Genomic DNA, 57,671 nt, shown 5'->3' with positions numbered 1-57,671 from the left:
ATCAGATAAAGGGGCTTTATTTGATAGTCAAAAAAATAATGGGAGTCGATATTATGAAAATCACACTTGATGAAGCGGCAAAAGAAAAACTTTCAACGTATTTAGGAGTGAATAAACAATTGTTGTTAACTTTTGAGGATGGCGTAGGTCCTTATTCTCAGCATGCGATGATTCATATGCAAACGCAGTTTTCGATTAATATTATTTCTTCGGAAATGGATAAGGCTGATTATGACGGAAAAATTCCTTCCAACATCGGAGATTTTTGGATCAAAGGGTATTCAAAGGAAGATCTGCAGGAAGATATGCGAATCAAATTTAATCCAAGACTCAGCACATTCAGCTTATCTGGTGAAGGCGGCATGATTGATGACAATTTAGGCTTCAAGGATTTTACCAAAAATTAATCTTAGGAGGATCGCCTTTCATTTTTTTTCGGTTCTTTGATATGATGATAAAAAAGCTTTCAGGAAATCAGATAGGATCAAGAAGTGAGGGAATAGCATGGCAAAAATCATGATCGTTGAAGACGAAGCAGTGATTCGTCAATTAATTGGTGAAGAGTTAACCAAATGGAGATTCGACGTTTACCAGACAACAGATTTTAATCAAGTTTTTGAAGAATTTGAACAGATCGCACCGCAGCTTGTTTTATTGGATATTAATTTGCCAGTCTATGACGGCTATTATTGGTGTCAAAAAATTCGTGAAGTTTCCAAGGTTCCAATTATTTTCATTTCTTCCCGTAACACGAACATGGATCAAATCATGGCGATGAATATGGGAGCGGATGATTATGTTACGAAACCATTCCAAGTGGATATTTTAGTGGCAAAAATCAATGCTCTGCTGCGCCGCTCTTATAATTACGCAGAAAGCGGCGAAGAGCTGGAGCACAATGGGATTACACTGAACATTGATAATAGCAGCATGACAATCAATGATGAGGTTGTTGATCTTAGTAAAAATGAATATCGCTTGCTGTTCATTTTAATGAAACAACACGGAAAAATTCTGAGCCGAGATAAACTACTGCGTGCTCTCTGGGATGACGAACGGTTTGTTGATGATAATACCTTAACGGTCAATATTAATCGTTTGCGTCGCAAGATTGAACAAGCAGGCATTGACGATTATATTCAAACGAAAGTCGGGCAAGGCTACATCGTCCCGTAAATGAGGATCAGCTATGACATTTGCAAAGTATTTAAAAGATCGCTTATTTGTTTTGGCGGGATGGGCAGTATTAAGCTTATTGCTGGTTTTTATGGTTTGGTTAACACCGGACCTGCATGGCTTCTGGGACAATCTTGGTTACTTATTGACCTTACAATTATTTTTAGTTGTCCTCTTTTTCACGATTGATTTCTATCGGAAAAAAAAGTGGTATAAGACGTTTGATAAGGAAGAGAATGCGCATCTTCAGCATTTTGTGGAGTCTGCCTCCAGTAATGAAGAGCAGCTGATTCAGGAATACGTGAATCAACAGGTGCGGGAGCATCATCTGATGCTGGAGCAATTATTGGCTAGTCAAAAAGATCAGAAGGATTACATGGATTCTTGGATTCATGAAATCAAGGTTCCGTTAGCAGCGGTGGATCTGATCTTAAATTCGATTGAATTTGATATTCCAGATGATAAGTTCGTCTTATTGCAAAATGAGATTCAACAAATTGATGAATATGTTGAACAAATTCTATATTATTCTCGTTCAGATGAATTCGTGAACGATTACTTGATTCAAGAATATTCCTTGAAAAAGATTATTCAACCAATTATCCGTACTCAGGCTAATTACTTTATCCAAAAAAATCTACAACTAACCTTGGCGGAGCAGGATGCAAAAGTACTGACAGATGCAAAATGGATCGAGTTTATTTTTCGGCAGCTTTTAAGCAATGCCATCAAATATACGCCTGACCATGGTCAAATTAATATTAAAATTGAAGCAAGAAATGGCGGTGTTGCTCTGATATTGCAAGATAGCGGTATCGGAATACCCTCAGAGGATTTAGGAAGAATCTTTGATAAAGGATTTACAGGTGAAAATGGGCGAAAAGCACAACAACATTCTACTGGACTTGGATTATATCTAGCCAAAACCTTGGCTGGCAAGCTGGGAGTCGAGCTGAGTGCAGAATCCACAGTCAATGAGGGAACTACTATGACTTTGTTTTTCCCACGATTAGATTATTATCATGAAGAACGTTAAATTTTTAGTTTTTGATTGCTAAATTTCCTTTTTTTCGCTAAACTATTTCAGTTGTGAATTGAAGGGAGTAAGTTTATGAGTATTTTAATTGCCCTAATACCAATGGTAGCATGGGGAAGTATTGGTTTGGTGAGCGGGAAATTAGGCGGGGACGCCAACCAGCAAACCTTAGGAATGACGATGGGGGCTTTTGTTTTTGCATTAGTGACTTTTTTCATCGTTCAACCAGCAATGAATAGTTGGATAATGTTAATTGGATTCCTGTCAGGTCTCTTTTGGTCAATTGGTCAGAACGGCCAGTTTCACGGCATGAAATTTATGGGAGTATCGGTTGGCTTACCGATCTCAACAGGTTTTCAATTGATTTTGAATACTTTGGCCGGCGCCGTGTTCTTTCATGAATGGACGAAGACGAAGGACTTTGTTTTAGGCTTTATCGCGTTGGCATTACTTGTTTTGGGAGCTTATTTAACGGCTCGTAAGGATGACGAAAGCGGTGTGCAGTCAGACGACAGCATGCTAAACTTTGGTAAAGGTTTCCGCGCATTGATCTTTTCAACTCTTGGTTATGGTGTCTATACGATCATTATTACTTGGGCTGGGCTTGATCCGTTAGCGATTATTCTACCGCAGAGTGTCGGAATGCTAATTGGCGCCAGCTTCTTCGCCTTTCGTAAGGCCAAGGTTGATCGCTATGTATGGCGTAATATGGCTTCAGGTCTATTGTGGGGTATTGGAAATATCTGTATGCTGTTGACTGTTCAAAATATTGGTCTAGCAATTGGGTTTTCATTGTCACAAATGGGAATCATCATTTCAACCCTTGGCGGCATTTTCCTTTTAGGAGAACGTAAAACTAAAAAGGAAATGTACTACGTTATTATCGGCTGTCTATTGATTATTGTCGGTGGTGTCGTATTAGGCTATATGAAATCTTAATACAACATTTTACAGTAATAAAAGCTTGCCAAAGTGATATGGCAAGCTTTTTCTATTGAAACAAATAAAAATCGGATACCTCGTATGAAGTATCCGAAAACGCGTTTTTATTGTCCAGAGTTTAATTCCATTAGTTTTTGTTTTAAGTCGTTTTCCATATGACCAATCTCGATTTCGGCTGCTTGCCGGCGTTCGCGACCTTCTTTTTGGATGCGTAATGTTTCTTCTAATGTTTCGACTAAATCGTTTTGTGTTTGTTGCAACGTGTCTAGATCAACGATACCGCGCTCGTTTTCTTTGGCGGTTTCGATGGTTGAAATCTTCAGCATCTCTGAATTTTTCTTCAATAGATCATTGGTTGTTTCAGAAACTTGGCGCTGTGCTGTAGCAGCATCTTTTTGACGTAATAGTGTCAAAGCAATGGCTACTTGGTTTTTCCATAATGGAATCGCCGTATTGATTGAGGCTTGAATTTTTTCAGCCAAAGCTTGGTTCGTATTTTGGATCAAGCGAATTTGTGGTGCTTGCTGAATCGTGATTTGACGTGCAAGTTTTAAATCGTAGGTACGTTTGTCTAAACGATCTAAAAATTGCGTATAATCGTTTACCACTTGAACGTCCATTTGATCACCAGAAGCTTGCGCTTTTTCTGTTGCGGCAGGAATTGTTGTAAGCTTCATTTCTTCAATCTTCAATTCAGCTGCAGCAATATAAATATTTAACGCATCAAAGTAATCCTTATTCTTATTGTAAAGAGTTTCTAGCATTTGGTTGTCTCTTAGCAGGCCATCTTTTTCCACATTCAATTTCGTTGCGATCTTATCAATCTGTGCACCGATTTTTTGATATTTCGTTGTGATTTCATAAATGGATTGCTTCACTTTACCAAACATTTTTTGGAAAATGTTGCCTTCGCCGACACGTAGTTCATCAGGATTGGCTTCATTTAAGCGGTACATTAATTGATTCAATGAATCGCCAATTGGACCGATATCTTGTGAAGAAACAGTGTTCAGCATTGATTGCGAGAATTCGCTTAACTTTGTTTGAGCGGTTGAGCCATAACTAATCACGGCCTGTGAATCGTTCACGTCGATTTTTTTTGCAAGTTCCCGAGCTTGCGCTTGTCGTTCTTCAGGTAATTTATCCACTAAGCGGTCAGCTTGTTCTTGCGACTGCAAGTGAGAGATTTCTTGTTGTTGAACGGGGGTTAGAGCATCAGTGCCAAAAGGGTTGCTAAGTAGATCGTCTAAAGTGCTGTCGACCGATGTGGTCTCTGGTTTATTTTCCGGTTCCATTGTGTGTCCTCCTGTTCGAAAAAAATCTAGCTTAAGCTAGATTTTTTTGTTGATGTTTAGCATAATGAACTAGCTTTCTCGACAATAAGCGAAAATTTGTCCAAATTTGAGTCTTATTGCTCAAAAGCTGAGCGAGTTCATTAAGCTTTTCTTTTTAGCTGTTTTTTGTTTTTAAATTGGTGGTCAGATCAGGATCTTGGTCGAGATTTTTTCTTGCGATCGATATTTCAACATCCATGTCCTCTAAGTCTTCGGCAACGAATTGTTGATAGTCTTTCACGATTAAATCTGCCATTTGATCAATAATCTGTGCGCTTTCTTCTAGTTTACCATAAACTTCTTTTGACTTAACCTCGTGTCCATTAATTTCGACATAATTATCGGTTAAATCCACGATATTTGGTAAGTGTGTATAAAGAAATTGACTAGCTTCAGGTAAACGTTTTGGATCTTTTACCAATTCCTTAAACAATGCTTTCGCCGCTTTCAAGGTTTCGTGGCGTAAGTCAATCGCTTTAAGCTTGGCATTTTTTTGGATATTTTGTTGTAAACGTAAAACTTGCTGTTTGGAAAGATTCATTGTTTCACGGAACAATTCAATTTCACGTTCACTCATATCCATTTGTTTATAATAAGCTTCTTTCTCTTTGGTCAGAAATGGTAATTCCTCTTTTTGTGGCTGGATCTTTCGACCTTTAAACCCTCGATAGATCAACCAAAAACCAACGGCCAGCATTAAAAAGATAATATAGTCGCCGAAGTCTCCTTCAAAAAAGGAGAGAATACCGATTGCTGCGATGATGATCGGGAATATTTTCCTTCGCATAATAATCCTCCTAGTCTAGTAGTAACCCTTCACATTATTTATTCAAATTACTTGATTTCTTTACACGCTCATCATAGCATGAATTTCTATAGAAATAGTATCGGACTAAAGATGGATTTTTCAGATTTAGAAAAAACATAAGAATTTTCTGTGATACAATAAGGCAGAACCGTTGGATTGAAGCTATTTGGAGGAAAGGTGTCGCGATGTTAGAATATAAAGATTTTGAAGAAAAGACGATAGAACGTAAAGAATTGTTTAAGGGAAAGATTATTGAAGTTTATTTAGATGATGTTGCCTTACCAATGGGTGGGACAGCAAAACGTGAATTGGTTTTTCATCATGGTGGTGTAGGGATTATTCCTATTACTAAGGAAAATAAAATCATTATGGTCAAACAATTTCGAAAACCGTTAGAAAAAGTAGTTCTAGAGATTCCTGCTGGAAAAATTGATCCCGGCGAAGGACAGTTTCCAGAAAAAACGGCCTTGCGAGAATTAGAAGAAGAAACTGGTTATCGTACTGAAAACTTAACGTACATAAACGAAATGTATTTGTCACCTGGATTTTCAAATGAGAAATTATATATCTATGCTGCAACCGATCTGGTTAAAGTTGAAAATCCACGACCACAGGATGAGGATGAAGTCCTAGAACTTTATGAATTAACGATGGAGGAAGCAAAACAGGCAATTCAAGACGGATTGATCTGTGACGCGAAAACAATTTTTGCGGTCAATTATTGGGAACTAATGCAATTTAGAAAGGAAGATCACGCATGAGCCAATCACCCTTGGTGACGCGCAGCGAAATAAGGAAGCGAAAAGAGGAACAGGAACGCCTGGCAGAAGAGCAACGTAAAGCTGCTGAACGCGCCTATGAAAAAAGAGAAAAAGAAATCAGCAATGTTTATCGTAAAGAATTGAAAAAGAATAAACCGGTCACTAAATCTCGAAGCAGTGAGCGAGTAAAACAAAAAGAGCGCAGCAGTTTTCTAAATAAAGCGATAATCATAGTATTATTACTATTGATCGTGGTTATGCTGTTAGTATTTTTTGTTTAATCGAAAATTTAGTAGGAAATAGGGGAATGATTATGAAAATCGGAATTATCGGTGCAATGGAACCAGAAGTAAAAGCATTACGTGAAAGTTTAGAGCATCCATTATCTTGGGAGCAATCAGGTGCATTATTCATTTCAGGAAGTCTGGGAAATCATGAAGTAATCGTTGTTCAATCAGGAATTGGAAAAGTTTTGGCATCAATTACGACATCGGTCTTAATTCAACAGTATAAAGTAAATATGGTGATCAACACGGGCACTGCCGGCGGGATCGGTGCAGGCTTAGCAATCGGTGATTTAGTTATCGCGGATAATGTTGCCTATTTCGATGTTGATGCAACAACCTTTGGCTATAAAATTGGTCAGGTACCGGGGATGCCTTTATATTTTGAAAGCTCGACTTATCTAAAAAGCGAAATGCTGGAAGCCAGCAAGAAAATGAATCAAACGGCACATGTCGGCTTGATTGTGTCAGGTGATACCTTCGTCAGCAGCCCATCAAAAATCTATGAGATCAAAGCGGCTTTTCCTGATGCATTAGCTGTTGAAATGGAAGGGGCGGCAATCGGACATACGGCCGCTCAATTTGGAATACCATTCTTGATCGTGCGGGCAATCAGCGATACTGCTGATAGTGAAGCTACAGAAACTCACGAGGAGTTTGTTAATCGAACAGGTACATTGTCAGCACAATTAGTGATTGAGTTTGTTAATCACCTAGTTTAGGAAATAAGACTGCAAGAAGATCAATAATAAATCTGTCTATCATAAATAGAGGGGGAATTTTCATGCGTGCATTACTTTCGATCGATTACACAAATGATTTTGTTGCAACTGATGGGAAATTAACGACTGGCGAAGCAGGTCAGGCGATCGAACAAGAACTAATATCTGTGACAAAAGAATATTTTGACCAGGGAGACTTCATCGTTTTTGCGATTGACGGTCATGATCCAAGCGATCAATACCATCCTGAAAATCAACTCTTTCCACCACATAATGTGATTGGTACGAATGGTCGTGCCTTATATGGATCGCTAGCGGATTTTTATCAAGCAAATAAAGCGGAGAAAAATGTTTATTGGATCGATAAGCGTCATTACTCGGCCTTCAGTGGAACAGATTTGGATATTCGTCTGCGGGAACGTCAGATTACAGAACTTTGTCTGACAGGTGTATGTACAGACATTTGTGTGCTTCACACTGCGATAGATGCTTACAATTTGGGCTATCAAATAGTGATTCCTGAAAAAGCTGTGGCAAGTTTTGATGCAATTGGTCACAGCTGGGCGTTGAATCATTTTAGAAATACTTTGGGAGCAAAAATTATCTAGTTTAAACCACTCTTAAGAGCAGAATTAACATCTGGTTCTTGAGAGTGGTTTTTATTTATGTTTTTCTATTTTAGATAATCTGAAATGAATGTCGTAAAATCCTCAATAACCCCGTTTTGAGCCAAGTTCTCTGCTTCAAAAACAGCACGGTTTTTCCCGCTCGGATCAATGGCGATGATCGTACCGATCTTGGCATTTTGAGCTGCCTGTAGTCCTGAGTATGAATCCTCGATTACTAAACAATCTTCTGGCTTAACACCAATTTTCTCAGCGGCTATCAAGAAAATATCTGGTGCCGGTTTACCAGGAAAGCTCCCGGTGTGACAAACCATTTTTTCGTAGTCAAACCAGTTACCTAAATTAAGATAGTCAAAATAGAAATCCATGTTGACTAAAGGAGAGGCTGAAGCGATCGTCATAGGAATTTTTTCTGCTGCGGCATAATCTAATACATCTACTAACCCTTTAGTAAAATCATTGTGATCAGAACTTTCTAAAACAGATTTTCGATAGTAGGCTTCTTTTTCATCAGACAATTCCTGAACCCTTTTATCTGTTAACTCTTCTGAAATAAACCTGCGTAGGATCACATCATTGGTTTTGCCATGGATATTTTTTAAAATATCCTCTTCTGTCATTTCTTTATCTGAATATTTTTGAATCAAATACAGCCAGGCTGCTTCATGTAGATCAGAATCCATAAACATGGTTCCGTTGAAATCAAAAATAATACCTTTCATACATATCCCTCACTTTTTCCAAAGATAGTCCTAGTTTAGCATGTTTTGTAAATAGTAGATGAAAAAAATAGAATTATTTGCAACTTCCTATCAATCGTTTTATAGTGAGAAAGAATGAAAAATGGAGATGAACAGCATGTTAGACTATTTAGTCATTGCTTTTTTTGCTTTTATTGGTGGTACTGCACGCTATTGGGTGGGCGTATGGATTCCTGCCGTGAGTGGATTTCCTTTGGGAACGCTGCTCGTTAATCTATTAGGATGTTTCATTTTTAGTTGGCTCGTGAAGCATATTTTGAGTGACATCGATGTTTCTGCCCGTTTAATATTAGGGATTGGTGTTGGTTTTTGCGGAGCTTTAACGACCTTCTCGTCCTTTGCTTTAGACACAATGAAATTAGTACAATCAGGTCAAATTGGCTTGGCGTTTATCTATTTATTGCTATCGTTTTTCGGTGGCCTAGCCATGACTGTACTAGGTGAGGTGGTCTATCATAGAAAGGTGGCGGATCAATGATTGAGACATTGCTTGTTGGAAGCGGGGCAGCAATTGGTGCGATGCTGCGCTTTACTTTAAACAATTATTTTGAACCGCAAACAAAGCGCCTGCCGAAATCGACATTTTTTATTAATTTGACAGGAAGTCTATTGTTAGGGATTTTCTTCGGGCTGCACCTGTCTGATCCAATCTACCTCTTCTTAGGAACAGGAATTATGGGTGGTTATACAACATTCTCTACCTACAACTTTGAATTATTTGTTTTATGGAAAAATGATCGCCCAATGTTTTATCGTTATCTATTTGGATCTTACGGACTAGGCATGCTATTAAGCTTTATTGGTATTGTTATCGGTTCGAAGCTCTAAAATTGAATGTCGGAGGAACTATTTTTCTAATAATTATTGAGGCTTCTGGTTCCATGAAACTACACGTAAATTGTAAATATAGCAATATTATTTCGCTGAACGATTATTAAAAGACTTTACTATATGAAGAATTTCATTAGTAGAGTTTTTTTGATGTGATTATTATTATTTTGCGGCAAGAATTTACAATCAGAAGTCATGGAAAACGCTTTCTTTATGTGGGATAATTTTATGTGAAATAAAACACAATAAAGGAGAGAATACAATGGTAGTGAATCGAATGATTTTGAATGAAACGTCTTATTTTGGTAAGGGAGCAATTCAAGAGGTAGCGAATGAGGCTAAAATGCGCGGATTTAAAAAAGCACTAGTTGTTACGGATAAAGACTTATTGAAATTTGATGTCGCAACAAAGGTTACAGCGATTTTAGATGAAGCAGAGCTTAGTTACGAGATTTTTGACGGCATCGTACCGAATCCTTCGATTGAGGATGTGCAAGCGGGTGTCAAAGCCTGTCAAGCGGCGGAAGCAGATTATATTGTCGCGATCGGTGGTGGTTCTCCAATTGATACAGCCAAAGCGATTGGAATCATTATGACCAATCCTGAGTTTTCAGATGTGATCAGTCTTGAAGGAGTTGCTGAAACGAAAAAGCCTTCTTTACCAATTTTAGCAGTGCCGACAACTTCTGGAACAGCTGCGGAAGTAACGATTAATTATGTCATTACGGATAAAGCAAATCAGCGTAAATTTGTTTGTGTCGATCCTCATGATATCCCGGTCGTTGCCTTTGTTGATAGCGATATGATGATGGGAATGCCAACAGCATTATGTGCGGCAACAGGTATGGATGCTTTGACTCATGCGATCGAAGGATTTATCACCAAGGGAGCTTGGGAAATGAGCGACATGCTTCACATCAAGGCAATTGGAATTATCGGACATGCATTGAGAGATTCAGTTGCGGGAAATCAAGAAGCACGGGAAAAAATGGCGTTAGGCCAATATATCGCTGGTATGGGATTTTCTAATGTTGGATTAGGTTTGGTTCACGGGATGGCTCATCCGTTATCTGCATGGTATGATACTCCTCACGGTGTCGCTTGTGCAACATTATTACCATTGATTATGGATTTCAATAAAGAGTATACCGGCGAAAAATATCGTGAAATTGCTGTCGCAATGGGCGTTGAAGGAGCTGCAGATATGCCATTAGCAGAGGTCCGTGATGCGGCAGTCCAAGCCGTGAAGCAATTAGGAATAGATGTGGGGATTCCGCAAAGTCTAACTGAGATTGGTATGAAGGAAGAGGATGTACAAAAAATTGCTGAAGATGCCTTCCGAGATGTTTGTTCACCAGGAAATCCACGGGATGCTACATTAGAGGAGATCATAGCTCTTTATAAATCTATGCTAAAATAATCTGGTTTAAAAAAATAATATAATGCAAAAGCGGGTATGCTAATCAGCACACCCGCTTTTGTAAGTTTAATATTAATCGTCTTCTTCAGGAACTTTATTGTCTAAATCGGTACGAACGATCAAAACGTCACAATCCGCATTGCGAATAACGTATTCAGAGACTGAACCGATAAATAAACGTTCTACAGCATTCAGACCAGTTGCGCCAAGCATAATCAAATCAATTTGATTGTTTTCAGGGATTTGATTAGCAATCATTACTTTTGGCGCGCCATATTCAATCACTTTACTAATGTTCTTAACACCCGCTTTTTTGGCTTCTGCTTCATAATCACCTAGGGTTTGCTTCGCCATATCTGTTGCTTGTTCTGCTAAAACATTGTCAAAAGAAGAAACGGTTTGAAACGCGCGTGTATCAATGACGTGAGCTAGTAATAGTTCAGCCTGATTTCGTTTTGCGACATTTACTGCTTTTTTGAACGCCAATTCAGCTTCATTAGAGCCATCGACTGCCACCATGATTTTACTATATTCTTGATCCATCGTTCCCAACTCCCTTTTCGTTTTAAAGTCTTTATTTTTCTTGCTAGAAAAAATAGAACTTAAATACAAGTCATATACTATCTTCTCACTTATTATTTTAAAACAAAATTCTGGAAAATGGTACTGTTAACCTTTTTTTGTTTTTGAGCCCATCAATAAAGCAAAGATTGCTGCGACAACCAAAAGTAGGATTAAATACATCATTGAGTAAGAGCGGTTATTAATCAAACCGACCAAAAGCGCCATAATCCCTAAAACAGCATAAATAATTCCAAATTGGCGTAAAAAGCTGCGGGACTCATCTTGTGTTTCCTTACTAAAGAGAACTAGCAGTCCCTGAGGTTTTTTGATCAAATAATAGCTGCAAAATAATAGGATAAGTGCCAGTAAAAATAATAAAATGCGGATCATCTTTTTTCCTCCTATACAATAAAAAGCAATTTGCGTACGCAAATTGCTTTCATTCCATAAAAAATGGAAAATTCCGTCGATGCCGTTATTCACCCGATAGTATTGATCCCGCAAGATACAGCAGGTGGGTTCCATGGTCTAAGCATTGAACTACCAAATGTAAAGGCATGTTACCAACTTTGACACAAGACAGATCCCAAGATATCAATAAAAATGTTCGGTCAACACTGAAATAGGCAACGCGCACATCACAGAATTTCCATCTCAATCATAGCACAGTCATTATTGAGACGCAACGAAGTGGCTTATATCTATAAATGTGAAGTAATCCAAAACACTTACGTCTTCTATAGGTATATTGTATAAAAAAAGGAGCGAGTCTGTCAAAGCAAAATACTTATTTTGTTTTGATCTTTTTGGGATAAGTGTGAGGATTAAATTTTTGTAGTATATTTCTTGGAAAAGCGATTCTATTTTTTCAGTGTTGAATGGTTTTGTTGAAAAAGAAACAAAAATAACCTAGAATAATCATGTACTTACTGAAGAAATATGCATGATGTTTAATTAATCGGTTCTTTATTACGCACTAGGAGAAAAATTATGGATAAAAAAGAGGAAGTTCTACAAGGGTTTGCTGAAGTATTCAATAAGCGGGCATGGTTAGACAAAGTCAAAATGGAACAGGCCTTAGCAGGATATGCACCATCTGAAGTTCATTGCATTGAATTCATCGGGAAACATAAGGACCCAAATGTCACAAAAATGGCGGAATCAATGTATATGACTCGTGGAGCAATCAGCAAATTAACCAAAAAAATGTTGAAGAAAAAATACATCGAAAGTTATCAAAATCCTGATAATAAAAAAGAAATCTATTTTAAATTAACAGCAGAAGGCAAACAGGTTTTTGACCTACATGAGCAGCTGCATAAAGAGTTTGAGGAGCGCGATCAAATTGTTTTTGAACTCATCAAGGATGAACAATACGAAGCCTTTCTAAAATTTCTTGAGCGCTATAATCAGCATTTAGATCGAGAAATCCAAAAACAACATTTAACAATCAAATAAATTACGCAGTCTCGAAGTGAGGCTGCTTTTTTTTTGAGTTTTTTTGTTGACAAGGAAACTAAAAAAATGTATAGTTTCCCAGGAAACAAAAAATGTTTCTTGACTGCAATAAGAAAGTTGATTTTTTTAACTCATCAGCACGATTAGAAACCAATTACGATAGTCTAAATTCATTTTCCTTAACATAAGAAAGGAGTTCTTTATGACTCAATCAACCAAATTACCAAAAGAAGTTTTATCTGCTGCCTGGGCGATCGCTCTTGGCGCCATTGCTCCAATGCTCGACTCTACGATGGTGAACATTGCTATCGATCAATTAACTAAAAATTTCCACACGACATTATCAATAATCCAGTGGGCGATCACCGGCTATGTATTAGCTCTAGCGATCGCTGTACCGATTGCCGGCTGGCTGATGAATCGTTTTGATGGCAAGAAAATATTTATTGGTGCCGTGATTCTTTTCGGTGTCACTTCTGTTCTTGCTGGTATCAGTTGGGATGTCACTAGTTTTATTGTCTTTCGTTTACTTCAGGGCTTCACTGCCGGGATTATCACGCCATTGATGTCCACTTTGTTAGTTAAGACAGCAGGGCCAGAAAATATTGGTCGTGTAATGGCAATTGTTAGTACCCCCATGATCTTTGGTCCGATTCTTGGTCCAGTGCTGGGTGGCTTCATCGTTCAAGCTGCGTCTTGGCGTTGGATTTTCTTTATCAATGTTTTCATCGTCTTGATTGCTGCGCCTCTGATGATCCGCACGTTACCACGCTTTGAACCCTTTAATCGTAAAAGTAAGCTGGATATCTTCGGTATTTTGGATTTATCTGCAATGAGTGCCGCTTTGATCTACGGAATTACCAAAGCGGCTGATCATGCGACCTTCAAAAATAGCGAATCATTACTTTGGACGGGTCTTGGTGTTGCACTTCTAATTGTGTACATTTTATACGATCATCATAAAAATCATGTAACGGTTTTGCCGCTGACAATCTTTTCACATAGAAGTTTCATGGCTTCTAGCGTTGGTTTGTTTTTTGCCAACATCGCCATCATGGGGCCAATGTTGATCCTGCCGCTATTTTTCCAAAATTTCCGACATTTTTCTGCGATGGAGGCAGCGATTGCCTTGATCCCACAAGGTTTGGGTATGTTGGTCACACGTCCACTGATTGGTAAAATGATTGACAAGCTCGGCGCTAAATATGTTGTAATCGTAAGTTTAGTTGTCTCGTTGGTAGGTACGGTTCCATTGGTTTTTGTCACAGACCAAACGAGCATGATCTGGATCGCCTTGATTCTCTTTATTCGCGGAACAAGTTTCGGCGGAATCAACTTGCCATTAACCAGCGATGCTTATACCGGATTAGCTGATGAAGAATTACCCGACGCTGGTGTTGGTATCAATATTATCGAAAATCTGGGGTCAAGCGTTGGTTCGGCGATGATTGCTACTGTTGTTGCCACGGTGTTGCAGGGAACACAGCCAACGATTGCACATGAGTTATCTGCCTATCATGCTGGTTTCCTTGTCTCAGTCGTTGTTCTAGCGTTAATCTTTATTCCAAGTATTTTTCTTACGAATAAAGCAAAAAGAAAAGTTGGATAATTTTGCTGATGTCAGAATATAGAAAAGTTTACCCGTATCAATTAAGTCTGATTTTTTTCAATAAAATGTACGATTCAATTAAGTTATAAGAAATGGGAGGTTAATATGGAAGAAAAGAGTTTTGATGAGTTAATGGAAATCAATTGTTTTTCTGAGAATGTTGATAAAAGAAGAAAGGCAGCAGAACTTCTAGAGAAATGGTATTGTTGTGAAATACATTGTATGGACATGGATAAAAGTGTATCATTTGCACACCATGCACGAGGTTGTACGATTGTTGCTGCCAAACTTTCTAAAGGTGTGGTAATTTTTCAGAATGTCACACTTGGCTCAAATAATCGGTACAATAAAGTTTTAAAAAAGTGGGAAAATGTAGGAAGTCCGATACTTTCAGAGAACGTTATTGTTGCAGACGGTGCAAAGATTTTAGGACCTGTTGTTATTGGGGAAAATAGTGTGATCGGCGCTGGTGCACTCATTACAAAAGATATTCCGGCAAACAGTATCGCTTACGGTGTTAACCAATACAAGCCTAAAGATAGAAATTACGATTACGTCTTTAATCAAAATATGGTTTCTGGAGAAGAGATCATGAAAATTGATAAGAACCGTCTTTATGAATTTGAAAAGGAGAGAGAGTAAAAAATAAAGTATTTATATCAAAATAAGAAGGAACGGCTTCAATCTCATTTGAGACTGAAACCGTTCTTTCTTATTTGAATAATAGTCGGTTGTTTTATTTTTTCTTTTTCCATTCTTCGATGCGCTGATATTGTTGACCAAGGGCTTGCTCGTACTTTCCCGTAGCTTTTGGGTCATAATAGCGGGCATCCTTGATTTTGTCTGGTAAATATTGTTGATTAACCCATGCATTTTCGAAACTATGAGGGTATTGATAACCAATGCCGCGGTTCAGGGCTTTGGCACCTTTGTAATGACTATCCCGTAGATGGTCGGGCACTTCACCAGCATTTCCCATTCGAATATCTGTGATTGCTGCATCTAAGGCCGTGTAGGCTGAATTTGATTTTGGCGAGAGACAGAGATCAACGACGGCATCGGCTAAAGGAATCCGCGCTTCAGGAAAGCCTAATTTTTCCGCCGCTTGGACGGCTTGAACCGTACGGGCAGCTGCCGCTGGATTAGCTAGCCCGATATCTTCATAGCCAATCACCATTAAGCGCCGACAAATAATTGGAAGATCACCTGCTTCGACTAATCGGCCTAGATAATGAAGAGCTGCATTGACATCACTGCCGCGGATTGATTTTTGAAAAGCGGAGATCACATCATAATGAGCATCGCCGTCTTTGTCATGAGTAAGTGCTTTTCGTTGAACACATTCCTCAATGATGGATAAGGTTAAATGAATTTTTTCTTCATCATTCTTAGGTGTGGATTTCGTAGCTAATTCTAACCCATTCAATGCACTTCTTAAGTCGCCATTCGTTGCACGGGCTAAGTGGTTTAAGGCCTTCTCATCCAATTCAACTGGGTATTCTCCTAATCCTCGCTCTTTATCTTCCAACGCCGATTTGACCGCTGTGATAATATCCTCTTCATCTAAGGGCTTCACCTCAAAAATCTGAGTTCGGCTGCGTATAGCGGGATTGATTGTGATATAGGGATTTTCCGTCGTTGCACCAATCATGATGATTCGACCACTTTCTAAATGAGGCAGCAAAAAATCCTGTTTGGTTTTATCGAGACGATGAACTTCATCCAATAGTAAAATGACTGTGCCGCTCATTTTGGCTTCTTCCGCAACGATCTGTAAATCTTTTTTTGTATCAGTAGCAGCATTCAGCATCCGAAAGGCGTAATTCGTTGAACCGGCGATCGCACTGGCAATGCTGGTTTTTCCTGTGCCAGGTGGGCCATACAAAATCATAGAGGAAAGCATCTTAGCGTCTACCATCCGTCGAATGATTTTTCCAGAACCGACTAAATGTTGTTGACCGACAACTTCATCTAAGTTGCGGGGACGCATGCGATAGGCTAAAGGCTGTTGCATAGGGAGCCTCCTTTTAGTAATGGTTTCATTTGTTAATATATATGATTAAAATTGTAGTAACTCTTAATAAGAATAACATTTTTCAAAAAACGAAAAATATCTGGATTCTCGCACGCATAACAATTTACTAATCCACTGAAGCAGGACTAGCAAATATACGTTCCCATTATAGCATTTTTCCTTTGTGTTTGCTGAGTTTTGATTGCTGGGCGTAGCATGCAGCAGGATTATTGTGTATCATGTAGAAGGTGAGGAAAATGGAACAAGTAATCAACTATTTTAATACAGAATCAACGGAGAATATCGCAAAATACTTATTAGGTATGTATTTAGAGCATGAGACATCGGAGGGAAAATTAGGCGGTTATATTGTAGATTGCGAAGCCTATTTAGGTCCTGATGATGAAGCAGCACATAGTTATGGCATGCGGGATACACCGCGGGTACGAGCGATGTATGAAAAACCGGGGACAATCTATTTATATACGATGCATACCCATTTGATCTTGAACATGATCACACAACCGGAAGGAATGCCGCAAGGAGTGATGATTCGTGGCTTTGAGCCAGTAGAAGGCATTGAGCAGATGGTTCAGAATCGTCATGGCAGAACCGGCACGATGATTTCAGATGGGCCGGGAAAACTAGTTGAAGCATTAGGGATTACTCGAGAATTATATGGCGAATCAATTTTCACTAGTTCGTTGCATTTGGTACCAGAAAAAAGACGGATTCCAAAACAGATTGATGCACTTCCGCGTATTGGAATACCTAATAAAGGGATTTGGACGGAAAAACCGTTGCGCTTTGTAGTTCGTGGCAATCCGTACATAACCAATCAACGAAAGAGTTTAATAGAAGAAAACAACGGCTGGAGGAACTAAAAATGGCAAAAGAAACTATGATTACTTATTTAGACAATTATTTGAACAAAAAAATTCCTGATTATGAATTAGCTCTGGATTGGGATACACGCAACCATAGCTTTGAGATCGCTTTTCGAATTTATGGCGAAAATAAGGGACAGGTTGAGATTGATGACGTGGACGGAGTGGCTTCTGAAGAGGAGATTATTGAATTTGAAGATGCGATCTTATTAGTCGATCCTGAAAAGTCTATCTATGATTCTGATGATTTTTTAGCAGTAATCCCATATGAAGGAAAAAAAGGCATGAAGAAAAATGAGTTGACAGCAGTTGTTGATTATTTGAAAGAAGTCATCGAAGAAGGACAAAGTGATTTGTTGGATTTCTTAGCTGACGACAGTGAAGATGCGATTTTTGAGATGAAATGGGACGATGCTGTATTTAAGGCATTAATCAAACCAACTGACAGCAGTTATTTGCCGTATCCAAGTTATTAAGGATTTCAGTTTCTCAATCAACCAGTCAAAATATAATGAATTATAGAGGGATGACATACGGCATGAAAATTTGCCCATTTATTATGAATAAGGAGGTAAAAAGATGAAATGGAATGAAGTCAAAGTAACAACAGAAAGCGAAGCGGTCGAGGCTGTTTCGAATATTTTAATGGAGGCAGGCGCATCGGGTGTTGCAATTGAAGATGCGTTAGACTTTGAAAATTATCAAGAAGATCAATACGGAGAACTTTTAGATAAGGAAACATTTTCTAGTCTAACGGAGGGTGCCGTTGTAATGGCCTATTTTCCAGAAACGATTTTCTTACCGGAAATTTTACCTTTCATTAAAACGAAGATCGAAAAATTACCAGAGTTTGGATTGAACATCGGTAAAAATATTGTGGAAGTTAGTGAAGTAGAAGAAAGCGATTGGGCGACGGCTTGGAAAAAGTATTACCATCCTGTTCGTGTGACCCGTTATTTGACGATCGTACCTAGCTGGGAAAAATACGAAGCGCAACATGAAGATGAAAAAATCATTACACTAGATCCTGGAATGGCTTTCGGAACAGGGACACATCCGACAACGAATCTGACTTTGCAAGCATTAGAAACTGTTTTGCGCGGTGGTGAAACAGTCTTGGATGTCGGCACAGGTTCTGGCGTATTAAGTATTGCTAGTTCGCTTTATGGGGCAAAAGATATCTATGCCTATGATTTAGACGAAGTCGCTGTTCGTTCGGCGCAAGAGAATGTTGATCTAAATGCGAATACTGAAAATATTCACGTTTCTGCCAATGATTTATTAGTTGGCGTGGAGCAAGAAGCAGATGTGATCGTGGCGAATATTTTAGCAGACATCATTGTTTTGATGATTGAAGATGCTTGGCGTTTATTAAAACCAGATGGGACATTTATCGTTTCCGGCATCATTGAAGATAAAAAAGATATGGTGTTGGAAGAAATGTATACGCAAGGTTTTGAAGTTGATCGAATCTTCCAACAAAAAGATTGGTTTGCGATTATTTTGAAGAAACCAGAGGAAGACTAGAATGCAACGCTATTTTTTAGATCAGGCCTATCAACCAACGGTAGAAGTTAGCGGTGAGCCGCACCATCATATGTCGCGTGTGATGCGCATGACGGTCGACGCGGAAGTATTTCTCGTATTCAATGATCAAACTGCGATTAAGGCAAAGATCATCGCCATCGATAATGATAAGGTGACGTTGAAAGAGGTTGAAAAAGAGCGACTGCAACGAGAATTACCGATTGATATCACGATCGCCAGCGGTTTTCCGAAAGGGGAAAAACTGGAGCTGATCGTCCAAAAAGGGACAGAACTTGGAGCCCACGATTTTATTGCCTTTCCTGGTGAGACTTCGGTAGCTAAGTGGGATGCGAAGAAGCAGCAAAAGAAGCAGCAGCGATTGAATAAAATCGCGCAAGAAGCAGCGGAGCAATCCCATCGTCAAGCCTTACCGGTGGTTAAATTTGCTTCAGAAAAGGAATTGATCGCTGGTTTTGCTGACTATGACGCTGTTTTGATCGCTTATGAAGAATCGGCTAAGCAAGGAGAGCAAGCACAGCTAGTTCAAACTTTTCAACAATTAACTTCTGGACAAAAATTGTTAGTCGTATTTGGTCCAGAAGGTGGACTGACTCCAAAAGAGATTGAAAATTTTCAGGCGGCTGGCGGAAAGCTTTGCGGGTTAGGACCACGAATTTTACGAACAGAAACAGCGCCTTTCTATCTTTTGAGCGCGGCAAGTTTCTATTATGAACTACAGCACTGATTTGATTGAAAAAGCTTACGAGAGTTTGTATAATAAGAGCAATCATTTTCAGAAAACAAGGGGGAACGTCACATGGCAAAAGAAGTTGAATTGACCGGTCCTGACGTCATCAGGATGGTTAGTACGTACATGGGAAAAGAGCACGTGGCGTTTGTACAAAAGGCTTACGACTTTGCATATGAAGCCCATAAGCCTCAGATTCGCAAATCAGGGGAGCCTTACATTATTCATCCGATTCAAGTTGCAGGGATTTTAGCTGATTTACATATGGACCCTCACACGGTTGCGACAGGTTTTTTACATGACGTTGTAGAAGATACGCCTGTAACACTAGAGGATTTGAAAGTTGAATTTGGTGAAGATGTGGCTTCGCTAGTTGATGGCGTCACCAAATTAGGGAAAATCAAATACAAGTCTCACGAAGAACAACTGGCAGAAAATCACCGGAAAATGCTGTTGGCGATGGCGCAGGATTTACGGGTCATCATGGTCAAGTTAGCCGACCGTTTGCATAATATGCGGACATTGAAATATCTACGTGATGATAAGCAACGTAGAATTGCTCGCGAGACACTGGAAATCTATGCCCCATTAGCTGATCGTTTAGGGATGAGCCGAATCAAGTGGGAATTAGAAGATACTGCATTACGCTATTTGAATCCAAAGCAGTATTATCGGATCGTTCATTTGATGCGCAGTAAACGTGACGAACGGGAAGGTTTTGTCGCAGAGGCTGTTGAAGAAATCAAAGAAGCAACGAAAGAATTAGGGATCGAAGGCGATATCTATGGTCGTCCCAAACATATCTACTCAATTTATCGCAAAATGCGAGATCAGAAAAAACAGTTCGACGAAATCTATGATTTGTTAGCAATTCGTGTAATCGTGGATTCGATCAAGGATTGTTACGCTGTACTTGGTGCGATTCATACAAAATGGAAACCAATGCCGGGACGCTTCAAAGACTACATCGCGATGCCAAAGGCCAACATGTATCAGTCGCTTCATACAACAATCATTGGACCGAGCGGCAATCCAGTAGAAGTTCAAATTCGTACTCATGAAATGCATCAAATCGCTGAGTTCGGGGTCGCGGCTCACTGGGCCTACAAAGAAGGCAAGACTGATAAGCAGGAAACAACACAAGATAACAAGCAGTTGGATTGGTTCCGTGAGATTATCGAGCTGCAAGATGAAAGCTACGATGCTTCCGAATTTATGGAAAGTGTTAAGGGCGATATCTTCAGCGATAAGGTTTATGTGTTTACCCCTAAAGGTGATGTGACAGAGTTGCCTAAAGGTTCGGGACCATTGGATTTTGCTTACAGTATCCACACCGATGTTGGTAATAAAACTACAGGTGCTAAGGTCAACGGCAAAATGGTTCAGTTGGATTATAAACTGAAAAACGGCGATATCATTGAAATTATGACTTCGGCAAACTCCTTTGGACCAAGTCGTGATTGGCTAAACTTAGTAAAAACCAGTAAGGCAAAAAATAAAATCAAACGGTTCTTTAAAACTCAAGATCGGGAAGAAAATGTTACGAAAGGTCATGATGCAGTTGTTAAATGCATCAATGATCTAGGCTTTGTACCGAAGGAGATGCTGACAAAAGACAAGCTTTCAGAAGTATTGGATAAGTTCAATTTTCATAGCGAAGAGGATCTTTATGCAGCGATTGGCTTCGGTGAAATGAGTGCCTTGACCTTTGCTAATCGTCTAACCGAAAAAGAACGCCGGGAACAAATGAAACAAAAACAGCGTGATGCTGTTGATGAGATGGTTAATAACCCGAAAGAACCGGAAAAAATCAAGGTACGGCATGAAGGCGGCATTGTTATTCAAGGGATCGACAACCTGCTGATCCGGATCAGTCATTGCTGTAATCCTGTTCCTGGGGATAATATCGTTGGTTATATTACTAAAGGTCGTGGGATCTCGATTCATCGATCTGACTGTCCGAATATTACGAAGCAAAAAGATATTCAACAGCGGTTGATCGAAGTGGAATGGGAAGATACGACAAATTCAGTTCAAGAATATAATGCTGATTTGGAAATTTATGGCTTCAATCGTGATGGTTTGCTAAATGATGTTTTGAATATCGTTAGCGGTATGACTAAAAAATTGGTTAGCGTCGAAGCAAAACCAACCAAAGATCGATTGGCTGTCATCAACTTGACCTTTAAGATTCAAAACCTGAATCATTTATACTCAATCGTCGATAAGGTCAAGACCATTCCAGATGTCTACAGTGTGAAACGGACGAAAGGGTAGGAGATTTCTTATGCGAGCAGTTATTCAGCGTGTGAGCGAGGCAAGTGTAACGATTGATGAACAAATTATCGGCAAGATCGGTCGCGGCTTCATGATTCTTCTAGGCATCCATGAAGAGGATACGCAGGAAGATGCGGATTATTTGATTCGCAAAATTCCTTTGTTACGTGTTTTTGAAGATGCAGAGGGGAAAATAAATCAGTCTCTGCGAGATGTGGATGGTAGTGTCTTGAGTGTTTCGCAATTCACATTATATGCCGATACGAAAAAAGGAAATCGACCAAGTTTCGTAAAGGCAGCCCGCCCTGAAACGGCGATTCCCTTATATGAATATTTCAACGAAGGCCTACGCCAAGCAGGTTCAACCGTTGAGACCGGAGAATTCGGTGGCGATATGGATGTTGCATTAGTCAATGATGGGCCGGTCACGATTCTTTTTGATACAAGAGATAAATAACGAACGAAGTACAAAAGTTTAATCGCTTTTGTACTTTTTTTGTATCCATTTCAGTATAAATAAGAGATAATTGTACAAAATAGGAGAATAAGTATTTCAGTTCCTCCTAATATAAACAAGGAGTCGAATGTATGAAAACACGAACGGAATATGATTCAATGGGTCCAATTGAAGTGCCAAAAGAGGCTTGGTGGGGAGCACAAACCGAACGAAGTCGCCAAAATTTTAAGATTGGCGGGGAAAAAATGCCACCGGAGTTATTGCGTGCTCTTGTATTGGTCAAAAAAATGGCCGCAGTTGCTAACCAACGAACGGGAAAATTAGCTGCTGAAAAAGCATTAGCTATTCAACATGCTGCGGATTTGCTATTGAAGGGTGAAAATTGGGCAGAGTTTCCACTAGTAGTTTGGCAAACAGGTAGCGGAACACAAACCAATATGAATGCTAATGAAGTTCTTGCTCATCTAGCAAGCCAGAAAAATCTTACTATCCATCCGAACGATGATGTGAATATGTCTCAGAGTTCCAATGATGTTTTTCCAACTGCATTGCACATTGCTGGAACGTTTGTAATCGAGAAAAATTTATTGCCGGCAATTCATGAGATGATTGGTGTGCTGGAAGAGTTAGAAGAAAAGAATCAGCATGTGATCAAGGTTGGTCGAACGCATTTGCAGGATGCGACTCCTGTAACCTTTGCACAGGAGGTCAGCGGTTGGCGTTCCGCGCTAGAGCACAATGAGAATATGCTGATCAATAGTTTGGCTGAACTACGCCAGTTAGCAATTGGCGGAACGGCTGTTGGAACTGGTTTAAACGCATCTAAAGCCTATGAACGAGCATTTATTGAAGCTTTAAATGAAGAGACAGGAATCCATTTCATCGGAGAGAGCAATAAGTTTCATGCCTTAGCGAATCGTGATGCCGTTGTGTATGTTAGTGGTGCGCTAAAGGCCTTGGCGGCGAATTGTATGAAGATGGCGAATGATATTCGGTGGCTAGCAAGTGGTCCTCGTAGTGGGTTAGGGGAGATTACCTTGCCAGCTAACGAACCTGGGAGCTCGATCATGCCGGGAAAGGTTAATCCGACACAGTGCGAAGCATTGGCGATGGTCGCAGTACAAGTAATGGGGAATGATACGGCAATTGGGATTGCGGCCTCACAGGGGAATTTTGAGTTGAATGTCTATTTACCGCTGATCGCTTTTGATCTATTGCAAAGTGTTCGCTTACTGACAGATTCCTTGCACTCCTTCAGTGCTAATTGTTTGAAGGGCTTAGTTGTAAATGAAGCACGGATGGCTGACTTATTAGAACAGTCCTTGATGTTAGTAACAGCTCTGAATACGCATATTGGTTATGACAAAGGTGCCGAGATTGCTAAGAAAGCCTTTAATGAGGGAACTACTTTAAAAGAAGCGGCGTTGTCCTTAAGGTATGTAACTGCGGAAGAATACGAGAATTGGGTCCGTCCGGAAAAAATGATTGGAGATAATTTTGATGACTATTTATGATGAAGCGTTAACAGCGCATAGAAAATGGCGAGGAAAGATCGAAGTAACCAGCAAAGCCAAAGTACACAACAAAGACGATCTGTCTTTAGCTTATACTCCTGGCGTAGCTGAACCATGTCGGAAAATCGCTGAAGATAAGAATAAAGCGTATGACTATACTTGGAAAAGTAATAGTGTAGCAGTGGTTACAGACGGCACAGCGGTTTTAGGATTGGGAGATATCGGACCGGAAGCGGCATTGCCTGTGATGGAAGGCAAAGCGCTGCTATTTAAGGAATTCGCAGATATTGATGCCGTACCGATTTGTTTAGATACTAAAGATCCGCAGGAAATCATTCAAATCGTTAAAGCAATTGCACCGACTTTTGGGGGAATTAATTTAGAAGATATTAGTGCGCCACGTTGCGTAGAGATAGAACGAGCCTTGATCGAAGCACTAGATATTCCCGTTTTTCACGACGATCAGCATGGGACAGCAGTTGTAGTAACGGCTGCCTTGATCAATGCCCTGAAGCTGGTTAAGAAAGAACCGCAGAATTTGAAAGTTGTTATTTCAGGAACTGGTGCTGCAGGCAGTGCGATCATCCATATGTTGGTTGATCTTGGTGTGAAGAATATCATTGCCTTCAATAAAGATGGTGCGTTGAATGACGAGATGACAACGGCTACCTTTGTTGAAAAGGAAATCTTGGAATTAATCTCGCCAACTGATTTTACTGGTACGATGGCAGAAGCTTTTGTTGGTGCAGATGTTTTCATAGGTGTCTCTGCACCGAATTTAGTTACCAAAGAGATGGTCGCTTCTATGAGTGACGGCAACATTGTTTTTCCGATGGCAAATCCAGAACCGGAGATCACTTATGACGAAGCGATTGCCGGCGGTGCTTCAGTCGTGGGGACTGGGCGTTCAGATTATCCAAATCAAATCAATAATGTCTTGGCCTTTCCTGGTCTATTCCGAGGAGCATTTACTGCTGAAGCCACAAAAATTACTTCACGGATGAAATTGGCCTGTGCACATGCAATTGCTGATTCAATTCCTTATGGGGAACTGAACTCTGATTACATCATTCCTTCCGCTTTTGATGAAAATGTCGTGGATTTGATCACAATGAAGGTAGCCGAGGCCGCTAGAAAAGATGGCGTGACACGCTAACACGAATGCTGTCATATCAAGGGTGGAAAGAATTTTCTATCGAGCTGCTGCCGTAGTTTAAAAGTATCAAATCCAACTTTTGAAGGTGATCAAATGGAAATCAATCAAAAAATCAAAACAGAACGGCAAGCCGCAGAATGGACACAGGAACAATTAGCAGATAAAATTTTCGTATCGAAGCGTACGATTTCAAATTGGGAAACGGGCAAGACTCTTCCTGATATTGAGAGTGTCCTGCGCTTGGCGAAAGTTTTTCAAATTTCGTTAAATGATTTATTGGTAGAAGATTCCGCTGTAGTGAAAGAATTGAAACGAAAAGAAGAGCTGGCGAATATATCCGGTATTTATTATTTGGGGCCAGTGTTGACAGGGGTTATTCTGATACTTTTAATGTATTTGCCTTTACGAAATGCTAATGAAGTATTTTTGTGATTGATCGTTGCCGCCTTAATAACAAACTTTAGTACTTTATCCGCACTTAAGTGGAAGATCGCTCACTTGAAAGGCCAAGAAGAAAAGTTTTATAAAGAATTGAAATACATGAAAATCGCCGGTGTGAGTATGGTTGTAATTACTTTTATTTTTATCATCGCATTACATTTCATTTAGAGAAGAGGTCCTTAAATGAGTAAAATATTCAAAATGAGTTTTGGTTCGATCTATCCCCTGTATCTTAAAAAGATCGAGAAAAAGGGGCGAAGTAAAGAAGAGTTAGACCAAGTTATTTATTGGTTGACCGGCTATGACGAAGAGGGACTGCAAAAGCAAATTGATTCTGGTAATGATATGGAAACTTTTTTTGTTGAAGCTCCTGAATTGAATGAAAATGTCTCCTTGATCAAAGGCGTAATCTGCGGCTATCGAGTGGAGGATATTGAAGAGCCTTTGATGCAGAAAATTCGTTACATGGACAAATTAGTGGATGAATTAGCTAAGGGTAAGAAGATGGAAAAAATCTTACGGAAATAATTGTCGCAGCGAGTCTTTTTTGATTCGCTGTTTTTTTATAACCTTTTTTATTGAATGATGTCGTGTTAAACTACGTGCAGTTAAATAAGAAATCAGGATTTGTAATGGATCGAAAGTGGCGAGTGATCAATAGAATGAGAAGGATCATTTTTGTGTTACTTGGAATCTCGATGTTCTATATTTCTTATAATAATTAGCAAATGGAACAAGAATTTCTTGCAAGTTCTAAGGGGCGTTCTTTGGGAACGGTCCATATTGAACAAGGCGTTCAGACTGTCAATTTTCCTGAGAATAGTTATGGAGTATCAATTGATGGGAAACGTAAAGAGGGGGAACAGGTTTACATTTACTATCAAAAAGACAAGCCTTATCGTATCTCTACCTCACCTAACGAATATCAGACAAAACAAGATATTATCAAACCGCTATTAGGTGGTATTTTCTTTATAGGTTCCGTCATATTGACTCAAGTTTTCTCAATAAAAATTACTTGAAATTCAATGAATCAATTTTTAATTCTAGATTTTTATATAAAGGACCGTTAAGCAAGCTTTCTTTTTTATGGGTATAAATGGAAAAAAGCGCCATTTAATGGATGGAATTTTCAAACCATATATGGTTTTGTGGTATACTACGTAGGAATCTATTTTTAAAGGAGGAGCCTCATGGCAGAGAAAGATACATTTTATATTACCACGCCAATTTATTATCCAAGTGGCAAGCTGCACATTGGGAATTCTTATACAACGATTGCCTGTGATGCGATTGCTCGCTACAAACGCATGATGGGCTTTGACGTGTTTTATTTGACTGGGGTCGATGAACACGGACAAAAAATTGAAAAGAAAGCCGAAGAACTTGGTGTCAACCCACAAGAATATGTGGATAAGATGGCAACGGATATCAAAAAATTATGGAAGACGTTGGACATCAGCTACGACAAATTTATTCGGACGACAGATGATTATCATCAAGCAGCGGTTAAAAAAATCTTTGACCAATTGTTAGAACAAGGAGATATCTATCTAGGGGAATACGAAGGCTGGTATTCTGTTTCGGATGAAGAATATTTTACTGAGACACAATTAGATGAAGTATATCGCGATGAAGAAGGCAACGTGATCGGCGGGAAAGCGCCAAGTGGTCATGAGGTCGAATTAGTGCGCGAAGAGTCTTACTTCTTCCGGATGAGCAAATATGCGGATCGTTTAGTGGAATATTATGAAGAGCATCCGGAGTTTATTCAGCCGGAATCACGTAAAAACGAAATGGTCAACAACTTCATTAAACCTGGTTTAGAGGATTTAGCGGTATCACGGACAACCTTCAAATGGGGAATTCCAGTTAATGCGAATCCTGAACATGTGGTTTATGTTTGGATTGATGCGTTATCAAACTATATCACCGCTTTAGGTTATGGTTCTGATGATGACAGTCTATTCCAAAAATACTGGCCGGCAGATGTTCAAATGGTTGGTAAAGAAATTGTACGTTTCCACACCATTTATTGGCCAATCATGTTGATGGCCTTAGACTTGCCATTACCGAAGAAGATTTATGGTCACGGCTGGTTAATGATGAAAGACGGCAAAATGTCTAAATCAAAAGGAAACGTTGTTTACCCTGAAATGTTAGTCGAACGTTATGGGTTAGATGCTGTACGTTACTATTTATTAAGAGCGATCCCATTTGGTTCAGATGGCGTGTTCACACCGGAAGATTTTGTTTCTCGGGTGAATTATGATTTAGCCAATGACCTTGGAAACTTATTGAACCGGACAGTGGCTATGATCAACAAATATTGCGACGGCGTTGTCCCAGCTTATAAATCGCTAGTGACAGATTTTGATAGTGAACTATCTACAACGGCTGCGAATGTTGTGAGTCGTTACCGTGAAGCAATGGATAAAATGGAATTCAACAACGCGTTGGCTGAAGTTTGGACATTGGTTTCTCGCGCAAACAAATATATTGATGAAACAGAGCCTTGGGTTTTAGCGAAGGATGAAGAACGCAAAGCGGAATTAGACAGCGTAATGGTTCATTTAGCTGAAAGCTTGAGGATTGTAGCGATTCTCTTACAGCCGATTATGACCCAAACACCAAAACGTATTTTTGAACAATTAGGCCTAAATGCTGACATGATGAATTTAGAAACGATTCATTTCGGTGAATTCCCAGAAAATACGAAGGTAACACCAAAAGGCAAACCAATCTTCCCACGTTTGGATGTGGATGAAGAAGTTGCTTATATTAAAGCAAAAATGTCTGAAGGCAGTCAGCCAGAAGAAGAAAAAATCAAATGGAATCCAGAAGAGACCGAACTTGTTTCAGTCAAAGAGAAGGAAATCAAATTTGATGTTTTCGATAAAGTCGAATTAAAAGTCGCAGAAGTCATGGAATGTAAAAAAGTCGAAGGTGCCGACAAATTATTGCAATTCCGCTTAGACGCTGGCGACAAGCAAGATCGTCAAATTTTATCTGGGATTGCAGAATTCTATGCTGATCCAGAAAGTTTAGTTGGCAAAAAACTAATCATCGTGGCGAACTTGAAGCCGCGGAAAATGCGTGGCGAGATCAGTCAAGGAATGATCCTTTCAGCAGAAGCTCCAGATGGTACGTTGAAAGTCGTTGAAGCACCAGCCGATATGCCGAATGGCGCAATAGTAGGATAAATTAAAAGTCGAAATCCAATCAAGTGGATTTCGACTTTTTGTTTACCTAATTTTTTTGATAAATCTTCTAGTGAAAAGAATAATCCAGATTAAGCTGCTTATCGTTCCAAGCAATAGATAAAAAATAGCATGATAGCATCCCGCATGACAACAAGCATACCAATCGAGAAAACTTTAAGTGTTTACCGCATATTTCGTTCTCCAGACGCAGACGAGCCATTTTTTTCCATCTGTTTAATCTGAGCCGTGGTCATCGAACTACCAGCGACAGGTTTTCAAGTTGCGACGAGTTGAAGGATCATGACCTTTCTTTCTTGATGAATTCTCCATATTATCTTAATGATCTTTTTGGTTGTACTATAGTTTCAAGTATTTTTAGAACTGTTTAAAATACTATATTTTTAGTAATAGACTAAATACTTCTTTTTTTGAATTTAAAAATAACGAACTTCAATTTTCGTAGTAAATGTAAATTGAATCACTTAGATAAAAACTTACTTATAATTATTCTTTTGTGTAAAAGAATTTTTGTTCGCAATCATAACCTAACTATATTTTTAGGATATTAAAAATATAGCTAGGTTAGTGTTGTTATCATACTTTTAGGAGATATATTCAATTTTCCTTTAGAATTATTAATACGAATTAAATTAAAACCATTTAATTAATAAAATATTAATTAAATAAATACTCATTTTTTTAATAGATACTAAAAGATAAGAGTCTAATAACGATGAGCAGAGCTTATAAGGTATGGAAATAAACGTAATTCCACATTATTATTCTTAATAAATAACTAGAATAAAATTAATTTCAAATTTGAAAATCTCCATTATATTTAATAGAATAATAACACCGATGGAGGTATTTTCGGGTGAAGGGAGGTTAAAAGATGCTTAGGGGAAAACTACAGTTTCTAATTGTGTTAGGGGTCATTTTTTCAAGCTTAGTAGGTTTGTTGGATGTGAAAACACAGACATTTGCAGAAACAAGTTCAAACGTGTTAATTGACGAGCCATTTCTGAATGTTTCTTATGATACAGAGCAAACGGAAGAAGGAAATGTTTTTCGAGTCAATTTAAAACGAGAAGCTGACGGTGAGCAGAAAGAAAGTCGTTTGAAGTTAAAGCTACTAACGGAAAGCAACGAAGTGATTGAGTATCCTATGGTCAACGGGATGGAAAAGAAGGATGACTGGTTCATCGAAAAAGAATTTACCTCTTCAGCAAAATATGTTTTAAAAGTTGTGCTTCCTAAGAAAGAGAAAAAGCTTCAATTGTTCATCGAACTAAATGAACAAAGTTTGAACAATCAAACAAAAGAAAAAAGTACAAAGGAATCGAATACGGATGTTCTTGGGCTAACAGAGCCTTTAGTGTTGGAGATGGGAAAAACAGAGAATTCAAAAAGCTCTAAAAAATCGGCTTCTAGTAGTTCAGCTAATCAAGAAGCTCCAGTTACGGCAAACAGTTTTTCGCTCTATTCTGATCAGAATAGTCAATCACAATTGGCTGGTGTATCAGCTGCAAGAAGTTCTAGAAATTTAGTTCATGAAAATTTTTACACCAACAAAGTACCAAGCTATAAAACGGATAATGGGAAATATCCGGAATATTCATGGCAGCCGACAGGACAGACCAACGTCATCAATCATCAAGGGGGAAATGAAAGTGCTGCTGGCTGGGATGGGTTAACCAGCTGGAACGTACAAGGTGATGATCGAACGAACTCTTATATCCATTATGGTGATGCGAGTAACCCCAACTTATCATTGCGGAAACTGGCAATGGAAACGAACAAAAAGGACGAATTCGATGTTCGGTTAAATGTTCGCGGAAATTACAATTATAAACCGGGTGTTGATATTGTTTTTCTACTGGATAATTCAGGTTCGATGACTACCAAGAAAAAGAGTGACGCTGTAGCTTCGATTGAAAAACTAATTACTGAAGTGAAAAAGATCCATGTTCCAGATGCCGATAATATCCGTATGGGGGCACATGTCTTTTCAGATTATCTACCTGGCAGTCCAGATGCCACAGTAGCGATCTCAGGTCAGGAAAGTGCTTGGGACAATATTGTTAATCAATACAGGAATCTTACGCCAAGTGGAGGGACATTTACCGAGCGTGCCTTGATGGTTGGTAAGGATGTACTTGATGCTGCTGATCCTGATGGGACAGATGGTCGAAAAAAATTGATGTTTATTCTGACAGACGGGGCACCGAATCTTAGCTTCTATCCAACGGGAGCAGTAACGGATTCGAGTATGTATTTTGACCAAGTTTACATCACTAAAAATTCTGCAAAATATCCTGAAGGAGATCCCAATGCGGGAAAATATCGTAGTGGAGACCAATTAGGGAATTGGGAATATTCTGTTGGGCTTAAGGAGCCGTGGCCAGTTGGTAGTTTGAAGATCACAAGTCACATTACGACGACTAATTCAACTGCACGAAATCTTAAAGATGCTGGAGTAGAGATTCATTCTCTGGCACTGGACATTGGACCTACTGCTACAGAATATCGTCATACAAAAGCAGATATGATCAAAGGCCTATATAAAATGTCTTCGAAAAAAGCCAATGCTACTGGCGAAACGCAAAATGATTACTTCTTTTATGAAACGGATAATAGTGAGGAATTAACGGAATATACCAAGAATTGGTATCATACGATTCTGCGAACAGTCGATGCAGGGAAAATCAATTTTTCTATCGGGAATATGGTGGAACTTATTAGTACCCCCGTTGCGAGCTCAGTAGGAGAAACATCCGTTGAGTTACCGACAGTGACCAGCAGCAATGGAAAAATTGAAGTGAGTAATATCAATTTGTTCGGCGGTCAGGAAATTCAGCTTGATTACAAAGTTCGCCTGAAAACTGAGGATGCAAGTTTTGTGTCGGGAAGATGGTATCCGGTCAGTACAGATTTTGTTGAATTGACACCCACGCCAACACGTACAACGGATTTATTGTACTTTGGGATTCCTTCGGTTCGAGCGGTGAATGAAGACTTTGTCATTCCGGTAAAAAAAGTCTGGTCAAACGATTCTGAAGACTACTGGCAAAAACGACAAGAAATAACTGCTGTTCTGCAAAGGAAAAACGGGAACGAATGGACAAATGTTCATCAAGTTAAGTTGAATGCAGGGAATAATTGGACTGCTGATTTTCCGGCAGTTGATGGGAAGACAGATATTGATTATCGCGTGATTGAGAAGGTTGGCAATCTGGATAAAGTACCAGGCTATGCGAAGCCGGAATACAGCAAGACAAGTTTCAGTTCCAACAATTTGGGTACTAATGGGATTGTCATCACGAACCGCTTAATGACAACTGACTATACGTTTACCAAGTTGAAAGAAGATGGAACAGCCTTTACGGGAACGAACAAACCTGAGTTTACGATTGAAGATACTAAGGGAAATAAACTCACGGGTATTAAACCAAATGATGCCGGCTTAGTTAAGATTGAGGGGTTACCAATAGGGACTTACACAGTGAGTGAATCTGTCGTTCCTACCGGCTATAAGAAGATGGCTGATTTTACGATCGTCGTCACGGAAAAAGCGGATGGAACTGGTGTTGTCGCCAAGGTCAATGGCAAAGAAGAAAGTATCACTGTTATCAATGAGCTTAAAGAAATCGTTATTCCAGTTGAGAAAAAATGGGTAGACGAACGAGATGGAACAGCGAATTTCTGGAAGTTGCGGCAAACAATAACTGCCGTTCTGCAAAAAAAGGATGGAGAAAATTGGATCGACCTTTATCAAGTTTCATTGAATGCTACAAACAGTTGGAAAAATTCTTTTCCAGCGGTGGATCGAGATTCCAATATTACTTATCGAGTGATTGAACGAGTTGGAAATGTCGAAAAAGTGTCAGGGTATGAAAAACCAAGTTATAGTCAAACCTCTTTTCAATCAGCAACGCTGGATGCAAAAGGAATCCTTATTACTAATAAACTGATGACCACTGATTATTCCTTTAAGAAAGTGATGGAGAATAACCAACCTTTTTTCGGTGATAGTTTGCCAAAATTCAAACTTACAGAAACAACAAAAAACATTGAAGTTATAGACAATGTTGCGCCAGATGCAAGTGGAATCGTTGAATTCAAAGATCTGCCGATCGGCACGTACCGAGTAAGTGAAACCTTTGTTCCAGAAGGCTTTAAAAAGATGGATGATTTTACGTTTTCAGTGACTGAAAAGGCCGATGGTACAGCGGTTGTTGCTGATTCAACGAATAAAACAGTCGTAAATAAGTTGAATGAGTTCAAGTTGAAAGTCATAAAGACGAACGAGCAAGGAGCAGAAATCGAAGGTGCTGTCTTCCGCTTGCGAAATTTATCAGGCACTTACAATAAAACAATCTCTTCAGGATCGACCTTTACTTTTACTGGTTTGAAGTCAGAGCTCTATTTCTTAAAAGAAGTCACTGCACCAGACAGCTATGTCGGTTTAGAAAAAGAGATTGCTGTTGATATTTTTGAGAGTGGTCATGTAGGGGTCGAAAGCCATCCTCTGGTAACGAGTTCAACCAAACTAGGTGAAACAGAAAATGTAATTACTTTAAAGGTGAAAAATCGCAGACAAACGGGTGTACTCCCTAGAACTGGAAGTTTCGGGAATCGGTACTTCGTTCTATTTTCTATTATTTGCTTAGTAGCAGGCAGCGGATTGGGTGCAGTCTACTTATACATTAATAGAAGGAGGGACTAGACATGAAAAAAAAGCGACTACTTTTCTTGTCCCTTCTAGCAGTCTTGATTGGAGTTAACATGTTGACGAGTTCCGTTTCAGCAGTTACAACAAATGAGAAAGTCGAAATCATCATCAATACAAGACCAAAAGAGGGAGAAAAAGTTCAGGGAACCGATAATTTGAACTTTACGATCTATGATTTAACGAATTGGCGTCACTCAAATGTGATGTCAGAAAAAGAAGCTAAGGAATTCTTGCTAGATAAAAATGCAACCAAAGAAGAGATGCAGAGCTTTATTCGAACAGAAGGATTGAAACCATTAAGTGAAGAGGTATTGACAGTCAATAGTGAAGGGGAAGCTAGGACCGCACTTCCACGATATCAAGAAAACAAGGATGCGGCTTATCTGATTTTAGCTAATGGAGAAACCGGAAAATTTCATTTTCTGCCAGTTGTTTTATTCTTTCCGCAACACGATGTTGACTCGGAGTTAGAGATATTCAAAGTGATGATTTATGGAAAGTATGCAGAAGAAAAAGAACCGTTAGTAGTCACACCGCCAACTGAAACGACTGAGCGACTGGTGGTTCCTAAAACACCAGTAGATACTTCCGGTAAATCATTTCCACAAACGAACGAGCTTGTAAATAGCTACTCAGTACTTGGCGTTCTCATTTTTATTCTGGCAGTTATGGGTCTAAAAAGACCCAAAAAAATAGGGGGGGAAAAATAATGAAACATAAAGTAAAATGGACAGGATTATTAACAGCAATTGTGTGTCTCGTACCACTACTAACAGGGTTATTTGGTTTGAGTGAGAATGCGGCAGCTGCAGAAACAGTGGCAGTAACCTTGCATAAAAAGAAAATGGATGAATTTCCAAATGAGGCAATTAAAAATACTGGTAAAGAAATGAATGAATTCAGTCATTACGAGGGTTTACCAGGTGTGGAGTTTACCGCGTGGGATGTAACTGCAGATTTTTATGCTAAACTGGCTTTGACAGGAAATGAATCGGAAGCCGAAGTAAAAACTAAAACGGAAGCATTGATGAAATCTTTTACTTTAGATAAATCAAAAGCCACTGAAAAAGGAAAGCAAACAACTAACGGTAACGGCGATGCAACGTTTGATGCATTGGAGAAACGAGCAGCTGACGGAACCTATAACGTCTATTATTTTGAAGAGAAATTACCAACAGGCTATCAAGGCTATTCAAATCCAACCATTCTGATATTGCCAGCGATGGATGGAGCGACTGAGTTAAGCACGATCCACTTGTATCCAAAAAATAAAATCGTTGATAAAGAAGTACCTGAGAAAATCTTAGTAGATGAGAACGGAAATAAATTACCTGATGTTCCTGCAGGAGAAAGTTTCTATACTTTTGAAGTTGGGAAACAGATCAACTACAAAGCGTCATTTACTTTTCCAAGTCAAATCGGTGAAATCATCACAGATGGCGCAACGAGTGCGCAGCAAACGCGTTACAATAAATTCGCATTCGTCGATCAGTTGACTAAAACAGGTGTAAAATTTGAGGGAATCTCAAAAATTGTGATCGATGGACGTACAATTGAGGGCAGTGATTTAACTGAATTCTATAGCCATATGACATTGACACCGCAAAACACTGCTTCTCCTTATTCAGACTATGCCGGCTTTACTTTAGCCGCTAATTTCAATGCTGAAACAAGTGTTTCTAGTGCGGCTGAATTTGCTAAGTCGAAGGCCACAGCTGATTATTTAAAACAATTTGCCGGCAAGAAAATTGAAATCACTTATGGCGTCAGTATGACAGAATTTACGCCTGTCGATGAAAAAATTGACAATGATCTAGTTGTAGAAATCACACGTGATGGTGATGTGAATGATGACCGTAACATTCTTAATCCGCCTCCAGGTTTCGGAACCGGTGGTCATAGATTCTTGAAACATGAAAGCGGCAAGGAGACTCAAACGCTAGGCGGAGCAGAGTTCGTCGTAGGCCGTGATAACGGTGGTAATGATGAGTATCTAAAACAAGATGTGGAAGGTGGAACTCCGGTCTGGGTAAGTGATCTATCTGCTGCAACGAGATTCAAATCAGAGGCTGATGGGAAAATCAAGGTAACTGGTTTGGAAATGGGCAGCTACTTCTTGAAGGAAACGAAAGCACCAAACGGTTTCGTTAAACTAGTAGAGGATACTCCGTTTGAAATCAAAAATGGTTCTTACGCTGAATCAACAACACTGAAAATCCCGAATGCGCCAAAAGGCTTCTTACCATCAACCGGTGGAAAAGGGATCATCGCCTTCCTAGTTGTAGGTTTAGGCTTAATGTTGATTGCAATCACTAAGTATCGTAAAGTTAACGAACAAGCAGTTTAATCCATAAAAGGTGCCGTATCGGTGATGATACGGCACCTTTGCATTATTCTTGCGATTCTAAGTTTTCAATATATTTGGTTAAAATATCATTGATTTTTGTGATATCTGAAAGATCGATTTGAGGTTGGAACGTGTAAACTGGAATTCCTCGGTAGGGACTATCTTCAACATTTTGAATAATCGAAGAGAAGACCATGTCGAATTTTTGTTCTTCGTTTTTTTCCACTTCAATAAAAGATAGAAAACGAACGTTGAAGAAATTACGGAAGATCTGTTCCAGCTTTTGGGCCAAGATATATTCCAAAGCCATCGTTAGATTGGTGTCAATCTTTACAACGATCTCCGGTTCGAATTTAGTAAAAATATTAATGGCGGAGAATGCTTCGCAAAACCTTGGTACAAGAAATTCGTCATTCTCCAACACAGTCGATTCCGACTGGTCACGCATTTTTTTAAGGATGTCTTCCATATAAGAATATAGATGAGGATACTTTGTTTGATAAAAAATTAAAAGATCGTAACCAGAAGCAACAGAAATAAAATTTTTAAAAAAAGTCGCATGCAAAAATGTCGATAAAATGATCGCGTGGCAGAGTTTTAAGTTCAGTTCTTCTTTAACCGGCGTATACATGATGTTGGTTTCCTCAGTGAAGAGAGTATATAGCTGATAGATCGGCGTATCAAGTTCTCTGTGCAGCTGAATCACCTCTTGGAGATTATCCTTGCGAATATAAAACTGTGGTCGACACTGAAAAAGCAACCCGATATAATTGATCTCGTGTTCCGATAGGAAAAACTCTTTTTGAAAGTCCTGATAAAAGGCCGAACGTGGAAAAAGCTGCCGCTGATTGATCTCTTTGACATAAGCTGGAATATCTTCCGGTGTTATCGGATGTTTAGAATGAAAGCGCGAAACATTCAGTGCAAATAAGTAAGAAAATTCCAGCGACAAAGTATTCTTTTTAGCCAAATCATAATTTTTCAATGCATATTTCACATAGTGCTCAATTTTTTTTTGCTCAACATTTTTGAAGGGCCAAGTGACACCGGTATAAAAGCTCCAGAAAAATTGATAGCCCAAGTAGCGAATATTGATTTCTTTACCGGTGATTTTTAATTGTTTGCCACTATACTTCAAGGATAAATGATAGGCCTCAATAAATTCGTTGATTTGTAATACCTTGCGTCTCAGCGTACTCTCACTAACAAAATAATTGTTGAGGATATCTGACGTCGCTACTTGATTGCTGAGAAATAATTCTTGCAATAAATTGAAAATCAAGGATTGCTTTAAAATATATAAAGAGAGTCTTTTATAATTAAGTTCCTCTCCATTGAAAAGGAATCCCTTTCCTTTGATGAAATCAATCGTTCCACAGGCTTCTTCCAGAAGATTCATCTGAGCTAGGTCTTCCTGTAATTCCTCCATATACTTCATGACATTTTTCTCGCCTATTTCAGTTTTAAAACACAACGTTGGTAATTTAACCCAATCTCCTGCTTGGTAAACAATATCTAATAATAAAAGTTTATTTTTAATCGCGGATTCAAATAATTCATAATCCAAAAGATTTCCTCCTAGCATTGTCCTTCATAGTTTAATTATAACATCTAGTAAGGCAAACAGAGTCTATGATACATCCGGTATTTCAGTATTCACCAAACGAACCCGACAAAATTGAAATATCTGGGTCTCCTTTTTTGATATACTCTTTTCTTATTCGGGTACCTTAGGGAATTGCGGTATCTGATTTGATTGTTCTAGCGAAACTGAAAAATAAAAAAACGTACATTATAGTAATGGTAGCAAACAGTATTATAAAAAAGATGCTTTGAGGGCCTTTTTATTATTTCAATAGACAACAAGTAACTATAAAAATATAAATTATTTGTAAAGCAGGAAAAGAAAGTAGTGAATAAGATGAAACCATTTTTAATTTTGACGAAAAATGTATTGTTTGAGCAGCCTCTGCAGAATCGATTGCAATGTTTGGGATATGAAGTGTATTGCTCTAAGCTTTTTTTCGATAAGCTACTGCATAAATTTGATGAGGAACAGATTGATAGGAAATTTGCGGCGGTTATTATTAGTGAAACTATCAGTGATAATGAGGCAAAACAACTTTTTTTAAACTTGAGCAAAATGAGCTGTTTCATCAGAAAAACATCGATCGAACCAGATGAAGAAGAACAGAAAATGATTAAAAAAATAGGTTTTTACGATTGGATCAGTGAGAGTCAATCAATTGAACGCCTTAGAGAGTACGTAGTGCATAACTTAGCCAACATGAATCATGAAAAGGAGCAAGCAAGGCTGATTTTTAATAAAGAGGGCGAAGTTAAACAAGAGGAGTTACGTGCGATTCTTCATGTACTATCGAAAAAAGAAACAGCCTTTTTCGAGAAATTACTTAATTCAAATGATGAAATAGTTTCCAGAACAGAGATGTCACGAGCAATGTGGGGAGACGGTCCTAATAGTTCTCAATTAGCTCAGATGTCTATTATTGCTAAACGAATCCGATGGAAGCTGAAAGAAATGGAAAGTGCCTTAGTCGTAGAGGCGATTTGGGGCAAAGGCTACCATTTGAAACAAAGGAATTTTGACGACGAGGCCGTTTAAGCTTTTTGATGTAGTGAAGCTATTGTAAAGTTGAAGAGGATGTTCATCATCGTACACAAAATATTTTTTTAATTTAGATGATTTTTCTAGGAGTAGTGACCATAGAAAAAAATTCGTGTTATCATAATTACAATGAGAATTTAATTAAAAAAGTATGGATCGAAAGGGTGTAACTTGATGAATTTTAAGTGTATCGTTATTTTTACAGTGAAGGATTATAATAAAAATAAAGAAAAGGATGGGTATTTGCCGCAAAATGGAACAGTGATTAATGCTTTTTTGGGCTCCAATGGGATGAATTGTCTCGCGGTTGGGTATGTGAAGTAGCAGCGAACTAACTTGTGGGCTTCAATAAAGACTTTAGTGGTATTTTTTTAAGCGAGTTGGCGATGATTTCAAATAATGCTGGTTCGTTCGTGTTGTGATTGCTCTTTTGAATGTGAAGCGAAAGCTGGTGATTGTTTTGGATAGTCATGTGATTAGAGATATTGCGTTTGTTGGTATTTTCTGTACGGGTCTTTTACTAGTGATCGCTTTGATTACTCGCTTAACAAATGGGCTTTTTTTCTCAAGGTTTCCATGGCAGTTTGTAAACGATCGAGATGATCCAAGATTTGAGGCGGAACGTAGGACAGGAAAAGCTTACAGTTATTTTATATTTAAGTATGTACCACCGTTTTTGATTGGATTTCTATTGTTACTTTTGTGGACCTATTTGTCTTAATAGGGGCTTTGCAAGGCGGTTAACTAATTTTGCAAAGAATTATCTTTTAATAGAGAGAAAAAATAATAGGAGCTGATTCGAAAGTCTTACAGATTTGTGGATCAGCTCCTATTCACGAATACATGGCGATTCATAAGTACGTCTACAGAAATAAGCCGAAAATTCACAAAATTTTAGAAACACTGAGTAGGTATCATTCATCATCTGTTCCTAGATCCTTGTATTTCTTTAGGCTATCCTCTTCTGTCAAAATTTATCGTTAACCATGTAATATTTCGACGATTTTTTGATTGAAATCAGGAAGATCATCTGGAGTTCGGCTAGTTACTAATTTGTTGTCTACTACAACTGCTTCATCTTTGACGATTGCGCCAGCATAGCCGACATCTGGACGAACGGTTGTGTAAGCAGTCATTGTGCGCCCTTTGGTAAGTCCTGTTTGAATGAACAATTGTGGACCATGGCAAATGGCGAATAACGGTTGATCCTTGTCTAAGAAATAAGACACGAAGGATACAAAACGTGCATCGCTACGCAATTGATCAGGTGAAAAACCGCCAGGAATTAGTAATGCATCGAAGTCTTCAGGTTTCACTTCATCAATTCCTTTGTCGCTTTTGAATTTGGTTCCTTTTTTTCCTGTGATTTCTTGATTGGCTTCAAAGCTGATGATTGTGACTTCGTTGCCATCTTTTTCCAGTGCTTCTTTTGGAGAGGATAGTTCAACATCCTCGACTAAATCCGTAACAATCGCTGCAATTTTTTTGGTCATTGAATTTCCATCCTTTCTTTTAAGTACATTTTAACCCTAAAGGATAATCGCCAAGAGTTCAAATAATATGTTTGGGATGATAGACTCCGCTTGGTTCTTTGATTGCTTTTTACATTTTTGAGAGTACAATTATTTACAGAACATAAAGTGAAAAAGGAGCTATGTATAATGATAATCGGACTTGTCTTTTTAGCTTTGGGAATTTGGCAGCTTTGGATAACGAAGCGTTCTTTTTCTAAATTGAGGAATAAAGGGAACGAAGCTACATCTCCTTTCGTAATGTTTAGTTTGTGGAGTAGCCTAGTAATGGCGATTATATTTTTGGTTATTGCGTATAATGTTATTGTAGGAAAATTTCGGTTTTTAATTGATGGCAGTTTAGGATAGTAGCGATAACATTTACCATTATGTCGCCTATAAGGAGAAGCGCTGATGTAATGCTAGATAAGCAGGAAAAGAATTGTCACTTTCTATTTACAAATTTTGTTATTAAAAAAATTCTTTTTGTAAAATCTGTTGACAGCGCTTTCTGTGTTTGGTAAGCTAATTTTGAATTAAATAGACCATTTGATGGATAGTGATTGTTTAAATACAAGCTAAACCTGATGAGATACGTACGATTATTTGTCGTACCCTCATTGGGTTTTTTTTGTTGCTCTAAAACAGGAGGTGAGTTTATAAAAAACAACATTTTTGGGTTTGACATCAATTACAAAGCTATCTATCATTTTAAGTGAACGAAGTCGGTGGAAATGATTTTTAGTAGCGAATGTCACAGAACGGAGGAGCATTGAATGCAGATTCAGAAGATTTTGAATAACAATGTAGTCATCACGACTGATCAAAAAAATAACGAGATTGTCGCGATGGGGCGTGGTCTAGCCTTTCAGAAAAAGATTGGGGATGAGATAGCCGAGGAGGCGATCGATAAAACCTATCACCTTGCGAACAGTGATTTGTTTCATAAGTTTCAAGAACTATTAGTTGATGTTCCGATAACGTACCTGGAAATCGCCAATGACATTATTGATGAGGCGAAGGTTACGTTGAAAAATCCGTTGAACGATTCGCTTTACATTTCAATCACTGATCACTTATATGCAGCAGTCCAGCGAGTTAAAGAAGGTGTTCGGGTTCGAAACTTATTATTGTGGGATGTTAAACGTTTATTCCCCGATGAATTTTCGGTCGGCGTGAATGCTGTGAAAAGAATCGAGGATAAATTTAAAGTCAATCTTGGTGAAGATGAAGCAGGAAATATCGCTTTACACTTAGTGAATGCGCAGTCGGATAGCGAGAATGAAGACGCGTATATGATGGCGGAGTTGATGCAGGAAATCATTCAAATAACCAGCTATTATTTTAAAGTTCAACTGGATGAAGAGTCTGTTTACTTTTATCGCTTTACAACGCATTTGCGCTTCTTCGCTTCACGAATCATGAATCATCGCCAATTAACTGATGAGACAGATGACGAGCTGCTTTTAATTATTCAAAAGAAATATCAAAACGCGTATCAATGCGTAGAAAGAATTGCGGATTTTATTAGGAAAAAATACGATTACGAAATGTCAAATGATGAGAAATTATATTTAACCATTCATATCGCACGATTAGTCCAAAAAGTAAATCAATAGAAATTGGCACCTGCCCGCTTTTCACATTATCCCGGGTTGTTGATTAGTGGAAGGGCATACATCAAAATGAAATAGGAGGAAAAATAGTGGGTAAATATCGTGATTTAGCAGAAAAAATTGTCGAAAATGTCGGTGGCAAAGAAAATATCAATAGTTTAACACATTGTATTACACGTCTACGTTTTAAATTAAAGGATGAAAGCAAATCAAATGATGACGTGCTGAAAAATATGGATGGTGTTGTGACAATTATGCATAGTGCCGGACAATACCAAGTCGTTATTGGTAACCACGTAGGGCAAGTCTACGAAGATGTAGTAGATATGACTGGTCTTGGCGGTGAAAGTAGTGCCCCAGAGGAAGCTTCTGGCAGTCTTTTCGATCGCTTGATTGATGTGATTAGTGGTATTTTCCAACCCTTCTTAGGTGCATTGAGTGCTGGAGGGATGATCAAAGGACTGAACGCGATACTGGTTGCGGCTGGTGTACTAACTGCTGAAAGTGGTACCTACATCGTTTTAAATGCGATTGGTGATGCGATCTTTATGTTCTTACCAATTGCAGTAGCAGTCGCGGCTGCTAAGAAATTTGGTGTGAATCAGTATGTTGGGTTGGTGATCGGTGGTGCCTTATGTTATCCAGCGCTTCAGTTATCAACGCTGACTGCCGGAGGAGATGTTCAGCCACTGTATACGTTGTTTTCCGGAAGTATGTTTGAAAGTCCGGTTTACATGACCTTTATGGGTCTGCCGTTTGTGGCAAACGATTATACAAGCAGTGTTATTCCGTCCATCTTGATTGTTTGGCTAGCAAGTAAATTACAACGGCCGTTACGGAAGATTATTCCAGAAGTGATTCAGAACTTTTTTGTACCATTTTTCTTATTGTTAATTGCTTTGCCGATTGGTTTCCTAGTAATTGGTCCAGTTATCACAATTTTGACTAACATGTTGGCGACTGGTTTTGATAGTTTATTGGCCTTCTCTCCAATCCTATTTGGTTTAATCGTTGGTTTCTTCTGGCAAGTATTAGTTATGTTTGGTCTCCATTGGAGTTTAATCCCGATTGCGATCCTACAGTTAGGTACGATGGGTTACGCAACAGCTCTAACTGGAATGTTCGGTGCCAGCTTTGCACAAACAGCGGCAGTAGCAGCGATGTATTTCCGCTTAAAGAATCCAAAAGAAAAAGCGTTAGTATTACCAGCAGTTGTCTCAGGGATCTGTGGTGTAACAGAGCCGGCGATTTACGGATTATCACTGCCTAAGAAAAAACCATTTGTTTTCTCAATGATCGGTGGTGCCGTTTCTGGTGCGTTCATGACAGCTATGGGTGTTCGTTCATATGTAATGGGAGGACTTGGCGTCTTCGGTATTCCTAGTTATATCAATCAACAAACAGGTGATTCTTCAGGGGCAATCTACTCTGTCATTGCCATTGTGATCGCATCAGTGATTGGATTTGTGTTGACCTTCTTCTTCTGGAAAGACGATACAGTAGTAGAGGAAATACCAGAAGGTCAAAAAGCGATGGAAGTTCGCAAAGAAATCGTGACTTCACCTGTTCAGGGACAAATGATGCCATTATCAACAGCAAGTGATCAAGCGTTTGCGCAAGGTGCATTAGGTAAAGGTGTCGTGATTCATCCGACAGTCGGTGAAGTGGTCGCGCCATTTGATGGTACAGTCATGACGATGTTCCCTACGAAGCATGCAATTGGTTTGATCTCAGATAACGGGTTAGAATTATTGATCCATATTGGTTTGGACACGGTTCAACTGGATGGGAAATTCTTTGAAGCGCATGTAGAGCAAGGCGCGAAAGTAAAACGTGGTGATAAGCTAGTAACCTTTGATATCAAAGCCATTGAAGCGGCTGGTTACAGTGTGGAAACACCAGTGATTGTAACGAACTCAGCGGATTATCTGGACATTATCGAGTCTGATCAAAAAGACGGTGTTTGTAACAATGATGAGTTATTGACCGTATTAGTTTAAGTAGATAGTAAAAAAAGAAGTTCGAGGCGCCTGCCTCGAACTTTAATTTGGTCGAAAAGATTCAGTGAAGCGAATCATTGATTCTGGGGATTCTGCCATAATTTCGGAGCTAGTCTTCCGCTTGTCGGCAAGCTCGCCGATCTCAATCAAATGATTCAGATTTTTTTGATAGTCCTCGGCAAAGACAACGCTGTATAGCACGTCCAGCAGATAGCAGATCGATGAATTAATCGTGAAGTTTGCAATTTTTGAATAAAGCCGCTCCCGAGTCGTTATTCGTAGAACCGCTTGGCTGACGGAAGCGAGTGTGTTGTCACCGATGCTGGTCAGGGCGATAACGGAAATGTTTTGTTTTCGCAAGATTCTCGCGAGTTGCAAGATAAAATTATTCTCTCCAGTATAAGAAATCAGGATCGCACAGGTATCTTCTTGGCTATTATAAGCTTCATAAGCATCTTCACCCATCGTTTGACTAGTGACGACGTTTTTTTGGATGCGGCGCATTTTTAAAGCAAAATCTTGAGATATCAATAAGTTGGCATTGCTTCCGAAAATTTTGATATGCTTGGCGTTCAACAAGAGCTGTTTTGCCTTTTGCAGGTCATCATGATTCAACAGGCTCAAGGTGTCATCGATTGTTGTTCGTTCTAATGAAGCAATTTTGTTTGCGATGGTCATGATACCGTCATTGGTTTGAAAAGGAAAATTGGCATCGACATCTTCAAAGTAGGTTTGAAGATAGGTTTGTTCCGCTAAAAATTCTGTACGTAGTTCCAGCCACCCCTTATAGCCTAGTTTTTTCGCAACGCGAATCAAGGTAGAGGGATGGACGAAATTGGCTTCCGCGATTTCTTTAATAGTCATGGGTTCAATCGCTGTTCCCTTTTCTAAAATGTATGTGACTAAGGCTGTCTCTGCATTAGAAAAATCAGTTTGTTTCATTTTCTCTGATAAGAGCATTGTGAACACACCTCCTATTTACGTTTATTGTAGATCATTTGTAAACGAATATGGGCTTTTTTAAGAAAAATCTGAGAATATCCATCTATATTTACAAAATTAACCGTTTTCAGTAGAGAGTTTGTAAAAATGTATGGAATGACTTGTGAACAGATTGAATAGAAGTTTTACATCGTAGATAATTAGTTTGTAAATAAAAACAGAAGGAGTCGATTGAATGTCAGCAGGAGTAAAGATCGCTACAATTGGTGGAGGAAGCAGCTATACACCGGAATTAATGGAAGGTTTTATCAAACGTTATGATGAGTTACCAGTGCGTGAAATCTGGTTAGTCGATATTGAAGCAGGCCGTGAAAAGGTTGAGATCGTTGGTGCGATGGCACAACGGATGTGGGATGCTTCGCCTTATGATGTAAAAGTTCATATTACCTTAGACCGCGAAGAAGCCTTGAAGGACGCAGATTTTGTAACGACGCAATTCCGTGTTGGTTTATTAGAAGCACGAATCAAAGACGAACGTATTCCCGCTTACTATGGCATGTTAGGACAAGAAACGAATGGTGCCGGCGGAATGTTCAAAGCGTTCCGAACAGTTCCGATCATTTTAGAAATTGTTGAAGACATGAAGCGTTTATGTCCAGATGCCTGGTTAATCAACTTTGCCAACCCAAGCGGCATGGTGACTGAAGCAGTTGTTCGTTATGGTAAATGGGACAAAGTAATTGGCTTGTGTAATGTTCCGGTGATGGCGCAAATGGTGGAGCCTGAGATGTTAGGCAAAGAGCCAGATGAATTGATCTATAAATTTGCTGGCTTGAATCATTTCCATTGGCATAAAGTAACTGATAATCACGGCAAAGATGTGACACAAGAGATCATTAATAAAATGTACGAAGGCGACGAAACAGGGATGCCGAAAAATATCCATGATATTCCATTCCCAAGAGAGATTTTAGAACAAATGCAAATGATTCCTTGTGGGTACCATCATTATTACTACCAAGAGGAAGAAACGTTGGCTCATGCCTTAGAAGAATACAAAACCATCGGCACACGTGCTCAACAAGTGAAGCAAACAGAAACAGAATTGTTTGAATTGTACAAAGACCCGAACTTGGATTACAAACCAGAACAATTAAGTCAACGTGGCGGTGCTTACTATTCTGATGCAGCATGTGAATCAATCGCGTCAATTTATGCTAACAAAAATACGCAATTAGTTGTTTCGACGAAAAATGACGGTGCTGTGCCAGATCTGCCAGCAGACTGTGTCGTTGAAGTTTCTGCTTATATTGGCGGACAAGGCGCTCGTAATGTTGCCTTTGGTGAATTGCCAACAGCAGAACGCGGGTGGCTGCAAGTGATGAAAGCCATGGAATTGTTAACGATCGAAGCTGCCGTAACTGGTGATTACAACACAGCGTTACAAGCATTTACCATCAACCCGATGATTCGTTCAGGTAAAACAGCGCAACGGATTATGGATGAATTATTTATTGTACACAAAGATCATTTGCCAAACTTCAAAGAAACTATTGAACGCCTAGAAAAAGAAGGTATCGAAGTGCAAGACGAAGTGGCACGTGAATTAGATATGGAAAAAGTATAGAAAGTAGGAATCAAACAATGGGATTTAGAAAAGACTTTTTATGGGGCGGAGCGACTGCTGCTAATCAATGTGAAGGTGGTTATAACGAAGGCGGACGCGGACTAGCAAATGTTGACCTTGCACCGGTGGGTGAAGATCGTTTTGCCGTTATCGCAGGGAAAAAGAAAATGTTTGATTTTGACGATGCGCATTTTTACCCAGCAAAAGAAGCGATCGATATGTATCATCATTGGAAAGAAGATATTGCGCTGTTTGCGGAAATGGGTTTCAAAACCTATCGTCTGTCATTAGCATGGAGCCGAATCTTCCCTAAAGGCGACGAAAAGGAACCAAATGAAGAAGGCCTGAAATTCTACGAGGACATCTTCAAGGAATGTAAAAAATACGGGATCGAACCTTTAGTAACGATTACGCACTTTGACTGTCCAATGCACTTAGTGGAAAAATATGGCGCATGGCGCAGCCGCGAATTAGTTGGCTTCTACGAAAACTTATGTAACGTGATCTTCAATCGTTACAAAGGATTAGTCAAATACTGGTTGACCTTCAATGAAATCAACATGATCTTACACGCACCATTTATGGGGGCAGGTCTGTACTTTGAAGAAGACGAAAATGAAGAGCAAATCAAATACCAAGCAGCCCATCACGAATTAGTGGCATCTGCGATTGCAACGAAGATCGCTCATGAAGTCGATCCAGAAAACCAAGTCGGCTGTATGCTAGCGGCAGGTTCTTACTATCCATATACACCAAAACCAGACGATGTGTGGGCAGGACGTCAAGAAGAACGTCAAAACTATTTTTTCATTGATGTGCAATCACGTGGGGAATATCCAGCGTATGCAGTGAAGGAAATGGAACGCAAAGGGATCGAAGTGAAGATGGAAGAAGGCGACAAAGAGCTATTGAAAGCTCACACCGTTGACTTCATCTCATTCTCTTACTATTCATCTCGTGTAGCTACGACTAACCCTGAATTGTTGGAACAAACCAGCGGCAATATCTTTGCTTCTGTGAAGAACCCTTACTTGGAATCAAGCGAATGGGGCTGGCAGATTGATCCACTTGGCTTACGGATCACGATGAATGACCTGTACGATCGCTACCAAAAACCATTATTCATTGTAGAAAACGGGCTTGGAGCGATTGATACCCCAGATGAAAATGGCTATGTTGAGGACGATTATCGAATCGACTACTTAGCGCAGCACGTTCAAGCGATGAAGGATGCAGTGGACTTAGATGGAGTGGATTTATTAGGCTACACCACTTGGGGCTGTATCGACCTCGTGTCTGCCGGAACAGGTGAAATGAAGAAACGTTATGGCTTCATTTACGTAGACCGCGACAACGAAGGTAACGGAACCTTGAAACGCAGCAAGAAAAAATCCTTTGATTGGTATAAGAAAGTCATTGCAACCAACGGAGAAGATTTAAGTAATTAAGGAAAACGAGTGTGTGGCAATTACTTTTGCCACACACTCGTTTCGTCTTGATCTACTAATGTAAGGTAATTCCAACCCATACAATCTGCGGAGAAACAATAAAAAGTAATGGGAAATCCATTTTAGATTTTGTCCTCCGAAAGTATAGCGGCAACTGTAGAGTAGCTTTTAAACAAACTTTCGAAGGATGAAAAAGTGAACGATTTGTCTGGAAAGATTCTTTCCAGACTCTTTTTATTACGTGTTAAACATTGCACTTGTTAGATAGTAAAAGCTAGACAACAAGATGATTCGTGAGGACAAGGAGAAAAAAGTGAGGGTTCTCCGATGAATCATAATCTACTAGAATGGAGCATTTCAAAAAAACAGAACAGAACGAATCCTAGTTGTGTATCCAAAAATTATCATTTGAAACAGCCAGCATCATTAAAAGTATAGTGAACTGCTATCTGCTGCTAACTCTAAATAAGAGAAAAATTCTGCAAGCAATAACAATCTTCTGAAATATGTACTTTACCTCTGTATTTCATTATCAGAATCCCCCAAGTAGTTTAAAAAATCAATAGTGAATTATTCGAAGAATTACACAATTCAATGTAAAGCTATTCTTATAAAATGAGCTTTTTGTGTTGTCTGTGATAAATGGCATTAAAAGTTTTAGAATAGGCTTCCTTTTACGGTTATTGCTAGAATGTTTTCTTAAGTAATCGGCTAAACTTCTTGAATCGTCAGATTTAATATTTTAATCAATTCAATTGAATAGAAATATTAGAATAAAAAGACGATTTTTAAGCTATTTAGAAAATTATATAAATAATTAATCGGAAATCAAATGCAACAAATGTTATATCTGAGTATTTTTTTGATTTTGAATTTATGGTAGAAAAAATTCAATTTTTTTAATTGGTATTTTTAAAATGAGTAATAATATTTTTTAATGATTATTAAAAAAAAGAACTAAATAACAAAAAAATATTTAAGAATTAATTGTTTGTTGATTCCCTGAGCTTTTTAATAACCATAAATAAATAAATGGTGAAAAAGCAAGGGGAAATAAGATTGGTTATTATGTATATAAGGAAAAAATCGTAAAGAAAATGGGTTGAATATTATAGTTACAGAGGATTATTAGTTTTCTATTGGCTATCAAATAATCTTTATGTTGAAAAAATAATAAACAAAAAAACGAAATTAATTTGAAAAAGTTAAGCGTAAGAGGTGAACTTGATTAAAATAGTATAAATTCGATGGCTATTTTGATATGGAACGATACATTTTTTCGGGTATCAGCGAAGATTGATGATTCACACATATGATGGTTGGTCACTGTTAGTTGGAATTTTATGTGAGTTGTAGATTCATTATGCTGAGTATCCGATTTTTTCATATTTAAAAAATAGTCTTTTGTTACGTTCTAAAAGGGGAAGAACAAAGGGGATGATGAAATGGATTTCAGAGAGGTTTTGGGGACAAGCAGTTTGAGACGACTGCGTTTTGTTGAGCTTCTCTATGCAAGTCAAGTTGGGTTGCCAAGTGATCAATTATTAGAAGAGCTGGAATGTTCATTACCAATTTTGTTGAAGGATGTCAAGTTGATTAACGATGAGCAAGAGGATTTTCATATTGAGAAATTCAAAGGGCTTTATCAAATTAATGTCAAGCCGCATGTGAGTATCAACCGATTGTATGCAGACGTTCTTCAACAAGCACCAGAATTTCAGATTATTGAAGAATTGCTTTATGAAAAGTGTTCAAGCATTAGTGATTTAGCAGAAAAACTTTATCTTAGTGCCTCAAATACACAACGTTACTTAAAGAAACTTGAAACCGCCCTAAAGAAAGCAGGAATAAAACTGGATTACCGCCCGTTGCGGATTGAAGGAAAGGAAAGTGTTATCCGACATTTCTACTATCGCTATTTTTTAGAAAAATCGGATCATGTCGATTCACTTTTTTCAAATTTAAAGGAATACCAGATTAAAGCGATAACCAATTTAGTGGATCAGTTTATTCAGGTTAACCATTTAGAAAATCGTCATATTTTTAGAAAACGATTAAGCTACAACATTTATATCAGTCTATGGCGAATCAAAAATGGTCGACGATATCCTGCAAATGAATTGATAAGTCCGTTAAGCTTGCCTGATGAGGAAACTTTAGAAGCGTTTGAGAGAATCGCTTTAGAGTCTTTTCGAGTTCGGTTAACGGAGGAAGATATCAAGGATTGTTTATGGTTGTCATATGCGGATATGCTGATTTTCAGCGAGGATCAATGGAAATCTGCGATGAAGCAAAGTAGGATCTATCGCGATTTGTATCAAAAGCATTATGAGTTGGTTGAAGATTTTAATCGTTTACTAGGTCGCTCGTTGGGGGACCTAGAAATGAACGAACTGACGATTATACTGGTGAATGATCAACGGATGTATCCACCTAAAGGGCGCTACATTGATATTTTATACCGTCAACGAGGGATTTTCTTAGAAAAGATGATGGAAACTCATTATCAAGCGGTGAAGAAGGTCCTGAAAATCGCCGAATCCTTTGTGAAGAAATACCGTATTTACCAAGAAACTGATTTTATCTGGAATTACACCTATCTGTTGATAACAATGGTTCCTCAAAGTTTAAATTTATTAGCGAGCGCGGATCAGCCTCTAAAGATTCTACTGCTTTCTGAATTGTCGCCAACCGAGGAAGTTTTTTTAGCAGAACAGATTGAAGAACGGATCTATGGAAATTTTAAGATTCATTTTGTAGAGGAGCGTTCTCGGGATTCACGGATCACGATTAGTGAATTGATGAAATATGACGCGTTGGTTACTTCAAGTAGTGTAGAAGAAGTACCCTATGATTATCCTACAGTGATCATTGATCCTTTTTTAACTAATCAAAACATCGTTCAGCTGCAACAGTTGATCAGTGATCTTTCGGGATAAATAAGAGGAACAGGAAGCACTCATTGTAGTTGTGCAATATTGTCGTGTAAGAGAAATTTTCATACGGTAATAGATTCAGCTTTTTGCACGCCAAGCGAGGACATCTGGGATTGCTTTTCCTTTTTCATCTGATGATCGGTATTCTCAAGGATATTGGACGAAGAAAGCCATATCTGGTGTTTGCGGGAATTCGCTCGTACCTGTTCATAGGCTACTTGTCTAACGTTTGCAGATGTGATAAATGATTCGTATTCATATGTTTTGCCATTTTGCGTTTGATTTGGCGGACCGTGCGGTCTTTCTTAGTAAGGGTAGTTTGAGGAACACAATTTGGTGATTTTGCGATCGTACGATTGGATAATGGTTGATCGATTTGTTTCCAAGCTTCAATTTTCTTTCGTTCTTGATACTCAAGTCAATTCGCTAAATAATTAATAACTGAATAGTCATAAGGATGAGGCGAGTGTTTGCCTCATCCTTTTTCTTTTCTATACGAAAGTAGTAAATAGCAGATTTCGGAAGTCTCTTTACAGTTGATGTTTCCTTTACTAATTAAGTGGAAATCTATTGATCAAATAAGGAGATAAAAAGAAAATAGACACATTATATTCATACTTGCCTCGGAAATAGATATTTCCGAGGTCTTTTTTTGTTTTTTTTTGACGAAAAATTCAAAAGGTAAATTTTTTTTACGACAATCAAACTTTATTATTCTTTAAATCAAATTAAGTAATTGGGTCCAATAACACTAAAGGTTATAAAAAAGATAAAACAACGCTGAAATATCATATTTGAATAACTAAAAAATATAAAAAAACATATTCAGCGAGAGAAAATGATATCAGTTATCATATTGTTATGCGGAAGGGAGAGTGGGTGAAAAAAGGGTGAAAGGAGGAATTTATGAAATGAAAAAGAAGCACTTACTCATGTTGGTTGTTCTACTATTTTCTTTTATTACAGAAACACTACCATCACTAGTTACTGCGTATGCCGAAACAACGAAAACGGAACTGATCAATGAAAAGTTCTTAAAAGTCTCCTATGAATATGAATCATTAGAAGATACAAATCGTTGGCGAATCACGTTTAGCAGGCAAAGCGAAGAGAGTGATAAAGAACAGCGTCTCAAATTGAAAGTAACAAATGAGAAAAGAAAAGTGATCACGTATCCAACGATTAAGAACATGGATGAGAAGGATGAATGGCTAATTGAAAAGAACTATTCAGCTTCCATGGAAGGACAACTCGTTTTTGAGTTACCGAAATCAACAAAGAAACTCAATTTAGATGTTCAACTAGACGAGCAGACACTTTCTAACGGAAAAGACGCGAAGATACAGGAAAACATTCTTGATATCAAAGAATCCTTTGTTCTTAAAGCGCAGGATACAAAAGAAGAAACAAAAACTTCTGAGAGTAAAGCAGCGGTCAAAACAAGTTCAGAAGATTTTATCGGTCCGCCTGAACCAGAAGAAGTTGTGCCAGTACCAGCAACGGCAGTTCCAAACAATGGGTTGCTTCGGATGGACCCACCGAAATATACCAATAAAGCACCCGTGTATACGTCGAATAACGGCACCTATCCTACTTGCTATTGGACGCCGACCGGACAGTCAAACGTTCGCAATCATCAAGGTGGTTATGAGAAAGAATCTGGTTGGGATGGATTAACGAGTTGGGATGTCTCATCAGATGACCATACGAAATCGTATATCAAATATGGTGAGAATAAATCAAAACCTAATATTGAATTGCGAAAATATGCGAGTGAGACATCTAAAGAAGATGAATTTAATGTTCGTCTAAATGTCCGAGGTAGAACAATTCCAAAACCTGGGGTGGATGTTTGTTTTGTATTGGATAATTCCGCTTCGATGATTCAATCACATGGAAATATTGGCGGGATGACGAGAAAAACATTAGCAGTCAACTCGTTACAAAAATTGATCGATAAGTTCAAAGCGGCTAACCCAGATACTGACAGCCTTCGTATTGGTGGAGTAATTTACTCTTCGCCTGATTATTCAGGAAACCAAATTGTTCCTATGTCTGCCAACTCGACAGGCTGGCAAAACGTAGTAGATAGGTATAAAAGTATTGATTCAGATGGAAATACCTTCACACAAAAAGCATTAATGGATGCACAAACAATGTTGAATAATGCTAGTGGGACCAATCGGCGAAAAGTCATTTTCCTTTTGACTGATGGCGCGCCGAATATGAGTGAAGTACCGATATCTGGTCATTCGGATTCAAGTATCTATTACGATGGGTTGCGAATTGATTCAAACCATCCTAGTCCACCTCCAATTTATGATGGGTCTCTGATCTATAATGGACGTTATTGGGGACTTCCAGAAAGGGAGCCTAATGGTGAAAGATATTTTACGGTATATAAACCTTCGGGAATCGCAGTAGGAACTACGGGCCAACGAATTTATAGTCATTTGACGCCTGCCAATTCGACTGCAGCGGATATCAAAGATCAAGGAATGGAGATTAATTCCATCGCTATCAATATCCAAAAAAACTTTACAGTAGAACGGCATTCAAGGGATGAATTGGTCACTGGTTTGTATCGTATGGCTTCCAAAAAGGCGAACGCTTCTGGAGATTCACAGGCTGATTACCAATTTTATCATGCTAGTACAACAGGTGATTTTGACATTTCTTTTGATGATTGGTTTAACTCAGTCATTCAAACAGTAGATAAAGGCGTTATTGAAGATCCAATCGGAGATATGTTTGAGCTAGTAGGAAAACCTACTGTTAAGGAAATCAAAAAAAGCGGTGTGCCAGCAATTGAAACAAGCAAGCTGCCGAACGATCCGGTTGTGATAAACAATACGATCAAGGTAGATAACATCAATCTTTATGGTCAGCAAGAAGTTCAATTAGATTACAAACTTCGGTTAAAAACAGACGCTGTGAATTATGAAGGCGACACATGGTATCAAACGAACGGAAGAACGACACTTACACCAACGCCTGAACGAACGACGGATAAGCTAGATTTTGGTGTACCGTCAGCGAAAGGCAAGTCGAATAAGTTCGAAATTCCGGTTGAGAAGAAATGGTCTGATTCGCATATGAGCACAGATAACTACTGGGGACTTCGCGCAAACAGTGTCAAAGTTGTTCTACAAAGAAAAAGTGGTAATTCATGGGTGGATGTTGAAACGAAAACATTAAATGCGGCGAATAATTGGAAAACATCATTTTCGGCGGAAAGTGGCAGCACTATCTACAGGGTCGTTGAGCCTTCAAGGACAACGGGGTATGCCAAGCCGGATTCCAATGTGGATGAATTTACCGCGAAAACATTACCGAGCAAAGGGGTTCAAATTACGAATAAGTTGCTGAAGGGGGCAACGGTCTTTTGTAAGTATAAGGAAGACGGGAAGACACCATTTACGTCAGATTTGCCACGATTTACTGTAAGGCGTAAATCAGATGGCAAGCTATTGGTGAGCGACCTTGAGCCGAATACTAGGGGGCAAGTAGTCATCACAGATATTCCACTCGGTGATTTTGTTGTAGAAGAGACCTATGTGCCTCAAGGCTATGACAAGATGGCTGATATCGATGTGAAGGCAGTCGAAAATTCCGCAGGTACAGACCTTAATATTACTGTAAACGGCAAGACTTCCTTGCATGAGGTAACCAATAAGCTAACGAAAGACTTGGAGATTCCAGTCGAGAAGCTCTGGTCAGACAGCTATCGGGGAACTGAAAATTATTGGGGACTTCGAACAAACTACGTGAGAGTGACATTGCAGAAGAGAACGGGAAGTACGTGGGAGGATGTCGAATCCTTGACATTGACACCGATCGACAGTTGGAAAGGGGTATTCCAAAATGTCGAGGGCGGGAACACCGTCTATCGAGTGGTCGAGGAAACACGAACAACGGGCTATGCCAAGCCAACCTACAATTATGGAACGAGCTTCACTGCTGAAACGAAACCAAAAGATGGCATCAAACTGACGAACAAATTATTGACCGGTAAGGTGGTTCTTTGCAAGTACATGGATGATGGCAAGACACCGTTTAGCAAGGATAAACCTAAATTCACCATCACCCGCAGGTCAGACGGCAGAGTATTAGCGACAGATATTGAACCAGATGCGAATGGACAAGTAACCATCGAAAATATTCCAATGGGCGACTTCATCATTGAAGAATCCTATGTACCAGCAGGATATGAAAAAATGGCAAACCTCGATCTCAAAGCAGTGGAAAACGCTGCGGGAACGGCTTTAACCATTACGCTGAATGGCAAATCGTCACCGTATAAAGTCACGAATAAGCTGGCTGATTTCAAGTTGAAGATCAAAAAAGTCGATGAAGATGGAAATGAACTTCGCGGAGCAAGCTTCCGCTTGATCGGTACGAACTATGATCAAACGGAGACTGGCGGACCATATTTCGAATTTAGTGGATTGCGACCAGGGGAATACAGTCTGTCTGAAACGGTCGTTCCAAATGGGTATCAAGGAATGAGCGGCACCGTTCGAATCAGTATTTCGCAAGCGGGCGTTGTTAGTATTCAATCGAATCCAAATGTCAGCGGCTCAGGTGGTGTCGGTAATCCAAATCTTATTCAATTGACTGTCACAAATAGGAAACGCGGCACGGGTCCGATGCCTAGTACAGGCGGATCGGGAACGGCGATGTTCTTCAAAGTAGCACTTGGGGTTATCTCTACAGCAGGAGGACTGCTTGGCAGCCTTTACTGGCTTCACACGAAGAGGAGGGGATCGTAATGAAAAAAATGATTCTTCTCTTGGGACTTATTCTGGGAATTTGTAACATGGGGGTTACTGCTTTTGCAGAGGAAAGTCTAGTGGAAGTACTGATCAAGACCAGACCGGAAACCGGTCCTGTATACGAAGGGACCGAGCAAATCACGTTGGATATCTATGATTTGACCGAATGGCGTCAAAAACGCGCCAGTAATGAAAAGGACGATAAGAAGTATATCATGGACACCTATCCGACCAAAGAACGATTAGAAGCATTTGTTCAAACAGAACAATTAAAGAAGGTCAATCAAACACCATACGCAGTGGATGATAAAGGGGAAATCACACTAAGCGTATCACGGCAGCAGAATAACCAAGATGCTGCCTATCTGATCCTTTCTTCAGGTGAAACAGGCAACTATCATATGGTGCCGATCATTATTTATTTGCCACAGAAAATGACGGATACGCTAAGGGAAGCGGACAAGCTGGAGATCACCTGTAAATATCGTGAGCTTACAGTGACACCGCCAACCTCTGAACCACCACCGTCAACGACTACTACAACTAAATCGACCGAACCGCCGATTACAGATAGCTCAGGACCAAGGAAAGATTTACCAAAGACGATTGGAACACCAAGTGGAGGGGAGGGACCAGGGTATTCAGGAAAGGAGCTTCCTTCTACAAACGAGTTGATACGTAATTATTGTTTTCTAGGGTTGTTGCTAATGAGTGTTGGTTTAGTTGGATTAACCAAAAATAAGGGGGAAAAAAATTATGAAAAATAAGAAAAAATGGATTGCATTGTTAACGACATTGCTGTGCATGATTCCTTTACTAGCAGGGGTGCTAGGCGGAGGAGAACGTGCTTATGCCGCAGATTCAGTTAACGTGACATTGCACAAGAAAAAAATGGATGAGTTTCCAAATAGCAGTATCGAAAATACTGGGGAGCTAATGCCAGGCTTCGATCGCTATGAAGGATTACCTGGGATCACATTTACTGCTTGGGATATTTCCACAGATTTTTACGCGGCATTAAATGCTACATTGACAGGAAATGAAACAGATGCTGAATACAATACAAAAGCCAAAGCTGTGATGGATGCATTTGTTTTAAATAAAACAACAGCTACTCAAGTACCCGGCGATCAAACCACTGATGCAAATGGTGAAGCAAACTTTGCGAACTTGCCAACGAAAAACGCTGACGGCACATATAAAGTATACTACTTTGAAGAACATGCTTCACAAGGCGTAGAAATTGGTTCATACAAATTAATCTTGATGCTTCCATTAAAAGGCAGCAATGGTCAAGATCTACAAAACATTCATTTGTATCCTAAGAACAAAGTAGAAGGCGAAGACCCTGAGAAAGAATTAGTGGATGATAACGGCGATCCATTACCACCACGTCCAGCAGGTGCTTACGACTTTGAAGTTGGACAACAAATTCATTACCGTGCAAGCTTTGTGATTCCTAGCCAAATTGGTGATCTTGTTAACGGAGCACCTCGTTATACGAAATTAGAATTCAAAGATGCGGTTGACCAAACAGGTGTGAAATTCGAAGGAATTGATCAAATCGTGATTGGTGGTACGGCTGTTACCCCAGCGACTTTCTTAGCGAATGCAACAGATGACTATTATAATACAGCGGCACCGTTCACTGGCTATGCTGGATTTAATATTGCAATGAACTTGACAGGTGCTGCGGGACCTGCAACAGCGCAATACTTAAGTCAATATGCTGGACAAAGAATTGAATTTTACTACACTGTTTCATTCACAGATGAAACACCAGTCGACTTGGACATCAACAACGAATTTACTGTAACAATGAATCATGATGGTGGACAAGATGATGTGAAAACAAATGATCCAATCGATCCAATCATCACTGGCGGTAAAAAATTCTTCAAACATGAAGATGGCGAAACAAAAGGATTAGCTGGTGCGGAATTCGTTGTTATCAGAGAAGTAAACGGCGTAGAACAATACCTAACAGTTGGTACAGATTCTAAAACTTGGACGCCAGTTGGACCAAATGAAGACTACGCAAACGCAACAAAATTCATTTCTGATGCAGATGGACGCTTTGAAGTAACTGGTTTAGCATACGGTGACTACATGCTTCGAGAAATCAAAGCGCCAAATGGGTTCCAAAAATTAACCGACGATGTTGATTTCGAAATCGACAAAGATTCTTACAACAACGCAACAGCATTACCAATTGCCAATAGCTCTAAAGGCGGCACGTTACCATCAACTGGTGGAATGGGCATCATTGCCTTTATCGTAATTGGTCTTGGTTTGATGGCAGCAGCAATTGTTCGCTACCGTCGTGTACGTTTTGAAGTTTAATTGATAGAAAAGAATGAGCAGAAGGTGTCTAAGACCTTCTGTTCATTTTTGTCGTTGTAGTGCGTTAACCACACCGATCAAGTAAGAATTAGAGTAAGCGTCAGATAGTAAGGTGTATTAAAAGCCCATCAATCCTCCTGTATACTTAAGGATGATTGATGGGCGTGCTTTTTTTATTAATAGTTAGCTTGGCACTTTCTTTGAACTTCCTG

General features: G+C 39.1%; 49 protein-coding genes and 1 other RNA gene. 40 read left to right on the top strand and 10 right to left on the bottom strand.

What is annotated here, in order from left to right; translation table 11 throughout:
* Nucleotides 1-53: 53 nt before the first annotated feature.
* The 4 genes from KQI58_RS14705 (at nt 54) to KQI58_RS14690 (ending at nt 3,151) form a co-directional block, all read left to right on the top strand.
* The gene (locus KQI58_RS14705; RefSeq protein ID WP_216409804.1) at nt 54-407 is read left to right on the top strand and encodes an iron-sulfur cluster biosynthesis family protein; all 354 of its coding nucleotides are present in this window, start codon (nt 54-56) and stop codon (nt 405-407) included.
* 97 nt (nt 408-504) lie between these two features.
* The gene (gene sapR, locus KQI58_RS14700) at nt 505-1,176 is read left to right on the top strand and encodes a two-component system response regulator SapR (protein ID WP_216409803.1); all 672 of its coding nucleotides are present in this window, start codon (nt 505-507) and stop codon (nt 1,174-1,176) included.
* Nucleotides 1,177-1,189: 13 nt separating this feature from the next.
* Nucleotides 1,190-2,212, top strand: coding sequence for a two-component system sensor histidine kinase SapS (sapS, locus tag KQI58_RS14695; protein WP_216409802.1), 1,023 nt, complete (start codon nt 1,190-1,192; stop codon nt 2,210-2,212).
* A gap of 75 nt (nt 2,213-2,287) precedes the next feature.
* Nucleotides 2,288-3,151: a GRP family sugar transporter gene (locus KQI58_RS14690; RefSeq protein WP_216409801.1), complete on the top strand. Its 864-nt coding sequence runs from the start codon at nt 2,288-2,290 to the stop codon at nt 3,149-3,151.
* Between the two features lie 107 nt (nt 3,152-3,258).
* Here the strand turns inward: KQI58_RS14690 and KQI58_RS14685 are convergent, their stop codons facing one another.
* Complete coding sequence (locus tag KQI58_RS14685; RefSeq protein ID WP_216409800.1) at nt 3,259-4,449, bottom strand: toxic anion resistance protein; 1,191 nt, start codon at nt 4,447-4,449, stop codon at nt 3,259-3,261.
* 154 nt (nt 4,450-4,603) lie between these two features.
* Nucleotides 4,604-5,275 carry a 5-bromo-4-chloroindolyl phosphate hydrolysis family protein gene (locus KQI58_RS14680; protein WP_216409799.1) on the bottom strand — a complete coding sequence of 224 codons (672 nt, stop codon included), beginning with the start codon at nt 5,273-5,275 and terminating at the stop codon, nt 4,604-4,606.
* Nucleotides 5,276-5,481: 206 nt separating this feature from the next.
* Here KQI58_RS14680 and KQI58_RS14675 point away from each other — a divergent pair, with 206 nt between their 5' ends.
* From KQI58_RS14675 to KQI58_RS14660, 4 genes are all read left to right on the top strand, one after another.
* Nucleotides 5,482-6,057, top strand: a complete 576-nt coding sequence (locus KQI58_RS14675; RefSeq protein WP_216409798.1) for an NUDIX hydrolase — start codon at nt 5,482-5,484, stop codon at nt 6,055-6,057.
* Complete coding sequence (gene macP, locus KQI58_RS14670) at nt 6,054-6,338, top strand: cell wall synthase accessory phosphoprotein MacP (protein WP_048717808.1); 285 nt, start codon at nt 6,054-6,056, stop codon at nt 6,336-6,338. The genes KQI58_RS14675 and macP overlap by 4 nt, the downstream gene beginning before the upstream one ends.
* A 32-nt stretch (nt 6,339-6,370) precedes the next feature.
* Nucleotides 6,371-7,063 (top strand): 5'-methylthioadenosine/adenosylhomocysteine nucleosidase, encoded by a 693-nt coding sequence (locus KQI58_RS14665; protein WP_016181152.1) that lies wholly within the window; start codon nt 6,371-6,373, stop codon nt 7,061-7,063.
* Between the two features lie 62 nt (nt 7,064-7,125).
* Nucleotides 7,126-7,671 carry a cysteine hydrolase family protein gene (locus tag KQI58_RS14660; protein ID WP_216409797.1) on the top strand — a complete coding sequence of 182 codons (546 nt, stop codon included), beginning with the start codon at nt 7,126-7,128 and terminating at the stop codon, nt 7,669-7,671.
* A gap of 65 nt (nt 7,672-7,736) precedes the next feature.
* Here KQI58_RS14660 and KQI58_RS14655 read toward each other — a convergent pair whose 3' ends face one another.
* A complete protein-coding gene (locus tag KQI58_RS14655; RefSeq protein WP_216409796.1) occupies nt 7,737-8,411 on the bottom strand; it encodes an HAD family hydrolase in 675 nt (224 codons plus the stop codon).
* Nucleotides 8,412-8,547: 136 nt separating this feature from the next.
* Here KQI58_RS14655 and crcB point away from each other — a divergent pair, with 136 nt between their 5' ends.
* The 3 genes from crcB (at nt 8,548) to fucO (ending at nt 10,701) form a co-directional block, all read left to right on the top strand.
* The gene (gene crcB / locus KQI58_RS14650) at nt 8,548-8,928 is read left to right on the top strand and encodes a fluoride efflux transporter CrcB (RefSeq protein ID WP_216409795.1); all 381 of its coding nucleotides are present in this window, start codon (nt 8,548-8,550) and stop codon (nt 8,926-8,928) included.
* Complete coding sequence (locus KQI58_RS14645; protein ID WP_216409794.1) at nt 8,925-9,278, top strand: fluoride efflux transporter FluC; 354 nt, start codon at nt 8,925-8,927, stop codon at nt 9,276-9,278. The genes crcB and KQI58_RS14645 overlap by 4 nt, the downstream gene beginning before the upstream one ends.
* Before the next feature lie 265 nt (nt 9,279-9,543).
* A complete protein-coding gene (gene fucO, locus KQI58_RS14640) occupies nt 9,544-10,701 on the top strand; it encodes a lactaldehyde reductase (RefSeq protein WP_216409793.1) in 1,158 nt (385 codons plus the stop codon).
* A 72-nt stretch (nt 10,702-10,773) separates the two neighbouring features.
* On the opposite strand, the gene KQI58_RS14635 is transcribed toward fucO, so the two are convergent.
* From KQI58_RS14635 to ssrS, 3 genes are all read right to left on the bottom strand, one after another.
* Nucleotides 10,774-11,244, bottom strand: a complete 471-nt coding sequence (locus tag KQI58_RS14635) for a universal stress protein (protein ID WP_216409792.1) — start codon at nt 11,242-11,244, stop codon at nt 10,774-10,776.
* A gap of 126 nt (nt 11,245-11,370) precedes the next feature.
* Complete coding sequence (locus tag KQI58_RS14630; protein WP_216409791.1) at nt 11,371-11,655, bottom strand: hypothetical protein; 285 nt, start codon at nt 11,653-11,655, stop codon at nt 11,371-11,373.
* A 66-nt stretch (nt 11,656-11,721) separates the two neighbouring features.
* Nucleotides 11,722-11,915, bottom strand: a non-coding RNA gene (gene ssrS / locus KQI58_RS14625) — 6S RNA.
* Between the two features lie 340 nt (nt 11,916-12,255).
* Here ssrS and KQI58_RS14620 point away from each other — a divergent pair.
* From KQI58_RS14620 to KQI58_RS14610, 3 genes are all read left to right on the top strand, one after another.
* Nucleotides 12,256-12,723: a MarR family transcriptional regulator gene (locus KQI58_RS14620; RefSeq protein ID WP_216409790.1), complete on the top strand. Its 468-nt coding sequence runs from the start codon at nt 12,256-12,258 to the stop codon at nt 12,721-12,723.
* 202 nt (nt 12,724-12,925) lie between these two features.
* Nucleotides 12,926-14,332, top strand: a complete 1,407-nt coding sequence (locus tag KQI58_RS14615; RefSeq protein ID WP_216409789.1) for an MDR family MFS transporter — start codon at nt 12,926-12,928, stop codon at nt 14,330-14,332.
* 105 nt (nt 14,333-14,437) lie between these two features.
* Nucleotides 14,438-14,974, top strand: a complete 537-nt coding sequence (locus tag KQI58_RS14610) for a serine acetyltransferase (RefSeq protein WP_216409788.1) — start codon at nt 14,438-14,440, stop codon at nt 14,972-14,974.
* A 94-nt stretch (nt 14,975-15,068) separates the two neighbouring features.
* Here the strand turns inward: KQI58_RS14610 and KQI58_RS14605 are convergent, their stop codons facing one another.
* Nucleotides 15,069-16,346, bottom strand: coding sequence for a replication-associated recombination protein A (locus KQI58_RS14605; protein WP_216409787.1), 1,278 nt, complete (start codon nt 16,344-16,346; stop codon nt 15,069-15,071).
* Between the two features lie 257 nt (nt 16,347-16,603).
* Between KQI58_RS14605 and KQI58_RS14600 the strand changes: the two genes are divergently transcribed.
* From KQI58_RS14600 to KQI58_RS14530, 15 genes are all read left to right on the top strand, one after another.
* A complete protein-coding gene (locus KQI58_RS14600) occupies nt 16,604-17,230 on the top strand; it encodes a DNA-3-methyladenine glycosylase (RefSeq protein ID WP_216409786.1) in 627 nt (208 codons plus the stop codon).
* A 2-nt stretch (nt 17,231-17,232) separates the two neighbouring features.
* Nucleotides 17,233-17,709: a DUF3013 family protein gene (locus KQI58_RS14595; RefSeq protein WP_216409785.1), complete on the top strand. Its 477-nt coding sequence runs from the start codon at nt 17,233-17,235 to the stop codon at nt 17,707-17,709.
* A gap of 103 nt (nt 17,710-17,812) precedes the next feature.
* Nucleotides 17,813-18,760 (top strand): 50S ribosomal protein L11 methyltransferase, encoded by a 948-nt coding sequence (gene prmA / locus KQI58_RS14590; RefSeq protein ID WP_016181134.1) that lies wholly within the window; start codon nt 17,813-17,815, stop codon nt 18,758-18,760.
* 1 nt (nt 18,761) lies between these two features.
* Nucleotides 18,762-19,505, top strand: a complete 744-nt coding sequence (locus KQI58_RS14585) for a 16S rRNA (uracil(1498)-N(3))-methyltransferase (protein WP_216409784.1) — start codon at nt 18,762-18,764, stop codon at nt 19,503-19,505.
* A 72-nt stretch (nt 19,506-19,577) separates the two neighbouring features.
* Nucleotides 19,578-21,785: a RelA/SpoT family protein gene (locus KQI58_RS14580; protein ID WP_216409783.1), complete on the top strand. Its 2,208-nt coding sequence runs from the start codon at nt 19,578-19,580 to the stop codon at nt 21,783-21,785.
* A gap of 10 nt (nt 21,786-21,795) precedes the next feature.
* Entirely contained in the window at nt 21,796-22,242 is a 447-nt protein-coding gene (gene dtd / locus KQI58_RS14575; RefSeq protein ID WP_216409782.1) for a D-aminoacyl-tRNA deacylase, read from the top strand.
* A gap of 131 nt (nt 22,243-22,373) precedes the next feature.
* A complete protein-coding gene (gene fumC, locus KQI58_RS14570) occupies nt 22,374-23,756 on the top strand; it encodes a class II fumarate hydratase (protein ID WP_216409781.1) in 1,383 nt (460 codons plus the stop codon).
* Entirely contained in the window at nt 23,743-24,912 is a 1,170-nt protein-coding gene (locus KQI58_RS14565) for an NAD(P)-dependent malic enzyme (RefSeq protein WP_216409780.1), read from the top strand. The genes fumC and KQI58_RS14565 overlap by 14 nt, the downstream gene beginning before the upstream one ends.
* Before the next feature lie 93 nt (nt 24,913-25,005).
* Nucleotides 25,006-25,344 (top strand): helix-turn-helix transcriptional regulator, encoded by a 339-nt coding sequence (locus KQI58_RS14560; RefSeq protein ID WP_253295963.1) that lies wholly within the window; start codon nt 25,006-25,008, stop codon nt 25,342-25,344.
* A gap of 192 nt (nt 25,345-25,536) precedes the next feature.
* Nucleotides 25,537-25,881, top strand: coding sequence for a DUF2200 domain-containing protein (locus tag KQI58_RS14555; protein ID WP_216409779.1), 345 nt, complete (start codon nt 25,537-25,539; stop codon nt 25,879-25,881).
* Nucleotides 25,882-26,120: 239 nt separating this feature from the next.
* Entirely contained in the window at nt 26,121-26,375 is a 255-nt protein-coding gene (locus KQI58_RS14550) for a hypothetical protein (protein ID WP_253295962.1), read from the top strand.
* A 171-nt stretch (nt 26,376-26,546) separates the two neighbouring features.
* Nucleotides 26,547-28,556 (top strand): methionine--tRNA ligase, encoded by a 2,010-nt coding sequence (gene metG, locus KQI58_RS14545; RefSeq protein WP_216409778.1) that lies wholly within the window; start codon nt 26,547-26,549, stop codon nt 28,554-28,556.
* Between the two features lie 892 nt (nt 28,557-29,448).
* The gene (locus tag KQI58_RS14540) at nt 29,449-33,282 is read left to right on the top strand and encodes a SpaA isopeptide-forming pilin-related protein (protein WP_216409777.1); all 3,834 of its coding nucleotides are present in this window, start codon (nt 29,449-29,451) and stop codon (nt 33,280-33,282) included.
* 2 nt (nt 33,283-33,284) lie between these two features.
* On the top strand, nt 33,285-33,998 hold the full coding sequence (locus KQI58_RS14535; protein ID WP_216409776.1) for a pilin N-terminal domain-containing protein: 714 nt from the start codon (nt 33,285-33,287) through the stop codon (nt 33,996-33,998).
* Nucleotides 33,998-35,635 carry a SpaH/EbpB family LPXTG-anchored major pilin gene (locus KQI58_RS14530; protein WP_216409775.1) on the top strand — a complete coding sequence of 546 codons (1,638 nt, stop codon included), beginning with the start codon at nt 33,998-34,000 and terminating at the stop codon, nt 35,633-35,635. The genes KQI58_RS14535 and KQI58_RS14530 overlap by 1 nt, the downstream gene beginning before the upstream one ends.
* A gap of 43 nt (nt 35,636-35,678) precedes the next feature.
* Here the strand turns inward: KQI58_RS14530 and KQI58_RS14525 are convergent, their stop codons facing one another.
* Nucleotides 35,679-37,202 carry a helix-turn-helix domain-containing protein gene (locus KQI58_RS14525; RefSeq protein WP_216409774.1) on the bottom strand — a complete coding sequence of 508 codons (1,524 nt, stop codon included), beginning with the start codon at nt 37,200-37,202 and terminating at the stop codon, nt 35,679-35,681.
* Between the two features lie 354 nt (nt 37,203-37,556).
* Here KQI58_RS14525 and KQI58_RS14520 point away from each other — a divergent pair, with 354 nt between their 5' ends.
* Both KQI58_RS14520 and KQI58_RS14515 read left to right on the top strand, forming a co-directional pair.
* Entirely contained in the window at nt 37,557-38,258 is a 702-nt protein-coding gene (locus KQI58_RS14520; RefSeq protein WP_253295961.1) for a helix-turn-helix domain-containing protein, read from the top strand.
* 177 nt (nt 38,259-38,435) lie between these two features.
* Complete coding sequence (locus KQI58_RS14515) at nt 38,436-38,585, top strand: hypothetical protein (protein WP_216409772.1); 150 nt, start codon at nt 38,436-38,438, stop codon at nt 38,583-38,585.
* Between the two features lie 656 nt (nt 38,586-39,241).
* Here KQI58_RS14515 and KQI58_RS14510 read toward each other — a convergent pair.
* Nucleotides 39,242-39,754, bottom strand: coding sequence for a type 1 glutamine amidotransferase domain-containing protein (locus KQI58_RS14510; RefSeq protein WP_016181114.1), 513 nt, complete (start codon nt 39,752-39,754; stop codon nt 39,242-39,244).
* Nucleotides 39,755-39,922: 168 nt separating this feature from the next.
* On the opposite strand from KQI58_RS14510, the gene KQI58_RS14505 reads away from it, so the two are divergent.
* The 3 genes from KQI58_RS14505 (at nt 39,923) to KQI58_RS14495 (ending at nt 43,388) form a co-directional block, all read left to right on the top strand.
* Nucleotides 39,923-40,141 (top strand): hypothetical protein, encoded by a 219-nt coding sequence (locus KQI58_RS14505; protein ID WP_216409771.1) that lies wholly within the window; start codon nt 39,923-39,925, stop codon nt 40,139-40,141.
* A 407-nt stretch (nt 40,142-40,548) separates the two neighbouring features.
* Nucleotides 40,549-41,391, top strand: a complete 843-nt coding sequence (licT, locus tag KQI58_RS14500) for a BglG family transcription antiterminator LicT (protein WP_216409770.1) — start codon at nt 40,549-40,551, stop codon at nt 41,389-41,391.
* Nucleotides 41,392-41,477: 86 nt separating this feature from the next.
* Entirely contained in the window at nt 41,478-43,388 is a 1,911-nt protein-coding gene (locus KQI58_RS14495) for a beta-glucoside-specific PTS transporter subunit IIABC (protein ID WP_216409769.1), read from the top strand.
* Between the two features lie 42 nt (nt 43,389-43,430).
* Here the strand turns inward: KQI58_RS14495 and KQI58_RS14490 are convergent, their stop codons facing one another.
* Nucleotides 43,431-44,348 (bottom strand): MurR/RpiR family transcriptional regulator, encoded by a 918-nt coding sequence (locus KQI58_RS14490; RefSeq protein WP_216409768.1) that lies wholly within the window; start codon nt 44,346-44,348, stop codon nt 43,431-43,433.
* A gap of 217 nt (nt 44,349-44,565) precedes the next feature.
* Between KQI58_RS14490 and KQI58_RS14485 the strand changes: the two genes are divergently transcribed.
* The 6 genes from KQI58_RS14485 (at nt 44,566) to KQI58_RS14460 (ending at nt 57,459) form a co-directional block, all read left to right on the top strand.
* Complete coding sequence (locus KQI58_RS14485) at nt 44,566-45,957, top strand: 6-phospho-beta-glucosidase (RefSeq protein ID WP_216409767.1); 1,392 nt, start codon at nt 44,566-44,568, stop codon at nt 45,955-45,957.
* Nucleotides 45,958-45,974: 17 nt separating this feature from the next.
* Nucleotides 45,975-47,405 carry a 6-phospho-beta-glucosidase gene (locus KQI58_RS14480; RefSeq protein WP_216409766.1) on the top strand — a complete coding sequence of 477 codons (1,431 nt, stop codon included), beginning with the start codon at nt 45,975-45,977 and terminating at the stop codon, nt 47,403-47,405.
* A 1,445-nt stretch (nt 47,406-48,850) separates the two neighbouring features.
* The gene (locus tag KQI58_RS14475; protein WP_216409765.1) at nt 48,851-50,344 is read left to right on the top strand and encodes a helix-turn-helix domain-containing protein; all 1,494 of its coding nucleotides are present in this window, start codon (nt 48,851-48,853) and stop codon (nt 50,342-50,344) included.
* 908 nt (nt 50,345-51,252) lie between these two features.
* A complete protein-coding gene (locus tag KQI58_RS14470; RefSeq protein WP_216409764.1) occupies nt 51,253-55,113 on the top strand; it encodes a VWA domain-containing protein in 3,861 nt (1,286 codons plus the stop codon).
* Nucleotides 55,113-55,883, top strand: coding sequence for a hypothetical protein (locus KQI58_RS14465; RefSeq protein ID WP_216409763.1), 771 nt, complete (start codon nt 55,113-55,115; stop codon nt 55,881-55,883). The genes KQI58_RS14470 and KQI58_RS14465 overlap by 1 nt, the downstream gene beginning before the upstream one ends.
* The gene (locus KQI58_RS14460) at nt 55,873-57,459 is read left to right on the top strand and encodes a SpaH/EbpB family LPXTG-anchored major pilin (protein ID WP_216409762.1); all 1,587 of its coding nucleotides are present in this window, start codon (nt 55,873-55,875) and stop codon (nt 57,457-57,459) included. Before KQI58_RS14465 ends, KQI58_RS14460 begins: the two co-directional genes overlap by 11 nt.
* Nucleotides 57,460-57,671: the final 212 nt, after the last annotated feature.

It is taken from the genome of Enterococcus raffinosus (genome assembly GCF_018917525.1).
Taxonomy (GTDB): domain Bacteria; phylum Bacillota; class Bacilli; order Lactobacillales; family Enterococcaceae; genus Enterococcus_A; species Enterococcus_A raffinosus_A.
The sequence above is the reverse complement of the archived record's forward strand: the minus strand, read 5'-3'. Positions and strand labels throughout refer to the sequence as shown.

Coding starts and splice junctions, on each gene's coding strand:
- KQI58_RS14675 (WP_216409798.1), top strand. CDS start 5,482: ATGTTAGAATATAAAGATTTTGAAGAAAAGACGATAGAACGTAAAGAA.
- dtd (WP_216409782.1), top strand. CDS start 21,796: ATGCGAGCAGTTATTCAGCGTGTGAGCGAGGCAAGTGTAACGATTGAT.
- KQI58_RS14605 (WP_216409787.1), bottom strand. CDS start 16,346: ATGCAACAGCCTTTAGCCTATCGCATGCGTCCCCGCAACTTAGATGAA.
- KQI58_RS14555 (WP_216409779.1), top strand. CDS start 25,537: ATGAGTAAAATATTCAAAATGAGTTTTGGTTCGATCTATCCCCTGTAT.
- sapS (WP_216409802.1), top strand. CDS start 1,190: ATGACATTTGCAAAGTATTTAAAAGATCGCTTATTTGTTTTGGCGGGA.
- KQI58_RS14540 (WP_216409777.1), top strand. CDS start 29,449: ATGCTTAGGGGAAAACTACAGTTTCTAATTGTGTTAGGGGTCATTTTT.
- KQI58_RS14635 (WP_216409792.1), bottom strand. CDS start 11,244: ATGGATCAAGAATATAGTAAAATCATGGTGGCAGTCGATGGCTCTAAT.
- KQI58_RS14505 (WP_216409771.1), top strand. CDS start 39,923: ATGATAATCGGACTTGTCTTTTTAGCTTTGGGAATTTGGCAGCTTTGG.
- crcB (WP_216409795.1), top strand. CDS start 8,548: ATGTTAGACTATTTAGTCATTGCTTTTTTTGCTTTTATTGGTGGTACT.
- KQI58_RS14510 (WP_016181114.1), bottom strand. CDS start 39,754: ATGACCAAAAAAATTGCAGCGATTGTTACGGATTTAGTCGAGGATGTT.
- KQI58_RS14515 (WP_216409772.1), top strand. CDS start 38,436: ATGAATTTTAAGTGTATCGTTATTTTTACAGTGAAGGATTATAATAAA.
- KQI58_RS14685 (WP_216409800.1), bottom strand. CDS start 4,449: ATGGAACCGGAAAATAAACCAGAGACCACATCGGTCGACAGCACTTTA.
- KQI58_RS14580 (WP_216409783.1), top strand. CDS start 19,578: ATGGCAAAAGAAGTTGAATTGACCGGTCCTGACGTCATCAGGATGGTT.
- KQI58_RS14610 (WP_216409788.1), top strand. CDS start 14,438: ATGGAAGAAAAGAGTTTTGATGAGTTAATGGAAATCAATTGTTTTTCT.
- KQI58_RS14520 (WP_253295961.1), top strand. CDS start 37,557: ATGAAACCATTTTTAATTTTGACGAAAAATGTATTGTTTGAGCAGCCT.
- KQI58_RS14465 (WP_216409763.1), top strand. CDS start 55,113: ATGAAAAAAATGATTCTTCTCTTGGGACTTATTCTGGGAATTTGTAAC.
- KQI58_RS14490 (WP_216409768.1), bottom strand. CDS start 44,348: ATGCTCTTATCAGAGAAAATGAAACAAACTGATTTTTCTAATGCAGAG.
- metG (WP_216409778.1), top strand. CDS start 26,547: ATGGCAGAGAAAGATACATTTTATATTACCACGCCAATTTATTATCCA.
- fucO (WP_216409793.1), top strand. CDS start 9,544: ATGGTAGTGAATCGAATGATTTTGAATGAAACGTCTTATTTTGGTAAG.
- KQI58_RS14690 (WP_216409801.1), top strand. CDS start 2,288: ATGAGTATTTTAATTGCCCTAATACCAATGGTAGCATGGGGAAGTATT.
- fumC (WP_216409781.1), top strand. CDS start 22,374: ATGAAAACACGAACGGAATATGATTCAATGGGTCCAATTGAAGTGCCA.
- KQI58_RS14600 (WP_216409786.1), top strand. CDS start 16,604: ATGGAACAAGTAATCAACTATTTTAATACAGAATCAACGGAGAATATC.
- KQI58_RS14460 (WP_216409762.1), top strand. CDS start 55,873: ATGAAAAATAAGAAAAAATGGATTGCATTGTTAACGACATTGCTGTGC.
- KQI58_RS14630 (WP_216409791.1), bottom strand. CDS start 11,655: ATGATCCGCATTTTATTATTTTTACTGGCACTTATCCTATTATTTTGC.
- KQI58_RS14705 (WP_216409804.1), top strand. CDS start 54: ATGAAAATCACACTTGATGAAGCGGCAAAAGAAAAACTTTCAACGTAT.
- KQI58_RS14665 (WP_016181152.1), top strand. CDS start 6,371: ATGAAAATCGGAATTATCGGTGCAATGGAACCAGAAGTAAAAGCATTA.
- KQI58_RS14620 (WP_216409790.1), top strand. CDS start 12,256: ATGGATAAAAAAGAGGAAGTTCTACAAGGGTTTGCTGAAGTATTCAAT.
- KQI58_RS14680 (WP_216409799.1), bottom strand. CDS start 5,275: ATGCGAAGGAAAATATTCCCGATCATCATCGCAGCAATCGGTATTCTC.
- KQI58_RS14470 (WP_216409764.1), top strand. CDS start 51,253: ATGAAAAAGAAGCACTTACTCATGTTGGTTGTTCTACTATTTTCTTTT.
- KQI58_RS14480 (WP_216409766.1), top strand. CDS start 45,975: ATGGGATTTAGAAAAGACTTTTTATGGGGCGGAGCGACTGCTGCTAAT.
- KQI58_RS14595 (WP_216409785.1), top strand. CDS start 17,233: ATGGCAAAAGAAACTATGATTACTTATTTAGACAATTATTTGAACAAA.
- KQI58_RS14560 (WP_253295963.1), top strand. CDS start 25,006: ATGGAAATCAATCAAAAAATCAAAACAGAACGGCAAGCCGCAGAATGG.
- KQI58_RS14485 (WP_216409767.1), top strand. CDS start 44,566: ATGTCAGCAGGAGTAAAGATCGCTACAATTGGTGGAGGAAGCAGCTAT.
- macP (WP_048717808.1), top strand. CDS start 6,054: ATGAGCCAATCACCCTTGGTGACGCGCAGCGAAATAAGGAAGCGAAAA.
- licT (WP_216409770.1), top strand. CDS start 40,549: ATGCAGATTCAGAAGATTTTGAATAACAATGTAGTCATCACGACTGAT.
- KQI58_RS14615 (WP_216409789.1), top strand. CDS start 12,926: ATGACTCAATCAACCAAATTACCAAAAGAAGTTTTATCTGCTGCCTGG.
- KQI58_RS14645 (WP_216409794.1), top strand. CDS start 8,925: ATGATTGAGACATTGCTTGTTGGAAGCGGGGCAGCAATTGGTGCGATG.
- KQI58_RS14655 (WP_216409796.1), bottom strand. CDS start 8,411: ATGAAAGGTATTATTTTTGATTTCAACGGAACCATGTTTATGGATTCT.
- KQI58_RS14565 (WP_216409780.1), top strand. CDS start 23,743: ATGACTATTTATGATGAAGCGTTAACAGCGCATAGAAAATGGCGAGGA.
- KQI58_RS14530 (WP_216409775.1), top strand. CDS start 33,998: ATGAAACATAAAGTAAAATGGACAGGATTATTAACAGCAATTGTGTGT.
- KQI58_RS14475 (WP_216409765.1), top strand. CDS start 48,851: ATGGATTTCAGAGAGGTTTTGGGGACAAGCAGTTTGAGACGACTGCGT.
- KQI58_RS14660 (WP_216409797.1), top strand. CDS start 7,126: ATGCGTGCATTACTTTCGATCGATTACACAAATGATTTTGTTGCAACT.
- KQI58_RS14535 (WP_216409776.1), top strand. CDS start 33,285: ATGAAAAAAAAGCGACTACTTTTCTTGTCCCTTCTAGCAGTCTTGATT.
- sapR (WP_216409803.1), top strand. CDS start 505: ATGGCAAAAATCATGATCGTTGAAGACGAAGCAGTGATTCGTCAATTA.
- prmA (WP_016181134.1), top strand. CDS start 17,813: ATGAAATGGAATGAAGTCAAAGTAACAACAGAAAGCGAAGCGGTCGAG.
- KQI58_RS14585 (WP_216409784.1), top strand. CDS start 18,762: ATGCAACGCTATTTTTTAGATCAGGCCTATCAACCAACGGTAGAAGTT.